36 protein-coding genes are annotated in these 45117 nt (G+C 66.2%); 17 read left to right on the top strand and 19 right to left on the bottom strand.

The genetic code is table 11. The annotated features are described in order from the left end of the window. Positions 1-314: 314 nt before the first annotated feature. The 6 genes from FHP25_RS37125 to FHP25_RS37100 are packed head-to-tail and all read right to left on the bottom strand — an operon-like array spanning position 315 to position 5844. Positions 315-1301 (bottom strand): isopenicillin N synthase family dioxygenase, encoded by a 987-nt coding sequence (locus FHP25_RS37125; protein ID WP_147852051.1) that lies wholly within the window; start codon positions 1299-1301, stop codon positions 315-317. A gap of 17 nt (positions 1302-1318) precedes the next feature. Further along, on the bottom strand, positions 1319-2038 hold the full coding sequence (locus tag FHP25_RS37120; RefSeq protein WP_147852050.1) for an ABC transporter ATP-binding protein: 720 nt from the start codon (positions 2036-2038) through the stop codon (positions 1319-1321). After that, a complete protein-coding gene (locus FHP25_RS37115; RefSeq protein WP_147852049.1) occupies positions 2035-2757 on the bottom strand; it encodes an ABC transporter ATP-binding protein in 723 nt (240 codons plus the stop codon). The genes FHP25_RS37120 and FHP25_RS37115 overlap by 4 nt, the downstream gene beginning before the upstream one ends. After that, positions 2754-3707 carry a branched-chain amino acid ABC transporter permease gene (locus tag FHP25_RS37110; RefSeq protein WP_147852048.1) on the bottom strand — a complete coding sequence of 318 codons (954 nt, stop codon included), beginning with the start codon at positions 3705-3707 and terminating at the stop codon, positions 2754-2756. The genes FHP25_RS37115 and FHP25_RS37110 overlap by 4 nt, the downstream gene beginning before the upstream one ends. Position 3708: 1 nt before the next feature. Further along, on the bottom strand, positions 3709-4587 hold the full coding sequence (locus FHP25_RS37105; protein ID WP_147852047.1) for a branched-chain amino acid ABC transporter permease: 879 nt from the start codon (positions 4585-4587) through the stop codon (positions 3709-3711). Between the two features lie 12 nt (positions 4588-4599). Then, a complete protein-coding gene (locus FHP25_RS37100; RefSeq protein WP_178134075.1) occupies positions 4600-5844 on the bottom strand; it encodes an amino acid ABC transporter substrate-binding protein in 1245 nt (414 codons plus the stop codon). Between the two features lie 186 nt (positions 5845-6030). Between FHP25_RS37100 and FHP25_RS37095 the strand changes: the two genes are divergently transcribed. The 10 genes from FHP25_RS37095 to FHP25_RS37055 all read left to right on the top strand — a co-directional run bounded on the left by FHP25_RS37095 (position 6031) and on the right by FHP25_RS37055 (position 17604). Continuing rightward, positions 6031-6657 carry an XRE family transcriptional regulator gene (locus FHP25_RS37095; protein WP_147852045.1) on the top strand — a complete coding sequence of 209 codons (627 nt, stop codon included), beginning with the start codon at positions 6031-6033 and terminating at the stop codon, positions 6655-6657. After that, positions 6654-8768 (top strand): hydantoinase/oxoprolinase family protein, encoded by a 2115-nt coding sequence (locus tag FHP25_RS37090; RefSeq protein WP_147852044.1) that lies wholly within the window; start codon positions 6654-6656, stop codon positions 8766-8768. The genes FHP25_RS37095 and FHP25_RS37090 overlap by 4 nt, the downstream gene beginning before the upstream one ends. A 17-nt stretch (positions 8769-8785) precedes the next feature. Next, a complete protein-coding gene (locus tag FHP25_RS37085) occupies positions 8786-10591 on the top strand; it encodes a hydantoinase B/oxoprolinase family protein (RefSeq protein WP_147852043.1) in 1806 nt (601 codons plus the stop codon). Then, entirely contained in the window at positions 10591-10869 is a 279-nt protein-coding gene (locus FHP25_RS41180) for a hypothetical protein (protein ID WP_178134074.1), read from the top strand. Before FHP25_RS37085 ends, FHP25_RS41180 begins: the two co-directional genes overlap by 1 nt. Before the next feature lie 2 nt (positions 10870-10871). Beyond that, entirely contained in the window at positions 10872-11480 is a 609-nt protein-coding gene (locus FHP25_RS37080) for a helix-turn-helix domain-containing protein (protein ID WP_178134073.1), read from the top strand. Positions 11481-11491: 11 nt separating this feature from the next. Next, a complete protein-coding gene (locus FHP25_RS37075; RefSeq protein ID WP_146543171.1) occupies positions 11492-12184 on the top strand; it encodes an isochorismatase family protein in 693 nt (230 codons plus the stop codon). Next, positions 12181-13026, top strand: coding sequence for an FAD binding domain-containing protein (locus FHP25_RS37070; protein WP_147852041.1), 846 nt, complete (start codon positions 12181-12183; stop codon positions 13024-13026). Before FHP25_RS37075 ends, FHP25_RS37070 begins: the two co-directional genes overlap by 4 nt. Beyond that, on the top strand, positions 13023-13490 hold the full coding sequence (locus FHP25_RS37065) for a (2Fe-2S)-binding protein (RefSeq protein WP_147852040.1): 468 nt from the start codon (positions 13023-13025) through the stop codon (positions 13488-13490). Before FHP25_RS37070 ends, FHP25_RS37065 begins: the two co-directional genes overlap by 4 nt. Continuing rightward, complete coding sequence (locus FHP25_RS37060; RefSeq protein ID WP_147852039.1) at positions 13487-15760, top strand: xanthine dehydrogenase family protein molybdopterin-binding subunit; 2274 nt, start codon at positions 13487-13489, stop codon at positions 15758-15760. The genes FHP25_RS37065 and FHP25_RS37060 overlap by 4 nt, the downstream gene beginning before the upstream one ends. A gap of 500 nt (positions 15761-16260) precedes the next feature. Continuing rightward, positions 16261-17604, top strand: a complete 1344-nt coding sequence (locus tag FHP25_RS37055) for a Hint domain-containing protein (protein ID WP_147852038.1) — start codon at positions 16261-16263, stop codon at positions 17602-17604. Between the two features lie 69 nt (positions 17605-17673). Here FHP25_RS37055 and FHP25_RS37050 read toward each other — a convergent pair whose 3' ends face one another. From FHP25_RS37050 to FHP25_RS37030, 5 genes are all read right to left on the bottom strand, one after another. Continuing rightward, a complete protein-coding gene (locus FHP25_RS37050; protein ID WP_147852037.1) occupies positions 17674-19290 on the bottom strand; it encodes a glycosyltransferase in 1617 nt (538 codons plus the stop codon). A gap of 9 nt (positions 19291-19299) precedes the next feature. Continuing rightward, on the bottom strand, positions 19300-20517 hold the full coding sequence (locus tag FHP25_RS37045) for a glycosyltransferase (RefSeq protein ID WP_147852036.1): 1218 nt from the start codon (positions 20515-20517) through the stop codon (positions 19300-19302). After that, complete coding sequence (locus tag FHP25_RS37040; protein ID WP_147852035.1) at positions 20514-21443, bottom strand: hypothetical protein; 930 nt, start codon at positions 21441-21443, stop codon at positions 20514-20516. The genes FHP25_RS37045 and FHP25_RS37040 overlap by 4 nt, the downstream gene beginning before the upstream one ends. A 110-nt stretch (positions 21444-21553) precedes the next feature. Then, positions 21554-23107 carry a glycosyltransferase family 4 protein gene (locus tag FHP25_RS37035; protein WP_178134072.1) on the bottom strand — a complete coding sequence of 518 codons (1554 nt, stop codon included), beginning with the start codon at positions 23105-23107 and terminating at the stop codon, positions 21554-21556. A gap of 7 nt (positions 23108-23114) precedes the next feature. Further along, on the bottom strand, positions 23115-24113 hold the full coding sequence (locus tag FHP25_RS37030) for a polysaccharide pyruvyl transferase family protein (RefSeq protein WP_147852033.1): 999 nt from the start codon (positions 24111-24113) through the stop codon (positions 23115-23117). A gap of 261 nt (positions 24114-24374) precedes the next feature. Between FHP25_RS37030 and FHP25_RS37025 the strand changes: the two genes are divergently transcribed. The 4 genes from FHP25_RS37025 to FHP25_RS37010 all read left to right on the top strand — a co-directional run bounded on the left by FHP25_RS37025 (position 24375) and on the right by FHP25_RS37010 (position 30677). Next, a complete protein-coding gene (locus FHP25_RS37025) occupies positions 24375-25370 on the top strand; it encodes a polysaccharide pyruvyl transferase family protein (protein WP_147852032.1) in 996 nt (331 codons plus the stop codon). Between the two features lie 175 nt (positions 25371-25545). After that, complete coding sequence (locus tag FHP25_RS37020) at positions 25546-26997, top strand: hypothetical protein (protein ID WP_147852031.1); 1452 nt, start codon at positions 25546-25548, stop codon at positions 26995-26997. A gap of 11 nt (positions 26998-27008) precedes the next feature. Beyond that, positions 27009-28427 (top strand): hypothetical protein, encoded by a 1419-nt coding sequence (locus FHP25_RS37015; protein WP_147852030.1) that lies wholly within the window; start codon positions 27009-27011, stop codon positions 28425-28427. Between the two features lie 12 nt (positions 28428-28439). Next, positions 28440-30677: an AGE family epimerase/isomerase gene (locus FHP25_RS37010; RefSeq protein WP_147852029.1), complete on the top strand. Its 2238-nt coding sequence runs from the start codon at positions 28440-28442 to the stop codon at positions 30675-30677. Between the two features lie 126 nt (positions 30678-30803). Here the strand turns inward: FHP25_RS37010 and FHP25_RS37005 are convergent, their stop codons facing one another. The 3 genes from FHP25_RS37005 to FHP25_RS36995 are packed head-to-tail and all read right to left on the bottom strand — an operon-like array spanning position 30804 to position 35279. Beyond that, the gene (locus FHP25_RS37005) at positions 30804-32132 is read right to left on the bottom strand and encodes a hypothetical protein (protein WP_147852028.1); all 1329 of its coding nucleotides are present in this window, start codon (positions 32130-32132) and stop codon (positions 30804-30806) included. A 47-nt stretch (positions 32133-32179) separates the two neighbouring features. Further along, on the bottom strand, positions 32180-33520 hold the full coding sequence (locus FHP25_RS37000) for an HlyD family type I secretion periplasmic adaptor subunit (RefSeq protein WP_147852027.1): 1341 nt from the start codon (positions 33518-33520) through the stop codon (positions 32180-32182). Positions 33521-33551: 31 nt separating this feature from the next. Beyond that, positions 33552-35279 (bottom strand): type I secretion system permease/ATPase, encoded by a 1728-nt coding sequence (locus FHP25_RS36995; protein ID WP_147852026.1) that lies wholly within the window; start codon positions 35277-35279, stop codon positions 33552-33554. A gap of 383 nt (positions 35280-35662) precedes the next feature. Here FHP25_RS36995 and FHP25_RS36990 point away from each other — a divergent pair, with 383 nt between their 5' ends. Next, entirely contained in the window at positions 35663-36277 is a 615-nt protein-coding gene (locus FHP25_RS36990) for a class I SAM-dependent methyltransferase (protein ID WP_147852025.1), read from the top strand. A gap of 85 nt (positions 36278-36362) precedes the next feature. After that, positions 36363-38507 carry a glycosyltransferase gene (locus tag FHP25_RS36985; protein ID WP_147852024.1) on the top strand — a complete coding sequence of 715 codons (2145 nt, stop codon included), beginning with the start codon at positions 36363-36365 and terminating at the stop codon, positions 38505-38507. Here the strand turns inward: FHP25_RS36985 and FHP25_RS36980 are convergent. From FHP25_RS36980 to FHP25_RS36960, 5 genes are all read right to left on the bottom strand, one after another. Beyond that, positions 38494-39723 carry a glycosyltransferase gene (locus FHP25_RS36980; protein WP_178134071.1) on the bottom strand — a complete coding sequence of 410 codons (1230 nt, stop codon included), beginning with the start codon at positions 39721-39723 and terminating at the stop codon, positions 38494-38496. The genes FHP25_RS36985 and FHP25_RS36980 overlap by 14 nt on opposite strands. 10 nt (positions 39724-39733) lie before the next feature. Next, positions 39734-40594, bottom strand: coding sequence for a SapC family protein (locus tag FHP25_RS36975; RefSeq protein WP_231712616.1), 861 nt, complete (start codon positions 40592-40594; stop codon positions 39734-39736). Beyond that, positions 40594-41340 (bottom strand): SapC family protein, encoded by a 747-nt coding sequence (locus FHP25_RS36970; protein ID WP_147852021.1) that lies wholly within the window; start codon positions 41338-41340, stop codon positions 40594-40596. The genes FHP25_RS36975 and FHP25_RS36970 overlap by 1 nt, the downstream gene beginning before the upstream one ends. Positions 41341-41442: 102 nt before the next feature. Beyond that, positions 41443-42546, bottom strand: coding sequence for a calcium-binding protein (locus FHP25_RS36965; RefSeq protein ID WP_147852020.1), 1104 nt, complete (start codon positions 42544-42546; stop codon positions 41443-41445). Between the two features lie 117 nt (positions 42547-42663). Next, entirely contained in the window at positions 42664-43815 is a 1152-nt protein-coding gene (locus tag FHP25_RS36960; protein ID WP_147852019.1) for a hypothetical protein, read from the bottom strand. Positions 43816-44281: 466 nt separating this feature from the next. On the opposite strand from FHP25_RS36960, the gene FHP25_RS36955 reads away from it, so the two are divergent. Then, positions 44282-44917, top strand: a complete 636-nt coding sequence (locus FHP25_RS36955) for an Lrp/AsnC family transcriptional regulator (protein ID WP_218578888.1) — start codon at positions 44282-44284, stop codon at positions 44915-44917. Positions 44918-45117: the final 200 nt, after the last annotated feature.

Raw genomic sequence — 45117 nt, 5'->3', positions numbered from 1 at the left:
CAGCAACGCGCCTTCGATCTGCTCGACCTGACACCCTCGCTGTAGGCAGCACGAAACACTTCGCAGTCAACAAATCCCTGCGATCACAACAACTTGCTCAATTCCCTCAGGGGTAACTTCGGACTAGCCGGTTTATTGACGGATCAGTTTCAATTCGAGCCCAGGAGGCGCTCCGCATCCCTTGTGATGCAGCGCGCCGGCAGGAAGCGACCACCCGCAGCCCCATGAAAGGTAGCGTGCGGGTGGCGTCATGAAGGCCAAGACGATCGGATGCCGAAGTGCCCGGCAGGGACGAGCGCGTTTCTCACGTCGCGTTATGCGCCGTCCTGGCGTTTTGCCTTGCGATAATCGTAGGTCGAGTCGAAGCGCTGCTTCAGGTAGTCGCCCCACGTGATGGGTGGATATTTCGGCGCTTCGCCGTTGCGGTTGCAGCCCGGTATGCATTCGACCAGCGTGTGGTAGGTCGGGTCGAAGAAGAACGGGATCGAATAACGTTCGCGGCCGGTGGTGTTGATCACGCGATGCGGCGTCGACAGCCAGCGGTCGTTGGTCCATCGCTTCAGCATGTCGGCGATGTTGACGACGAAAGTGCCGGGGACGTAGGGCGCGTCGATCCAGCCGCCATCGCGGCGGCGCACCTGCAAGCCGCCGACCTCGTCCTGGGCCAGGATGGTGACGAAGCCATAGTCGGTGTGCGGGGCGATGCCGAATTCGTTCTCGGCCCGTGTCGGCGGCTGTGGCGGATAGTGCAGCAGGCGCACGAACGGCATCGGCTTCTTGAAATAGGGCAGGAAATAATCCTCGTCGAGGTCGAGCGCGCGGCCGAAGATCCGCAGCACGGTATCGCCGACATCCCTCAGGGCATTGAAATAGGTATCGATGGCCGGGCGCAGCGCCGGCATGGCGGCGGGCCACTGGTTGGGCCCGTGCAGCGGCACGCCCGCCTTCACGTCCGGATCGTCGGGCCCGAGGTCGAGGCCGGTCAGGAATGTCTCGTTGAAGTTCGGCTTGAGGTCGGCGGTGTATGTCGAGTTGTTGATCGGCATGAAGCCGCGATGGGCGTTGTTGATCTTGACCGTCAGCTTGTCGGCCTCGGGCAGCGCGAAGAAGGCGCGCGAAGCTTCGAAGGCGCCTTCGATCACCGTCTGGTCGACGCCATGCCCGGCAATATAGAGGAAGCCGACGGTCTCGGCCGCCTCCTGCACCTGGCGGGCCACACGGTCCTTGGCCGATCCATCACGGAAGCCTCCGATATCGACGATCGGGATCGTATCGATGGCCATATCGCCATGCTCAGGCATCTTGTCCTCCCTCGCGTTCACAGTCCCAGGAACGCCGTCTTGACGAATGGATCGTCCAGCAATGTCGGGCCGGCGCCCGACAGCACGACGCGCCCTTTCTCGATGACGAAGGCACGGTCGGCCAGCTGCAGGCTCTGGCGCACGTTCTGCTCGACAAGCAGGATAGTGATCCCCTCGGCGTTCAATTGCCGGATCAGCCCGAACGTCTCGGCCACCACCTTGGGCGCCAGGCCGAGCGAGGGCTCGTCCAGGATCATGAGCCGCGGTTCGGCCATCAGGCCGCGGGCGATGGCCAGCATCTGCTGCTCGCCGCCCGACATGCTGCCGCCGAGCTGACCACGCCGCTGGGCCAGACGCGGGAACAGCGCGAAGACGCGGTCGAGGTTGCGGGCCAGGTTGGCTGCGGCGCGCCGGTTCAGCGCGCCCATCAACAGGTTTTCCTCGACCGTCATGCGCGCGAAGATCAGCCGCCCTTCGGGCACCAGCGTGATGCCACGGTCGACCATGGCGGGACAGTCGAGGCCGGTCACCGTCTCGCCGTCGAAGCGGATCGTGCCGCCGCTCGGCCGGATCGCGCCGGCGATGACCTGGACCGTCGTGGTCTTGCCGGCGCCATTGGCGCCGACCAGCACGGCGATGGTGCCCGGCGCCACGGCGAAATCGAGACCGCGCACGGCCAGCGCGCCGCCATAGCCGGCGGCCAGCCCCTGGACGCTCAGCAGGTCGGTCGTCGTCATGGCGCCTCCTGGCCGAGATAGGCCTCGATCACCCGGGGGTCGCGGTTGACCTCCTCGGGCCGCCCGGCGGCGATCAGCCGGCCGGCCTCCAGGACGACGACGCGGTCGGACACCTTCATGACCGCCGGCATGTCGTGCTCGACCAGCAGGACGCCGGCGCCGCGGGCAGCCAGCGCCTTCAGGCTGGCCAGGATCTCCTCCGACTCCGCCGGCACCAGGCCGGCCAGCGGCTCGTCGGCCAGCAGCAGGTGAGGCCGCGCGGCGAAGGCGCGCCCGAGCTCGAGCTTGCGCAGCTGGCCGATCGTCAGCTCGGCGGCCGGCCTGTCGGCCAGCTCGGTAAGGCCCGCCAGCGCCAGCGCCTCGTCGACGACACCGAGCCCGCGATTGTCGCGGTTGCCGAACAGGGCGCCGACCTTGACGTTGTCGCGCACGCTCAGGCCGCGGAAGGGCCGTGCGATCTGGAATGCACGGGCGATGCCGAGCTCGGCGATGCGGCAGGTATTCATGCCGTCGATGCGCCGGCCGCGGAAGCTGACGCTGCCCCGGCTGAGCGGCAGGTAGCCGGTCAGCAGGTTGAAGATCGTCGACTTGCCCGCGCCGTTCGGGCCGATCAGGCTGACGATGCGGCCGGCTTCGGCGGTGAAAGAGACATCGTCGACCGCGGCCAGCTCGCCGAACCGCCGGCTCAGTCCCATGACGTCCAGCAGGGGCGTGGTCATCGCCCGGCACTCTGCGCACGCCGGCGGCGCCACAGCCCGACAAGGCCGTCGGGTGCGACGAGCACCACGGCGACGATCAGCACGCCGGTGATGGCGAGGTGGTATTCGAGCAGGTCGGCCAGGACCAGCTTGGTGACGCCGGTCATGACGGCGGCGCCGATCACCGGCCCGAGGATCGAACCCATGCCGCCGACCAGGCTGTTGACGATCATCTCCAGGCTGAGCGAGCCGCGGAACACCGAATCGCTGGTGATGTAGCCGAGGTTCAAGGCATAGACGGCGCCGATCAATCCGATCAGCCCACCCGACAGCACAAAGGCCACGACCTTGAAGCGCGTGGTCGGCACGCCCAGCATCTGCGCGGCATCCTCGTCCTCGCGGATCGCGGCCAAGCCATAGCCCAGCCGGCTGCGCGAGATCACCCAGGCGACGGCCATCACGATGGCCAGCAGCGCCAGCGCGATCCAGTAGAAGAAGGCTTCGACGCGCACACCCATCGGCGCCAGGTTGGGCAAGGCGAGGCCGGTCGACCCGCCGAAAACGGGAAAGGCTGCGACGGCTTCGCCCAGCACCAGGGCGACAGCCAGCATGGCGATGGTGAAGTAGTGGCCGCGCAGCCGCAGGATCGGCCAGGCGATGATCGCCGCGATCCCGCCGGCGACCACCAGGCCGGCGCCGAGGCTCCATGCAAGCTGCAACGCGGGAGCTGCTTCGGGCACGGCGCGCAGGGCCAGCGCCGCAGCGAAGGCGCCGATACCAACGAAGGCGGTGTGGCCGAAGCTGTAGTAGGCCGTGAAGCCAGCCAGCAGCCACCAGCAAACAGCGAAGCCTGCCGACAGGAAGATCGACAGCCCGACCCGGATGTGAAAAGCCTTGAGGAAGAAGGGGAGCGTCGTCAGCGCGGCGATCAGCAGCACGGCCAGCAGCAGGATCGTGATCCGTCGCGCCATGTCAGCGGCTGGCCTTGAACGCGCTGCCCAGGATGCCGTTCGGGCGCACCAGCAGCGTGAACAGCAGGATCAGGAACATCACCATGTTGGTATAGACCGCACCGAGATAGGTCTGGGTCAGGGTCGAGACCAGCCCGAGCAGGAGGCCGCCCAGCATGGCGCCCCCCAGGCTGCCGACGCCGCCCAGCGTCACGACGATGAAGGCATAGACCGTCCACGTCACTTCATCGGCCGGCGTGAAGGGCAGCATCATGCCGATCAGCACGCCCGAGGCGGCGGCGAAGGCGCTGGCCACTGCAAAGGTCATTGCATAGACCGCGCGGGCGTCGACGCCGCATAGCCGGGCACCCAGCTCGGACAGCGCCGTCGCCCTGATGACGCGGCCCCAGCGCGAGAAGCGCAGGAACGAGCCGAGGATGGCGATCAGCGCCAGGCCGCAGCCAAAGGCGACCAGCCGCACCAGGTCGATCGAGATGTCGCCGAGCCGCAGGTTGATGAAGGAATAGGACGGGCTGATCGACCGTACCGACGACGAGAAGGTGACCGTCAGCAGGTTCACGGCGATCAGGGCGAAGCCGAACGTGACGAGCAGCGCTGCGACCGGGTTGCCGCGTTCGACAGCCGGCTGGATCACCAGGCGCTGGCAGGCCCAACCCAGGGCGAAGGCCACAAGCATCAGGGGCGGGATCGACAGCAGCGGGTCGATGCCCAGCACCGACCACGCCACCAGCGCGCCATAGGCCCCGCCGATGACGAAGATGCCGTGGGTGAGATTGATGACGCTCATCACCCCGAAGATCAGCGAGAAGCCTACGGCCGCGATCGAGAGGATGCCGCCGTAGAGCAGCCCATTGACCAGCGTCTGGACCAGCGCAGTCACGGCCGGGTCGCGTCAGCGCTTCGACCAGGGCTCGATCGGCCAGAGCGGCGGGGCTTCGCGCAGGCGTTCCGGCGCGATCACCTTGACGTCGCCGCCTTGCACCTGGGTCACCGCTGATCCCATCAGCACCGGGTCGCCATCGCCCTGCGGCGTGAACTTGATGCGGCCGTAGAGCGATTCGATGTCGAGCTTGGCTAGCGTATCGCGCACCGCGATCGGATCGTCGGTGCGGCCGACCGTCTGCAGGGCGCTGACATAGGCGACGATGCATGCCGCCGCCGTGCCCTGATGGTAGATCAGCGGCAGGGTGTTGTTGGCGCGGTAATACTCGGCGAACTTGGCTGTCGAGCCGAAGATCGGGTCGGTGTAGGGAAAGGTCGGCGACCAGGTCGAGATGCAGGTTATGCCGCTGGCGTACTTGCCCAGCGCCTCGCGGAAGCTGGCTGCCTGCGGTCCGAGCGAGGTGAACAGCATCTTCACATCGGTCCGGCTCTGCGCCATCTGGCGGGCGATCAGCAGCGAGTTCTGGTCCGATGTCAGGCACATGACGATGTCGGGCGCGTCCTCGCGCACCGAGGTCAGCACCGCTGAAACGTCCTGCAGCTGGGCCGGCAGCTCGAACACCTTGATGACCTGCATGCCCCTCTCCTTCAGGCGCTCGATCACGCCGAGGCCCTGGGGCTTGGAGAACGGGTCGTTGGTGTAGACAACGGTGATGGTCTTGGGCTTGGGCGACAGCGCCTCGAAAGCGTCGACCGCTGGGAAGGCCGAGCGCGAGGCGCGCGGATACATGCCGAAGACGAACTTGTAGCCCTGCGTGAAGATCGGGTCGCCGCCGCCGCCTGCCTGCACCATAGGCTTGCGGGCCCGTTCGGTCAGTGCAACCTGGGGCAGGATGATGGGCGTCGAATACGACCCCAGGAAAAAAAGCACGTCATCGTCGATCTGCTTCTGCAGCAGCGTCGTGGCGCGCTGCGGATCGGAGGCGTCGTCGACCAGGCGCAGCTCCAGCCGATGGCGCTTGCCGCCGATGTCGATCCCGCCCTTCACCTCGTTGACGTATTTGACAACGGTCTGATAGCCGGCATGGACGCTCTGGCCGATTTCAGCCCAGCGGCCGCTGAAGGGGATGGTGCCGCCGAAGATGACGGACGGCAGCGTCTGCGCTGACGCCCGATTGGAGCGCGCGAGCGCCCCGATGCCGATGGTGGCTGAAATTGCCTTGATCGATCCGCGTCGCGTGATGCGGTGTGCCATGGCCCCCCTCCGTTTGCCTCTCTGTCGTTGAAGCGTTTGTGCAGGACGGCGCATGGCAACCTGCTGTGGCATTGGCAGAGATTTTCGAATACCACTATGGCGATATAGTATTTGACATACGCCGAGGCGGCAAGGCAAATTTCAAGAAGAATATCGCCGTTCTCGTATGTGATACAGGGGGCGTGAATGGCAGGGCGGAAACAAAAGGCGGGCGCGACAAGACGGCAGGCAGGCTTCGGCGACAAGCAGCTGCGCTCGCTCGGGCGGCGTCTGCGGCAGCTTCGCGAGGCGCGCAATTGGTCGCTGAAGAAGCTGGCTGCCGAAAGCGGCATCAGCATCGCGGCCATCCAGAAGATCGAAGTCGGCGAGGCCAATCCGAGTCTGCTGACCGTGCTGGCCATCACGGAAGTGCTGGGCGAGCCGGTCGACCGGCTGATCGAGGCATCGCGCGAGCTGGATCGCGCCGTCAACGTGGTGCGCGGCACGCTGCCGACGCATGCGCCGGCCGCTGTTGCGCTGGCCACCGACCTGGCCAGTCCCCAGATGGAGGCGCACCTGATCCCCGTCGGGTCGAAGGAGCGTTTCGATCTGCGCGACCATGGTGTGAGCGGCGCGGCCTTTGCCTATGTGCTGGACGGCACGGTTGCCATCGACCAGGGGCCCGATAGCGTTCCACGCGTGCTGCGTGCCGGCGATGCGGTGCATCTCAACGCCGATGTCGCCCTTGGCCTGACTGGCCAGCTTGCTCGGCGCAGCCATGTGCTGTGCCTGGCCGACCGCCGCGATCCCAACGACATGGCAGAACCGAAATGACCACGGGCCGCAAGTATCTCGTCGCGACGGATGTCGGCGGCACCTGCACGGACACCATCGTGTTTGCGTCCGGCGAGCCGGTGCGCCTTGGCAAGGCATTGTCAACGCCGCCGGACTTCGCCACCGGCGTGCTCGATTCGATCCGCTCGGCGGCAACCTCGATGGGTCTGACGCTGGAGGCGTTGCTGGCGCAGACGTCGCTGTTCATGCACGGCTCGACCGTCGTCGACAACGCGGTGCTGACCCGCGACGGCTCACGCACCGGCCTGCTGACGACCGAAGGCTTCGAGGACACCGTCCTGGTGACGCGCGGCGCCTATGGCCGCTGGGGCGGGTTGACCGAGGACCGCATCAAGCATCCGGTCAAGACGGACCGCGCGCCGGCTCTGGTCGACGCCGCCCGCATCATGGGCGTCGCCGAGCGCGTCGATTACAAGGGCGCGGTGCTGCGCGAGCTGGACGAGGCCCAGGTCGAGCGCGCGGTACGCCACCTGATCGACCGCCACCGGGTCGACGCCATCGCCGTGTCGTTCCTGTGGTCGTTCTACAACCCGGTCAACGAGCAGAAGGTCAAGGCGCTGATCAACCGCATCGCGCCCGATATCTATTGCACGCTGTCGAGCGACATTGCGCCGGTGCCGGGCGAATACGAGCGCAGCTCGACCGTCGTGATCAACGCCTATGCCGGCCGCATCACGCGCGCCTATCTGTCCAGCCTCGAAACGCTGCTGGCCGGGACGGGATATGACGGTCCGGTCATGGTGATGCAGGGCTATGGCGGCCTGTTGCCGGCACACGAGGCGGCGGACCGCTCGATCGGCATGCTGGAGTGCGGGCCCGCCGCCGGCGTCATCGGCAGCCGGGCACTGGGCCAGCTGCTCGACCAGCCTGACGTCATCGCGACCGACATGGGGGGCACCACGTTCAAGGTGTCGGTGATCCAGGGCGGTACGATCGAATATGCGCGCGAACCGATGGTCGACCGCTTCCACTACACCCAGCCCAAGATCGAGGTCGTTTCGATCGGGTCGGGCGGCGGATCCATCGTCACGCTTGAGCCCGGCTCGAACGCACCGCGGGTCGGCCCGCGTTCGGCCGGCTCGCGCCCCGGACCGGTGTGCTACGGCCTCGGCGGCGACGAGCCGACCCTGACCGACGTCTTTATGCTGATCGGCTACATGGACCCCGAGATCTTCCTCGGCGGCAGCATGCGGCTTGATCGCGAGCGGGCACGGCAGGTGTTCGAGCAGAAGATCGCCCGCCCGCTGGGGTTGCCGGTCGAGGCCGCCGCGATCGGCGTCTACCGGGTCGCTGCGGCCCAGATCACCGACCTGATCCGCCAGATCACGGTCGAGCGCGGCCTGGATCCGCGCGACTTCGTGCTGCACGCCTTCGGTGGATCCTGCGGCATGGTCGCCGGCATGTTCGGCGCCGAGCTCAACGTGCGGCGGATGGTGGTGCCCTATACCGCCTCGGTGAATTGCGCGTTCGGCCTGATTTCGGCCGATATCGTGCACGAGTACGCCACGACGGCGCTGCTGCCGGTGCCGTCGCCGGCCGAGGCGGTCAACCGGCTGTTCGCGCCGATGCTCGAGAAGGCGCGGGCTCAGTTGGCGCTGGAGGGCTTCACCGGCGATCGCGTGCGGTTGGATGGCGCGGTCGACCTGCGCTATTCCCGCCAGGTGCACGAGGTCACGACGCCGGTCCGCGGCAGCGTGCCGCTCGACGATGCGGCGCTGGCCGGCGTGGTCACCGATTTCGAGGCGCTCTACGAACGCAAGTACGGCAAGGGCTCGGCCTATCGCGAAGCCGGCATGGAGATGACCCAGTTCCGGCTGACGGCGCGCGGGTTGATGGAGCGGCCCGAGATCGCGGCCGAGGCGACGGGCGGGGCGGATCCGGCCGGTGCGCGCATCGGCCGGCGGCCGATCTTCGTCGAGGCCGAGGGCAGCATGGTGCCTTCCGACATCTACGATTTCGAGAAGCTGCGCCCGGGCAATGTCGTGGCGGGGCCGGCGGTGATCCACACGCCGATCACGACCATCGTGCTGCAGGCGGGCCAGCGCGGCACGCTGGACGGCTATCGCAACGTCATTATCGATTTCGCCTGACCGCCACGGAGACACCGATGGATCCGATCACCTTCTCGATCATCCGTCACCGCCTGTTTCGCGTCGTCGAAGAGGCGGTCATGACGCTGAAGCACGTTTCGGGCAGTGCCATCACCAACGAAGGGCACGACCTGATGGTCTCGCTCTATCGTGCCGATGGGTCGCTGCTGATGGGGGGCGTCGGCTTCCTGCATCACCTGACCAGCGCCGCCGAGGCCTGCAAGGCGATCATCCGCCGCTTCGCCGGACAGATCCACGAAGGCGACCTGTTCCTGCTGAACGACCCCTATACGGCGGCGCTGCATACGTCCGACATCTACCTGATCGCGCCGATCCACTACGAAGGCCGGCTGGTCGCGTGGAGCGCCTGCTTCGTCCATGTCTTCGATATCGGCGCGATGAACCCGGGCGGCTTCGCGCCTGACGCTGTCGACATCTTCACCGAAGGCTTCTCGTCGCCCGGCCTGAAGCTGATCGACCGGGGCGAGATGCGCCAGGACGTGTGGGACACCATCCTGAACATGGTGCGCGGCCCCGAGATGGTCGCCCTCGACCTGCGTTCGATGATCGCTTGCAACAACGTTGCCGGCGAGCGGCTGATCGCGCTGTTCGAGAAATACGGCGCCGAGATCGTCGACGACGCCTGCCGCATGCTGATCGAGCAGTCCGAGCAGCGGCTGCGCGAGCGCCTGCGCGAACTGCCCGACGGGCAGTGGCAGTCGCGCCAGTATCTCGAGGTCAAGGGTGAGACCTACAGGGTCGTGCTCACCATGCGCAAGCAGGGCGACGAGCTGGTGTTCGATTTCACCGGATCCTCGCCGCAGTCGAAATACAGCGTCAACTGCTCGAAATGGGCGTCGCTGGGCGGGCTGTTCGCGCCGCTGTTCCCGCTGCTGTGCTACGACATCACGTGGAACGAGGGCGTCATCCGCCCGGTGCGCATGATCGCGCCGGAAGGCAGCATCGTGAACTGCGCGCGGCCGGCGCCGGTCTCGGTGGCGACGGTCGGTGCGATCCAGTCGGTCAACAATGCGGCCTGCGCCACCATCGGCAAGATGCTGGCGGCCAGTGAGCGCTACGCCGAGGAATCGACGGCGGTATGGCATGCCAACCATTTCGCGATCTTCATGTTCGGCACCAACCAGCGCGGCGGCTTGTCGATCGGCATCCTGACCGAGACCTTCGCCGGCGCGGGTGGCGCGCGGCATGTCGGTGACGGCGTCGATATCGGCGGCGAGATCCCGAATCCGATCTCGCGCATGGCCAATGTCGAGACCATCGAGGCGACGTTCCCGGTGCGCTATTTGTTCCGCCGCCGCCTGAAGGACTCGGGCGGGCCCGGCCGCCATCGCGGCGGCACGGGTGGCGAGATGATGATCGTCGCCCATGACGCGCCCGACGGCGGCATCGACTATGTCGTCTCCGGCAAGGGCACCAAGTTCCCGCAAAGCGATGGGCTGGCCGGCGGCTATCCCGGCGCGCTGAACGACTATGTCTGGATTCATGCCGACGAGTCCGATGCGACGGCCTTTGCCGGCAGCCTCGCCGACATGAAGGGCCGGCACGAACCGATTTCCTGGGGCGTCTATCCGCTGCGCGGCAAGGATGGCCTCTATGTGCGCTGGAACGGCGGCGGTGGCCTTGGCGATCCGCTCGACCGGCCGGCCGATCAAGTGGTGAACGATGTGACCGCCGGCGCAATCTCCACCCGCGCCGCCGAGGAGGTCTACGGCGTCGCCTTCAAGGATGGCGTCCTCGATGCCACCCTGACCGAAACCCGGCGGCGCGATCTGAAGGCCCGCCGCCTGCAGGAGGTCGCGTGATGGCCCGCCGGCGATTTTCTGACACCCTGATCCTCGCCGACGGCAAGATCTGCTGCGGCGCCTGCGAGCGGCCGTTGGCCGCCGCCGACCGATCATGGAAAGAGCAGGCCGCGCTCACGGTGGTGCCGGTCGCCTCGCTGCCCGGCGCCGGCCTCGGCACCGACAGCCGCATCGTGCTGCGCCGCTTCGCCTGCAGCGGCTGCGGCACCCTGCTGGAAACCGAAGTGGCATTGCCCGAGGATCCTTTTCTCGAAGACCGTATCGTCGTGGCAGGCTGAACATGGCGCGGCGCAAGGCGGCGCAGCCGGCCGAGGCGAAATCGGCCTACGAGACCGAGCTGGTCGGCGAGCGGCTGCGGGCCCTTCGCCTGGCGCAGACGCTGACCCTGAGCCGGCTGTCGGCGCTTTCCGGCGTGCCGGCCTCGACCATCTCCAAGATCGAGAACGGCCAGCTGCGCCCGAACCTGGTGCATGCCATCAATCTGGCCGAGGCCCTGGAGGAGAATCTGGGGTTCCTGATCGGCCGCTATCGTGACCGGCCCGAGCCGGTGGTGGTGGTCAAGGCGCAGGAACGCAACACCATCCACTATGGCGACATGGGCCTGACGCTGCAGGACCTCAACGGGCACTTCAAGCCCGGCGTCCTCGAATCGCGCGTCGGCATCATGGCACCAGACGCCCATTCCGGTGTCGATGCGATGACGCACCAGGGCGAGGAGTTCTGCTATGTCATCGCCGGCGCCATTCGCTATCGCATCGCCGACGAGATCATCGAGCTGACGGCCGGCGACTACCTGCAATTCAAGAGCGACATCCGCCATTCCTGGGAAAATGCCCATTCGGGAGAAACCCGAGTGCTGTGGGTGTTCTCCAACGGTCTCTCGTTCTGAGGAAGCACCAGATGCACAACGTGTCCATCCGTCAGGAAATCGTCGATCGCGTCATCGCGCGCCGCGGCCGCGTCCATTGGTTCGACAGTCTTGACCCGGCGCGGACGGCTGTCGTGGTCATCGACATGCAGAACACGTTCTGCGCGCCGGGCGGTCCGGCCGAGGTGCCGACCTCGCGCGGCATCACCGCCGGCATCGACCGGCTGAACCATGCCGCCCGCGAACGCGGCATGCCGGTGATCTGGGTCCTGCACGCCAATACCCACTGGCGGGGCCGCAGCGATTGGGAGCTGTTCTTCAACCACGTGGTCGCCGACGAGGTGAAGGCGCGCACCATCGAGAGCCTGGCGGCGGGGCGCCAGGATGTCTGGTCGGAGCTGCACACCGAACCCGCCGACCTTGTCGTGTTCAAGAACCGCTACAGCGCGCTGATCTCGGGTGCCTCCAACCTCGAGCGCGTGCTGCGCAACCTCGGTGTCGACACGGTGCTGATCGCCGGCACCAAGACCAACGTCTGCTGCGAAGCGACGGCGCGCGATGCGATGATGCTCGATTTCAAGGTCGTGATGGTGTCGGATTGCTGCGCCGCGCTGTCCGACGACGAGCATCGCGCCACGTTGGAGACTTTCATCCAGCAGTTCGGTGACGTGATGACGGCGGACGAGGTCATCGCCTGCCTCGACCGCGGTCGCAGCGACACATGACATCGGTCGCCTACCATCGGCCGGCCGACCTCGCTGCCGTGCTGGCGCTGCTGGCTGCCGACGAGGAGGCCCGGCCGCTGGCGGGTGGCCAGACATTGGTGCCGATGCTCAATCTCGAGCTGTTGGCACCGACGGCGATCGTCTCGCTGATCGACGTTGCCGAACTGCGCGGGATCCGCCGCCTGGACGACGGCACGGTACGGATCGGCGCGATGGAGACCCACGCCCGCATCGCCGTCAGCGACGCCTTCCGTGACGGCCAGGCCCTGATCCCTGACGCCGCGCGGCAGATCGCGAGCCCGGCGATCCGCAATTTCGGCACCATCGGCGGCGCCTGCGCTCACGGCGATCCCGCCTCGGACTGGCCGGCGGCCTTGGTCGGCGCCGATGCCACGATCGAGATCGCCGGCCGTGACGGCATCCGCAAGGTTGCAGCCGAAGACTTTTTTCTGCAGTTCCTGACGACGGCGCTTGAGCCGGGCGAGCTGGTCACGGCGATCATCGTGCCGCCGTTGCCGGGGCGAGGGCGCTACTACCGCTTTGCGCGCGTCGATTCCGACTACCCCATCCTCTCCATCGCCTGTGTCGCCGATATCGCCGGCGGCATCTGCCGTTTCGCGCGGCTGGCGGCTGGCGCCTGTGGCCCGACTCCCGTCCGTGTCGCGGCGGCCGAAGCGCTGCTGGCCGGCCGCCCACGCGATGCCGATCGGGTGCGGCAAGCGGGAACGATGCTCGCCGAAGCTGCCGAGCCGATCGACGACGTCCGCGGCAGCGCTGACTATCGCCGGCGCATCCTGCCCGGGCTGGTCGCGCGCGTCCTGGATGAGGTGGCCGGCCCATGATCACGACGACGCTGACGGTCAACGATCGTGTCCACGCCGTCACCGCCGAGGCGACGGCGACGGTTCTGGATGTCTTGCGCGACCATCTCGGCCTGACCGGTGCCAAGCGCGGCTGCAACTACGGCGTCTGCGGTACCTGTAGCGTGCTGATCGATGGCAAGCTGGCGCGGGCCTGCCTGTCCCTGGCCGCCAACTGCGCGGGGCGCGCGGTCACGACGATCGAAGCGATCGGGCAGGGCGAGGCGCTCGATCCGCTGCAGCGCTGCCTGGTCGAGGCCGGCGCCGTGCAGTGCGGGTTCTGCAGTCCGGCCATGGTGCTGGCGATCAAGGCGCTGCTGGCAGTCAACCCGCATCCGACGGCGGCCGAGGTCGGCGCGGCGATCTCCGGTAACATCTGCCGTTGTTCGGGCTATGGCGCGATCATCGAAGCAGTGACGCGCGCGACCGGGGGCGCTGCGCCATGACGGACATGACCGTAGTGGGCCAGTCGGCGCCGCGCTTGGAAGGGCATGAGAAGATCACCGGCCGCACAGCCTATGTCGATGACATGCAGCGGCCCGGCATGCTGCATGCGGCGGTGTTGCGCTCGCCCTATGCCCATGCGCGGCTGGTGTCGGTGGACGTGACGGCGGCGCGTGCCCTGCCCGGTGTCCATTGCGTGCTGACCGGCGAGGATTTTCCCCATCACTATGGTGCCTTCGTCCGGGATGAGGTGGCGCTGGCGCGGGGCAAGGTTCGCTATGTGGGTGAACCCGTAGCGGTCGTAGCGGCCGATAGCCTCGCCCTGGCCCGCCAGGCCCTCGGGCTGATCGCGACCGACTATGAGGAATTGCCTGCGGTGATGACGCCGGCCGAGGCGCTGGCACAGGATGCCCCGCTGGTGCACGACGATTTCGCCGCTTACGGGCGCCGCGTCGCCGTGCCGCTGCCGGCCAATGTCTGCGCCGCGACCACGATCGCGGAGGGCGACGTCGAGGCGGCCCTCGCCGGCTGCGACGTGGTGATCGAAGGCACCTACGAGACCCAGGCCCAGGTCCACTGTTATCTCGAGCCCTGCGGCGCGTTGGCCGAGGCCGATGCCGCCGGCAAGCTCACCGTGTGGTCGTCATGCCAGTCGGTGTTCCGGGTGCAGGCGACCGTGGCCGAGGTGCTGGGCATGCCGATGTCGCGCGTCCGGGCCATCGCGACCCGTGTCGGTGGCGCGTTCGGCGGCAAGTCCGACGTGACCGTGCAGCCGCTGGCTGCGCTGCTGGCCTTGCGCACCCGCCGGCCGGTCAAGCTGGTGCTGAGCCGCGACGACGATTTCATGATGATGCGCACGCGGCACCCGGCGACGATCTGGATGAAGACCGGGGCCATGGCCGATGGCCGGCTGGTGGCGCGTGCGGCCCGCGTCACGCTCGACGGCGGCGCCTATGCCGAGGATTCGTCGGCCGTGCTGGGCTTTGCCCTGCTGATCGCACGCGGTCCCTATCGCATCGACCATGTCCGTATGGAAGGCCAGGTCGCCTACACCAACCGCCTGCGCGCGGCCGGGTTCCGCGGCTATGGCAACCCGCAGGTCACCTTCGCCGGCGAATGCCAGGTCGACGAGGTCGCCGCCCGCCTCGGACGCGATCCGATCGACCTGCGCCTGCAGAACGCGGTGCGCGCCGGCGACCGCTGGGTCGGCGGTCAGGCGATCGAGGCCTGCGGCTTCGCCGAATGCCTCGAGAAGCTGCGCGATGCGTTGCCGCCGCGCGTGCCCGGTCGCGGCATCGGCGTGGCCTGCGTCACCCATATCTCGGGCATCCTCTCCACCAGTGCCATCGTGCGCGTGCTGGAAGACGGCACGGTGACGCTCAACACCGGCGCGGTCGATCTGGGCGAGGGGGCCGATACCGTGCTGGCGCAGATCTGCGCCGAGACGCTCAAGATCCCGCTGGACCGCATCAACTACACCGTGCCCGATACAGACGGCTCGCCCTACAACTGGTCGACCGGCGGCTCCCGCGTCACCTACATGGTCGGGCGTGCGGTCGCGGGCGCCGCGGGCCAGGCACGCGATCGACTGTTCGAGCATGCCGCCGAGATGCTGGAATGCGCCAGCGGTGATCTCGAACTGCGTGCCGGGGGGCGTGTCGGCATCGTCGGCGTGCCGGGGGCCGAGGTTCCGTTCCGCGATATCTCCGGTCGCGCTCACTGGGTCGCCGGCGGCCCGATCATCGGCACGACCTCGGTGATGTTCGAGGGCGGCGGGTTCGATCCCAAGCGCAGTGCCGTGACCGGCAATGGCATCGGCAAGCTCGGCACGTTCGTCTTTGGCGCGCAGGCGGCCGAGGTCGAGGTCGACGACGTGACCGGCCAGATCGCGGTGCGCCGGATCTGGGCCGCGCACGATGTCGGCCGCGCGATCAATCCGACGGCGGTCGAAGGCCAGATCGCCGGCGGCATCGTCCAGGGCCTGGGCTATGCGCTCTATGAGGACCTGCGCTTCGACGGGCCCAACCCGGCCAATCCGACGCTGATGGACTACAAGGTGCCGGGCGCGCTCGATGTACCCGAAATCACCCCCATCATCGTCGAGCACCCCGAGCCTTCCGGGCCATTCGGCGCCAAGGGCATCGGCGAGCCGCCGCTGGTGCCGGTCGCGCCGGCCATCGCCAATGCGGTAGCGGATGCGCGCGGCGTGCGGCTCAAGGCGCTGCCGATGACACCGGAACGAGTGCTGGCCGCGCTGGATGGCAGACGCTAGGGACCTCCTGATGGACGTCATCGCGAGAGTCTGCTGGAGCCGCAGCGTATCTCCATCCAGAAGGCGTCGCCCTAGCTCACCGGGCTCGATGCCTGCCAGACATTCCCAGTAACGGTTCTCACAGATCGCTTTTTTCGGGCAGACGCCGCGCGCCTGCTGCCACGCTGCGCACAAAAAAATCACGACTGTGCGTGCAACCTTTCTTTTCTTGGCCATTGGTCATGTGCGGGCACCGAGATGAAGTTGGATTTTCCTGTTTGCCTGCGTCTTCAAGGAAGTGTCTTTTCGGTTGCGTGTCGATGCCCGCTTCCGGTCGACATCATGCACGCGTGCGCATTGGACCATGGTCGACAACGGCGTGTGCATTGGATATGTTGAGAGTATTAACGCGCCTCCCTGCAATAATTTTGTAGTGCATACACCAATACTTCTTGGAGATTCATAATTATTGCAGAAACAAGACAGATGAGATGAAGGTGCATTGGTGAGACACTTTCATTGTGCAGTCTTTCACTTCCATTTGTTGGACGAGGCTTGATATGGCCACTTCTCTGTTGGGATCGCCCGCTGACGACAGGCTCAGCGGGACGAACGGTGACGATGATATCAGCGGCGGACCGGGTGACGACCTGATCCAAGGCGGCGCTGGTGACGACGTGCTCAGGGGTGGTTCCGGCGACGACGATATCCGCGGCGGTGCCGGCGACGACGTGATCCGCGGTGGCGCCGGCGATGACGTGATCGCAGGCGGCGCTGGCGACGACGATCTCCGCGGCGGTGCGGGCGACGACGTTATAAGAGGCGGCGCAGGCGACGATGTCGTTGCGGGTGGTGCCGGTGACGACGTGATCTTCGGCGGCGCAGGTGACGATGTCGTCGCGGGCGGCGCGGGCGACGATGTGATCCGCGGCGGTGCGGGTGACGACATCGTCGCCGGTGGGGCTGGCGACGACGTCCTCTTCGGCGATGCCGGTGATGACGTGATCCGTGGCGGCGCCGGTGACGATGTGATCGACGGCGGCACGGGTGACGACGTGATGAGCGGCGGTGCCGGCGCCGATGTGTTCAGGAACGCCGGATCGTTCGGGAACGACGTTATCCTCGATTTCGACAAGACGACCGACCGCCTGGACCTTCGCGCCTTCACGTCCTATGAGCTGACGCAGGCCGGCGACGACACCATTGTCACTGTCGCGGGTGGCCAGATCACGCTGCGGGGGGTGACCCCGGAAGGGCTCGAGTCGGCTATTGACATCGCTTGCGTGGTGCGCGGCACCTTGATTCGCACACCGGCTGGCGAGGTGCCCGTCGAGACCCTCGCCGCGGGCGATATGGTCGTCACCATCGACGGCACCGCCAAGCCCATCAAGTGGATCGGCCGGCGCAGCTACGGCAGCGCCTTCGTCCGATCGAACCCCAAGGTGGCGCCGGTTCGGATCCTGGCGGGTACCCTGGGCGCTGCGTCTCCGGCAGCGGATCTGCTGGTCTCGCCAGAGCACGCCATCCATGTGGAGGGCGCCCTGATCCCGGCCCGCCTGCTGGTGAATGGCGGCACGATCCGCCAGGTCACGGACATCGAGTCGGTCGAGTACTTCCATGTCGAGCTGGAGGCGCCGGACGTGCTGTGGACGAACGGCGCGCCGACCGAGAGCTATGTCAATCACGGCAACCGGCACATGTTCTCCAACTGGGCCGAGTATGTCAGACGCTACGGCTCGGAGGATGAGGCACCCCGCGACACCGACGGTGAGTATGTCCGCCGCTTCCGGGTCATCTACGGCGGCGCTGCCTTGCAGGCGGTGCGCGACCGGCTGGCGGGCATGCCTCTCACCACGGCCGCTTAGGCTTCCATGGTGCCGGGGACACGATCCGGACAGATCGTGTCCCGATTCCTGGCCGAACGGGCGATGCCGCTATCGCGGCACGCCCTTGGTCGCGAAATCCGTGAGCCAAGCGCTGAGCCGCGATGAAGCGGCGCCCAGCCCGTATTTCTGGCGAATGGTGCGAGCGGCATTCACCCTGATCGCCTCGACCGCGCGGCGGTTGTGCCGCACGAACCGCATCTGGCGCGCCGCATCGCTGATCGACGGCTCGGCCCAGGTGCTGCCATCGGCATAGACATATTCATCCGATCGTACTTGCCGCAGCGAGCAGGACACGGGAAAGCCCGTATCCCGTGTCAGGAACGACGCGCTTCCGGACCAGTCTGTGGCAATGACGGGGGTGCCCAGCAGCATGGCTTCCGCCAGGATGCGGCCGAACCCTTCCGACCGATGCAGGGACACGTAGCAATCGGCATCCTGCAGCAATCCGCACACATCGTCGCGTGCCAGGCTGCCATCGACCAGGACGATGCGATCATCCTCTGCCACAAGCTGCTGGACATCCCGCAAGGACTGGGCGTTGGCGTGGCCGTTGATCGTCTTGATCAGCAGGCGCTCCCGTCCGTCGGACGCCGTGAAGGCAGCCTGGAAGGCCTCGATGGCCGCCACGGGATTCTTGCGCGCGATATAGGAATTGAAATCGAACATGCAGAGGAAGACCACGTCCGCGGGCGACAACCCCACGCTTTGGCGATCGAAGGGCTTGCTCTCGGGAACACCGACATGTGGCGGCATATAGAGGACGGGTTTTGACGTCAGCCGCTGGAAGACATCCAGCAGGAAGCGGCTCGATGCCCAGACCTCATCGACAAGGCCGAAGACGAAATGCCAGGACGGCGGCAGGCTGGTGAGCTCCCAGGGCCAGTAGCCGATGTTGTATCGTCCGGCGAACAGGTTGTCGCCCTGCGCCAGCTTCAGGCGCGCCGTCTCGAAGGCGGGCAGGCAGAAGACATTGATGGGATAGATGGGTCTGTCGCTGAAGTAGGCTTCACGCTCGGACTGTGCCGTCGTCACGATTTCGGCCGGATAGCGCACATTGAAGATGGACAGCTGCACGCCCGCGCTCAGCAGGGCCTCGGTCAGGGCACGCACGTCCTCGCCGATGCCCGACACGCCGTCGGCGGCGCCGATGATGTTGACGCCGGGCAGGTGAGACCGGTCCCTCTGGGGCGGCGGCAAATACCACGCGCCCCGTTGAGCACGAGCGGAGTCCTGGTTCGCCAGGAAATCGCGTTCGCGGGCGGCCAGCAGCGGCGTCAGCCGCAGCTGATGGACGCCGACGTGGTAGTACCAGGCATGGAATGCCTCGATGTCGTCATGGAAGCGAGCATCGCCGGTGTGCCGGTCGTGGACGAAGGCAGCCAGCCGCGTCGCAAAAGGCGGCTCGGGCGTCGCCAGGAAGGCGACGTGCTGGGGCGACAGGCAGACGTGCTGATAGCGATGGCGTCCCTCCACGGCAAACCACAGCAGGAAGCGGATCGCGACCGGCTCGTCCAGGGGCGGCGCCCCCGGATTGCCTGCGAACTGCAGCAGGTATGCCGCCCGCAACGTGTCGTCCGCCATGATCATATCGACGGCGTGACCGGCTTCGGGCATGGCGGCTTGCCGGGCCGTCCGGCGCGCGCCAGCATGTGCGGTGTGTGCCATGGTCCGCTCTCAGCCGGTCGGCGGCGCGGGAGCGGCGAGGCGATTCGGGAAGCGTCCGGCGGTGCCGGCCGTCGCTGCGGTGTCGTCCCGGGTGCGGGCGCGTGACGTCCGATGCTGCCGGATGAGCGTGACGAGCGCATCGTAACCCTGAGTCACCGCCGCCATGTAGCGTACGAACAGGCTCCGTGAAGACAGTGCCAGCTCCTCGCGCAATGCGCCGGAGGTGGTGTAGGCCTTCATCGCGCCGATCATGGCGTCGATCGTGTCAAGGCGGTGAAAGTCATGCTCGGGCCGCATGCCCTCGAAGGCGTCGCGGGTGCCGATGACGGGCTTTCCGAACGCGATGGCTTCGATCGTCTTGATCTTGAGGCCGGTGCCGCCGAGCATGGGGTTGAGCACGCATTCCACCACATCGTAGAAGCGCTCGACGCGCTCGACGACGCCCAGCAGGAACGGATGCGACTGCAGCGACAGGCGGCGCCGGGATATCGTGCCGGCCAGAGCCCAGCGCGCGACCCGATCCCGGGCCAGGGCCGCGTCGATGGCCAGAACCGATCGCACGTTCCATGGGTTGCCGCTGCCCAGGTAGCCGAACGTGAAGCTGGGGTTCGGTGCCCAGGGCCCCGTGAGGAAGCCCGGCTCGACAGGATGGCCGACCGTCAGGACCTTGCCGGTGAAACGATCCTGGATCGCCTCCGCCTCGTTCTCCTGGATCGCGATCACCACATCGGCGCGCTCGAAGCCGCGGCGCTCCTCCTCGACAGTGGTGAAGAACCAGCGCGGCTCCAGTCCCTGCTCTTCGGCGGTCAGGTGCCGGTCGCCGAACAGGTCATGCGTGTCGATCACCTTCAGCGGACCGTGGATCCCGGTCAGGACCTTCGACATCCATACGTAGTTGACGATGATCGCGTCGTAGCGGTGTGTCGCGGCGAGCTCTCGCACGGTGTCGCACAGCTGGTCGGCGCACCAGTCGTCGATGCCCCAGGATCGCGCATGGCTGGGCCGGGACAAGGGCTGGGAGCGCACGAAGAAGAACCTGTGCCAGAAGCCGATCATCACTTCAGCCTGCTCCTTGGACAGGCCTTCCATGCCGTAGTAGAGAAAGTCGGCCATGACTCCCCGGCGCTTCAGCTCGGCGCCGAAAGCCAGGATGCGCACGGAGTTGCCCTGCACCGCAGGGTGCGACGGGATTGGCGAGACGATCAGCACCTTGAGCGGGACGGTCATGCGGCGAACTCGATGCGATCGATGCACAGCCCGAGGTGGCGATGGCCGGAACCGTCGGGCACCATGTGCGGGCAGACCAGGGACAGCACGGTCATGTCGGCGGCAGGTGCCGCGAGATCGACCGTCACCTTGCCGCTGACGTCGGACCAGGGCGAGAGCCGGTGCCCGACATGCCGGCCGTCGATCAGCACCCGCAGTCCCGACAGGTTGCGGGGATCCTCGGTCTTGATGATGGAGACGTTGAGCTTGGTGGCGGTGGCCGGAAAGCCCGTCAGCAGGACACGAAAGTGCTTCGAGGGCCCGGTCCACAGCCAGGAATAGTCGCCTTCGCTTTCGCTGCGGTAGCTGCCGTCGTGGATCAGAGCGCCGGCGACCAGCACCGCCTGAGACGGTGCGTCCGCTGGGACGGCAAGGACAAGGGTCGCGTGCGGCACGATGGTCCTGTCGGCCGCGGCCAGGCGCTTGGCCGGGGTGGGGCTCGCCGGCGCCAAGGGCAGCTGCCGGCAAAGCACATCGTACGTGGCCGCGGGCACGATCCACAGGAAGACGGGAGCGGCGTCGGCCGGCGTCAGGGCGATGACGCGCCGCTGCTTGAGCCACGGCGCCAGAGCAGGGGACACGACTGCCGAGCGGTGGCCACCGAGGCACAACACCAGCGACCGGCCGTCATCGACGAGATCGGCGATCGGCTCGACCTGATCCATGGAGTCGGCGAAGAAAACCACCTTCCGCGACCGGTCGACGGTGTCCAGAAGGTTTGCCCGTGCCGGCGAGTCCCGGTCGGCTGCGGCCAGCGCGTGGACATCGCGGTGACCACCCGACTGCCGGAACCGGCCCAGGAACGTCTGTTCTGGCGCCGGCCGACCGCAGGATCCGAACACGACCTCGCGGTCGATACCGGCGCTGCGTCCGGCCGGAAGGCTCATATCGATCACCGCGATCCGTCCGAGCGCCGAGCGCAGTGTCGCAAAAAGCGCTGCAAGCACGGATACGGGCAATCGTGCATCGCCGGCTGTGTTGGAGCGTCTTGCGGGCATCATTGCCACCCGTAGGCACGACCAAGGACAGAGAGGCCGACCGCCGATCCGCCACCCGGCGCCACCCGGCGCCCCCTGGCGGCCGGGCGCGACCGGAAGCGAACGGTGTCGATTGTGACATGCGGTCCGAAGGCGCCTTGCAGGAAGCCGGGCTTGTCCAGGCTGTACCGCGCGATATCGTCCGCCGAATCGAACCAGAAGAGTGCTTCGAAGGGGCCCTCGATGCCGCTCAGCCGCCGCCGCAGGTCGGCCGGCTCCAGCGCGTCGGCGCCGTCGATCTCGACCCGTACCGGTGCCGGTGGGCTGGCGTGCCGCTCGGCGGCCTGCCGTCCTGCCGCCTGTGTCCTGGCGTGCGTGGCGTCGATGAAATCCGAGTAGCTCTTGGCGATATGGCGCATCGCAAGCGTGCTGCCGGCGTAGTGCCGGGCGCGGTCACCGAAGAGGGTCCGCAGCTCGCCGTCATGCAGGAGCGCTTCCATGGCCCTGACCAGGGCGGGAACCGTGTCGAAGATCGGGATATGCACGACCGCTTCGCGGGGAATCTCGGCATAGGCTGCGGTGTCGTTCACGATGCAGCACCGGCCCGCGGAAAAGGCCCGGGCCAGCGTACCGGAGCTCTCGCCCACCGAGGGGAACCGAAGATTGACGACCAGATCGGCGGCGGCGATGTACGCATCAAGCTCGGCTTCGCTGACGTAGCCCGTGATTGTCGCGACATCGCGCAGGCGCGGATGCTTCGCGAGCTCCTCCCGCAGGGGATACTCGTCAGGGCGCTCCTCGCCGGCGTGGATCCACCGCAAGGCGACGCCATCCTGCAGCAATGTCTCCAATGCCTCGAGAAGCCAGTCGAAGCGCTTCGATCGCGTGGCGAAGCCCGAGGTTAGGACGATCCTCTCATCGGGAGGCAGGGACAAGCGCTGGCGGGCCTCCTCAGCCGACGTGATCGCCAGCACCGGGGCGAAATGTGGAATCACCGTGCACTTCGCCGCCGCTGCCGGGCCGTAGCCCGCCCGCAATTTGTTCATCGCATAGCGGGAGTGAACGATGACGCCGTCAGCCAGAGACAGAATCTCGCCAACCATGTCGAACAGAACGTAGTTGGCCGCCGTCTTCAGGCGGTTCTCCTTCCATTGCCTGCCGTAGAGCGCGCCGAGCGCAGGATCCTGCTGCTGCATGCCGGCCAGTATCGGCTCCAGCCGCGGCGAGGACAGCTCATAGAGATAAAGCAGGCTCAGATCATGCAGCGAGACGATGCCGCCGTGCCGGCGCAGGGCTTCCAGCACGAAGATGTGGCCGCCATTGTTGCCGATCTGGTGCAGGATCGGCGTGTGCGGCCCGACATACCGGAAAGCCTGGGCTTCATCGCGAACGTCGACGCCTTGCGGCGCGGAAGCGAGCACGTCATCGCAATAAACAACGCAGCGGCGCAGAGCGCGCAGCTCGTCCATGAGCTTGTAGGCGTAGTCGGCGATGCCGTTGCGCGCCGGCGGCAGGGGCGTGAAATTGTGCAGGTCGAGCTTGGCTGCCGCCTTCGCCGTCATTTTCTCCCGCATGGCCGCCTCAGCCGAGATCAGCGCGGATACGCTCAGCGAGCCTGTCGAGCCCGTCGCGTGCCCTGGTCCGGATATCATTGCGCGTGGCATGCGGTATCCGGGCAAGATAGCGCGGCAGCCTGTCCGGCAGAGTCTCGTGCCAATGGTGCGCGACGAGCTCCTCGCGCTCGATGAGGGCGTAGAAATTGCGGAACTTGTCGGTGGTGATCAGCGTGATCGCCGGTATGCCGAACATTGTCGCCACCACGCAACCGTGGAACTTCATGCTCGCCAGCACCGTGCACTCGCCGATCGCCCGCGTCAGGTCGGCGATCGATTCCGACACCACGACCTCGACGTCATCCAGCGACGACTCCGTCACGGCATCCATGTCCTCCTGGCCGATGACGCCCGTGGCCAGGATGATGTGGCGTATGCGATATCCGTAGGACCGGGCCCGCTGGCACAGCGCCTGGACATTGTCCCAGCGGATCGAGCCTGGCTTCTGCTTGCGGGAAACGAGTCCGAAAATAGGTGCTGTGCCGCTCGGCTTGACGTCCGGCAGCCGCAATGCGCAGACGATGTCGGGCGTGACCGTGATGTCCACCTTGGGCGCCAGCTTCTTCTCGATCCAGGCGCGGCTTTGCATGTCGCGGACATGGATATGCCGCACGTTCGGGTGCTGCAGGAAGCCGGCAAGCCGCGCGACGATCTCGGGATTCTCGCCGCCCCAGGTCGGCACGCCTGCACCGTGAATGTATACCGGCTTGGCCAGGAACTCCGGCTCGAAGTACTGGTCGGTCCAGTAGCTCGGGATGATCAGGTCGCCGCCGCCGATCAGGATGGCGTCGACCTTGTCGACCTTCTCCGCGAGCGGCGTATGGAAGTATGGCCGCCGCAGCGCGTCCTGGAAGAACACGAAATCGAAATCGTGCAGGCTCTGCCCGAACACGTCCAGGAACAGCTCATCGCCGTAGTTGCCGTAGTGGTAGTACCCGACGACGCCGAGCTTGCGTTTCGGTGCCATTATCCCGCCGTGCCTTCCCGTGCTTCCGATGCTGGTGCGATCACGTCTGGCCGCTGCATCACGATTTCCAGGTGCGCCGGATCAGGGCGCAGCGTACGATCGGACAGGCGGCGTCGAGGCAATCGGTTGGAATGACTTATATGTACTTGACGACATGAGAATGTCATCGAATGCCTTCTCATTCGTAGGAAGAAATCTAGGCCGAAATATATGCCGCTATAACACTTATGATAACCATGGTCAAAATCAGCGGGTGACACCATGAGCCGAGCGCGCATCGGGCTTGTCGGATATTACGGATACGGAAACTACGGCGACGAGCTGTTCAAGGTCGTGTTCGAGAAGATCTTCCACGACTGCGATCTTGTGACGATGCAGGACAACCAGGCGCGACCATATTATGGCGACGACATCGAATCGAAGGTTTCGTCGCTCGATTGCCTTCTGATCGGAGGCGGCGACCTCGTCATCGGCAACTATTGGACGGATCAATACTTCGAAGATCCGTTTCTGGCGAAACCGATCTACATCCATGGCGTGGGTGTGCCGACATGGAGCGGCGAGGATCCGAAGGTCGTGCAGAGGATGGCGAAATTCTTTCGTCATCCCTCGGTTCGCTACATTAACGTGCGCGATCACGAGAGCCGCGTGTGGATCGAGCAGAAGCTGAACCCCGCCGTTCCGATCAGCGTGTCTGCCGATATCGTCTGCGCGCTCGATCTGCCGGCGCCGCCCGCGCGGCAGGGAGCGCCGGTGTTCGGCCTCATCACCCGCAAGCAGATGCCGGGGGAAATCCACTGGACCAACGTTCGCAATCTCTGCGACAAGGCGCGAAGCCTCGGCTACGAGATCAAGAACATCATCCTGGGCACGGGTGCGGACCGGCAGGCCGATATCGCGGGTTTGGGCGAATTTTCCTATGAAAATATGCGCACGGTCGAATCGGAAGATCTATGGGAGCTGACCCGCGAGATCGGCGCCTGCGATGTGATCGCCAGCATGAAGTTTCATGGTTGTGTCGTGTCGACACTCTATGGCGTGCCTGCCATCGGCATGATCACGACCGACAAGTTCCGCAATCTGTTCCGCTACATCGAGCGGCCGGACCTCATAGCGCATCACACGCATGCCAACCTGCCCGACCGGCTTGCGCCGTTCATGGCCAGGATCCCGAAGCTCACGCGCAGGTATCTGCGTGAGGATGCGATGCGCGGGCTCGGTCGCCTCCGGCGCCGCATGCTGGGCGAGTTCGATTGAACGTCGTGGTGGCGCTCCTTGCAGCGGTTGAACGCAAGATGTCCGCGGCGACCGCCTCATCGCGACACACAACTGTCTCTTGATCGCGCCCGGATCAAATAATAGCTTGGCACAATACTGGCATGAATATTCAGGCGCAGTGATCACGCGTCAAGATAATCCACGGGAGATCGCATTGAACGTCGATGCGCTTGTCGCCCTTTACGCGTCGGGAAAATACGAATCGATTGCGAAGATATCCGGGGATCTTTCTGCGGGCGAGCGCAGTCACGAACGTGCATTCCGCGTCGCCGGCCTCTCCCTTGTCCGTCTGGGCCGGTATGCCGAAGCCCGGCAGCACATCGAGACGGCCATGGCCATGTGCCCGCGGACGTCCACTGTCCGTTCGTGGCTGCCGAAGGACGTGCTGCAATCCTTCCAGGCGCACGCGCCGGAGTTTGCATGGACGACCTATCAGCTTGCCGCTGTCGCTCTTGAGAACCGCGATGTCGCCGCCGTCACCAGCCTGGGATGGGCCCTCGTCGATGACGAAGCCGTGCCCGGCGAGATCCGGTCGGCGGCCGTCGAGCTGATATGTGAAGCCTGTCGTCGCCAGTTGTCGCGCGAGGCGGCGGCCGCCGGGATCGAGCGTACGCTGGATCGTGCGGCGACATCGGTACGTGCGCCGGCGGCGGCGTTGTTCCGCGGCCTCGTGGCCTACGGCAAGGGCGATATCGCCGATGCGGAGGCGGCCTTTGCCACGGTTGGCGCAGACGTCGCGACCGGGCTCTGCGACCGTATCCCGGCGGCACAGGGGGCGGCGACCTTCCGGGCACGGCTGCGCGATCCGTCGGCCGCGCACCAGCGCTATTTTGACGCCCGGGCGCAGCAGGCCATGGTCAGGCTGGTCGACATCGGCACCGACGACCGCTTTGTCATCCTGTGCGCCGCGGACGGCCACGATGTCGCCTTGCATGCTCAGACGCTGATCGCGTCGGCGCTGCATCGATGCGGCGACACGGTCGTGCATGTGCACACGATCAATCCGACGCCGGCCAGCGCGGCGGCGCTCGACGGGATCCGGCATCAGGTGCCGTGGGCGCGGATCAGCAGCTCGGTCGAGGCGGTCAATATCGGCATGCCGCAGCCCTACGGTGCGATGGCACGGTTCCTGGTCGCGCCCTTGGTCCTGGGCGCATACAAGCTGCCGGTGGTGCCGATCCAGATCGATACGGTCGTGGCAGGATCACCGCGGGCGGCGCTGCGGCAGCTCGCCGGTGTGGATCTCGCGATCAACACCAATCTCCAGGATCGGCTTGAGTATCCGTGGACCGCGTTCGGCGCTGCCCCGGCGTATTTCACCCCGTTCGCGGCCGCCTTCGAGCATCTGGCCGAGATGGGGAAGTGCTTCTGGGACAGCGACGGGCTGTCCGGCGGGCAGAGCTGGCGCTGGATCGATCGCAATGCGCTGGCCTACGCCACTGACGTGATGCGGGGACGACGCGCGCGTATCGGCGAGCTCGGACGCAACGGGATCGACCGGATGACCGAGGCAGCCCTGCCCGGCGAGCGGAAGCAGGATTTCATCGGGCGCATGAGCGCCAGATATCCACTGGCCGATCTGCGCAATCGACGCGCCCCGACCTAGAGGAGGTGCCCATGATGCGGCTGTTCCGCAAGCTATGCCGCCTCCTGCTGCAGGGCGGCGCACTTGTTGCCCTGGTTCAGGGCGGGGCGGCGCACGCGCAGCCGCCGGCCTGTCCTACGAAGGTGGTGACGTGCTGCGACGTCACGGCCGCTCTGCCTGGACAGACCGAAGGCGCGCTGCAGCTCGGGCTGCAGGTCTGGCCCGAGGACGCGCAGAATGTCGTGCCGCGCGTGCACGAGCTGCGGCCGGTGGCGTTGCGGTATGGCGGCGGCCCGAGCTGGCGGCGCATGCCGCATCTTGATCACAAGGCCGACTACGACACGGTCCGCCGATACATCGCCGATGCGTTTGCGCGTGATGCCGACCGCTACGGCCGGGAGGTCGGCGCGCTCAAGGCGATGTTCGCCGGGCTGGGTGCCGAGGCGCATCTCGTCATCTGGGAGCCGCCGGTCACCGACGCCGAGGCCAGCGGCAATACGGCACGCGACAAGCGCACCCTGCCGGAGGCGGCGGTGCCGGTCACGGCGATGTTCTATGTCGCCCTGCTCGAAGAGCTGCGCCGCCGCGGCTACCCGGTCGATGTGGTGGAGCTTTCCAACGAGCCCGATGGCGACTGGAACATCGCCATTCCGCCCACCCGGTATCTGCGGCTGGTGGGCGAGACGCGCCGGCTGGCCAAGCAGCACAACGTGGCTCTGCCGCGTATCGCAGGTCCCGGCGTGAGCCGGATATCGGCGCTGCGATCCTATGTTGCCGATCCGGCGCTGGGCAAAGGTCTGGTCGGCGTCGTCGACCAGGTCAGCGTGCATGCCTGGGACGACCGCACGAACCGCGACACAATCGCGGAGGCGCGTCAGGCGCGCCGGCAGTTGGACGCGCTCGGCTATCGCAAGGCGATCCTTGTCAGCGAGTTTGCCCTGACATTCCTGGCGCCGGCCGATCGCGGGCGCGGCATCGGGGCCGATCGGCGGGCGCCGGATGCCGTCAGCAACCAGCCGGGCTATGCCGCCAAGACCATGGCTCTGGCGCTGGATCTGGCGGCCACAGGCTACGGCCCGCTGCTCTATTGGGAGCTGGTCGATCCGCGTTGGGGCAAGGCGAGCTACGGCCTCTACAGCGAGCGTGGCGAGCGGAGGCCGGCGCTTGAGGGCTGGCGGCTTCTTTCACAGCGCGCACGGCAGGCGGGCGAGGTCCATGTCGTCACGCTGGTGCCCGATACAATCTTCGGCCTGGTCTATGGCGGCAAGCTCTCGGCGATCGCCATGGTCAACGCGTCCGCCGCGCCGCTTGGCGTGACGATGAACGACACCATGAAGGCGCGGATTGCGACGCCCGCCGGGCAGCACCGCGCGCTTGCGGAATGCACGGGCGGTGGGCCGGGCACCCGGTCTCTGCAGCCCAGCGGCTTCGTGATTTTTGAGCTCAACTGAAGGTGCGCCGCGATGATCGCAAGCGAACTCAAGAGCTGGCTGACCGCCACCGTGCTTCCGTTCTGGGCCGAGCACGGTGTGGATCAGGCGACGGGTGCCTTCCACGAGCGTCTCACCGCCACCGGCATGCCGGATCCGGCTGCGACACGGCGTCTGAGGGTGCAGGCACGGCAGATCTACGTTTATGCCCATGCCGCGGCGATCGGCTGGTATCCCGACGGCAAGGCCGTCGCGCTGCGGGCATTCGACGCGATGATGCAGTCGGCGCACGCGCCCGACGGTCGTCCCGGCTTCATCCACACGATGACGCCGGCCGGCGACGTCGCGAGCGACCTGCGTGATTCGTACGACCATGCCTTCGTGGTCCTGGCCTGCGCCTGGCTGTTGCGCGCCACGGGCAACGGGCGCGTGCGGGCGGTGCTTGACGACACGCTGGATTTCGTCGATCGCGCGCTGACGGCCGCCGACGGAACCTTGATCGAAGGCCAGCCGCCAAGCGAGCCACGCCGCCAGAACCCGCAGATGCACTGGTTCGAGGCGATGCTGGCGCTGAAAGCGGCGCTCGACCATCCGCAGGCCCGGGCCCGCGCCGATCGCGTCCTGGCGCTGTTCAGGACACGGTTGTTCGACGCGCACTCGCGCACGCTGGGCGAACACTTCGAACACACATGGCAGCCGGCGGCCGGGGACCAGGGCCAGATCGTCGAGCCCGGCCATCAGGCGGAATGGGTGTGGCTGCTGCGCCAGCACGAGACGCTGTTCGGCATGCCCCGCAGCGACCTGGCCTCGCAAGTCTTCGAATCGACGCTGCGCTGGCGGGATCCGAAGCTGCGGCTGCTGGTCGACGAAGGCGATCGCCGCGGCGGCATCCGCCGCGGCACGCGGCGCTCCTGGCTGCAGACAGAGCTGGCGAAGGCCTGGATCGCACAGGCCGAAGCCGGCATCCGCGGCGCCGATCGTGAAGCCGAAGCGGCCCTGGAGACGCTGCGCGATTGCCATCTCGGCCAGCCCTTTGCCGCCGGATGGGTCGATCAGCTCGACGCGCGTGGCCGTCCCGTGGCCGGCCCGGTCCCTGCCAGCATCCTGTACCATGTGTTCGTCGCTGTCGCCGAAGCCGATCGCGTCCTGGGCGACTCGAAGCAGCCTGCGGCGAGGCCTGGGACGCGCGACGGCCGGCACGCGCTGGTGGACAGTGTTGCCGCGTCATACGCGCTGGACCGGGACGTGGTGCAAAGCCTGCTCGCGCCGTTCATCACGACCGCCAGGCAGCCGGCCAGTTCGTTCGCCGAGCTGAAGAAGCAGATACCCGCCGTGTCGGCGGCTCAGCTCGAGTACAACCTGTCGATCGTCCGGCGTGGCGAGCGCATCTTCCAGATGGCCGACAGCCACCGCGTGCCGACGACACAGGCAAAGGTGCTGGATATCGGCGCCGGCTTCGGTGGCGTGTTGATTCCCTTCGGCCGCAACGGCTTCGAGCTGCACGGCATCGAGCCGGACGCCGCCCGCCGCGGCATGTGCGGCCGCACGCTGCGCAATCTCGGGCTGGAGGCGACGTTCTACGATGTCGACCTCTGCCGCCAGGGTCTGGATCAGCAGTTCGATGTGATCATCTGCAACTCGGTGATCGAGCACGTGTCGGATCCCGACGCGATGATCGCGCGGATGGCCGCCATGCTGCGCGAGAACGGCGTGCTGGTCCTGGGCGTGGCGAACAAGGACGCCATCGGCAACGTGCTCGCCGACCCGCATTACGGCACGTTCGGCCTCACGTTCCTGCCCAATGGCCTCGCGCGCCGGGTCTATGAAGCCGTCGAGGCCAAGCCGCAGCGCTACAGCGTCACGGAGTTCTACTCCATCAGCAACTATATCCACCAGCTCGGGTCGGCTGTGGGACCGGTGCAGGCGATCGCCGGCGAGGACAGCCGCACGATCGCCGACTTCCCGGCGCTGTTCGCCCGTCTGGGCGCGGGGTTCGCCGATCTCGCCGGGCGCCTGCGCGATCCGCTGCTGCTGCGGCAGTTCGAGCTGCACTTCGCCCGATACACCCGGACCTTGCTGCGCGCCTACGCCGATGCCATCGAGCACGGCACGCATGCGCAGTTCAAGGATACCTACATCCGCAAGGCTTTCCACCTCGTGGCCGTGAAGTCGGGCAGCGAAGCCGCTTTCCCGGGAGCAGCGAGGGTCCTGGTGCCGGCGCCGGAATTCCTGGCGCGGCCGCGGCCGGCCGTGGCCGCTGCGCAAGCATAGCCGCCCCTTTTTCTGCTGATCCGTCATCCCGAGCGCAGCGAGGGATCTCCCGCGACAGGACGCACGGTGCGTTGTTCGCGGGAAATCCCTCGCTGCGCTCGGGATGACAGTGGGGATCAGCCGGCGTCACTCGGCGTAGGAGAACGCGATCTGCGACACCGCGATCGACAGGAGCCGGTGGTCGCTGAGCCCTTCGAGGGTTGCAGGCGAGGCGCTCACCATGCTCTCGATGCGCAGCATGTCGCAGGAGAGCGGCGCCTTGTCCTTCGGCGCCTGTAGCTTGAGCAGAAGAGGGCCGCCTGTCGCGGACCGCTCGCGCAGGATGTTGGCCGGCACGCCGTCGAAGAAGCAGTTCAGCATCGGCAGCTCGGCACCGTAGATCCCGAACACGGCGATCTGGACCTCGACCAGCTTCCGCTCCGGCATGGGGTTGAAGACGATCGCCTCGCTGGACATCCAGCGGTACTCCTCCCCGTCGTCGACTTCGACGTCATACCAGCCATGGGAGAAGGCGCCGGACCGCAGCGGCACGACATGCGGTGCTGCTGCATCGGCGCGCTCATGCGCGACCGTTCCCCGCATCCGGGCGCCGGACTTCACGAGGTCGAGGAACATCTGCATCTTTCGCTGCCTGTCGCCGTCGAGCGCCGGCGCGCCGTCGACCTGCTCGACGGTGGTTGCGGCGACCCGGTCGAAGAGCAGCGACGCGGAGTACTCGATGAAGGCGTCGATGCGATCCTGCAGCAGTTCGATGCGGGCGGTGATCTCGTTGTCGAGCGCCTGGATCTGGTAGCCCGTCGCCTGCTGGTTCTGGTCGAGCCGGCTCTCCAGCTGGATCACTCGCCGCAGGCCATCGTCGGGATCGGCGCGACGGTAGACGATCGACGACAGCGGCCCATCCTTTCCGACGACATAGACGTCGACGGCCAGGCCGTTCTCCGTCAGGTCCTGCGGCTCGAGCCGGACGTGAAACTGGAACGAGGCGCCGCCGTCGTCGAGCAGGCGATGCTGGTCGACCACCACGCCGCGCGGCACGACGCCGTTGATCTTGGCGAACATCTCCGGCCGCAGCAGCCCGTTCACGCGGTTGATGGCGACGCCGCGGACGACACCGTGCTCGATCGACAGGCTCTCGATGCGCACGTCACCCAGCCCGACAAGGGCGATCGCATCCTCCTGCGTCTTGAGCGTGAAGGGGCTGGCGATCTCGACGCCATCGCGCATGCGCGCGAAGCGGATGTCGCTGGGCAGGTCGACATGGGGCAGGTACTGGATCGGATACTCGATGATGGCGCCGACATTGAACACGCCGCCGACGTAGTTCTCGCCGACCTTGATGCCGTTGATGTAGGCGACGATGACATCGTCCAGCTCGGCGCGGCCGATGCAGGACATGCGGATCGTCTGGTACGCGATTCCGACAGGGCGGATGGGCACGGCGAGGTCTGGGGTCATGTAAGGATCGATCTCGTTGTCGGCTGAGGAGGCAAGGCGGCGACCCGCTAGCGCTCTCGCAGGCTCTTGTTGAAGCGTTCGAAGAGCGGATCGAGCAGATAGACCATGAGCGTGCGGCCTTCCGTCGGGATGATCACGTCGGCCGGGATGCCGGCGGTGAGCCGGCTGCCGAACTCGGCGGGGAGCGAGGCGCGATCGACGGTGACCTCGGCGGCGAAATAGGGGTCGCGGTTGGTGTTGTCCTCGAGCAGCCGGTCCCGCGACACGCTGCGCAACGTGCCGCGCACGACATCGGTGCCGAAGTACCGGAACGACGGAAAGCGGATCTCGGCCATCAGGCCCGGGCTGACCCGGTCGACATCGAGCGGCGACAGCTTGGCCTGGATCACCAGGATGTCGTTGGCCGGCACGATGTCGAGCACCGGGTCGCCCGGCCGGATGACGCCCCCGACGGTGAAGATCCGCATCTGCTGCACGGCGCCGGCGATCGGCGCCTTCAGCTCGAAGCGACGCTGGGCGTCCTCGGCCACGATCAGCTGCTGGCGGACGTCGCTGAGCAGCTTGCGGACATCGAGAAGCTGCGTCGACACCTCCTGGCGGTAGTCGGCAAGGACCTGGTTGCGCTTCAGCTCCGCCTCCACCAGCCGTTCCTTGAGCTTTTGCGTTTGCAGGGTGCCGTTGGCGATGACGCCTTCCAGGCGCAGCTTCTCCCGTTCCAGGGGCATCACCCGCGACACCGACACGAGCTTGCGCTGCAGGAGCTGGCGCAGCGGCCCCAGCTCCTTGTTGACATTCTCCAGCGTCGCGCGTGCCGTCGCCATGTCGCTGGTGTTCTGTTCCGATTCCTTGCGGATCTGCTCGATCTGGGACTCCGCAAGATTGAGATTGCGCTGCAAAACGTCCCGGCGCGTTTCGAACAGGCGCCGTTGATCGAAGATGACCGCCGCGACGGCCACCTGCGTCGACCGCTGCTCGACCTCGACTGGGAAGGACAATGCGGTTGCACCGTCGCGTTCGGCCAGCAGCCGGGTTTCCTGCGCCAGCAGCGCGGCCAGCTGGTTCCGGTAGGTCTCGCCCTGGGCATCGACCCGTGTCGGGTCGAGCCGCAGCAGAACCTGCCCTTTCGACACGATGTCGCCATCGCGCACCAGGATTTCCCGCACGATGCCGCCTTCGAGATGCTGGATTGTCTTGCGGTTGGACTCGACCGCGACGACGCCCGACGCCACGGCCGCGCCGTCGAGGCGTGCCGTGGCAGCCCAGGCAACGAACATGCCGAAGCCGACGACGACCGCCACATAGCCGAGTTGGACCACGCGACGCCAGTCCGCGGAGGGCAGCGGGGCGAGGCTGTCTGTCACCACCTCAACGCGCGGAATTGCCGTCATCGTGTCCTCCGTGTCATCGGCGTCATGACTCTCATGTGCCGGCGCGGACAAGCGAGAGCTTCTGCGGCGTGCGGTTGTTCGCCAGGCGCGCCACGATCTGGTCGCGGGCGCCGAAGGCGTGGACCGTTCCGGACTGCATCACCAGCACATCGTCACAGTAGTTGATCATGTTCATGCGATGCGTGACGATGATGACGATCGCGCCCCGGTCCCGCAGGCGCGCCATCGTCTTGGCGAGGTTTTCCTCTCCGATCGCGTCCAGGTTCGAGTTCGGCTCGTCGAGCACCAGCAGGCTGGGGTTGCCATACGCCGCGCGCGCCAGCGCGATGCGTTGGCGCTGGCCGCCCGAAAGCACATGGCCATCCGGCCCGAGCCGTGTGTTGAGGCCATCCGGCAGCCCGCGAATCACGTCCTGGATGCCCGCCAGCTCGACGGCCTCGAGCACCGCCTCGTGGTCGAGGCCGCCGCTGTCCTGGAAGCGGCCGATATTCTCCGCAACCGTCCCGGCCAGCAGCTCGACATCCTGCGGCACATAACCGAGATGGCGGCCGAGATCGTCCTGGTCCCAGTGCGCGAGATCGTGGCCGTCCAGCGTGACGGCGCCGCGCCATGGACGCCAGATGCCGACGAGAAGCTTGGCCAGCGTCGATTTTCCGGCGCCGCTCGACCCCACGATGCCGACCACCCGGCTGCGCTCGGCGGTGAAGGAAACATCATTCAGGATCAGGGAGTCGCGGTTGGGTGCGACAACGGAAGCGCGCGAGACGATCAGCGGGCCAGCCGGCCGCGGCAGCGAAAAACGTTCGCCATCGTCCTTGGCGGCCTCCTGCAGCAGCATGTCGATACGGTTGGCGGCCAGGCGCATGGTCCAGAATGACCGCCAGCCCGACACGACGCCGTCGATCGGCTGTATGGCGCGCGACGAAAGGACGGACGCGGCGAGGATCACGCCGCCACCGGCCTGCTGCTCCAGGAACAGCAGCACGCCGGCCGTCATCATCACGGGACTTTGCGCGTGGCGGATGAAGCGAAGGATGTCCACGATCAGCTCGGCGCGCACCCAGCCCGAGGACTGCCATCCCAGTATCTCGGTCTGCTTGCGGTGCCAGCGCGACACCAGCGCCGGCAGCATGCCCATGACGCGGATCGTCTCGGCGTTGGCGATGATCGAGCGTCCCAGATCTGTTGCATGGGCGCCGCTCAGCTGCGCCCGTTGGATGGAGGTGCGCACGAGCCACTGGTGCGCCACGGTCAGGGACACGATGACGATGACCAGGACGAGCAGCGCCACGCCCAGGAGCGGATGGAACAAAAACGCCACGGCAACAAACAGGGGCGCGAAGCAGAGATCGAGGAGCTGGACGAGGAGGTTGCCGCCCACGAAGTCACGCATCACGTTGATGTCCTGCAGCATCGTGTTGCGGGCAACGGAGCTGAATTTTTCGCTCCGGCGGTTGATGGCATCGAAAATCTTCTTGCTGACACCGTTGTGCAACGATACGGCCAGACGCCGCAGCACAGTGGTACGGACGGCCTCCATCAGGGTCCACATGGCCAGCAAGCCGATCACGATGATGACCAGGGCCAGCAACGTCGCCTCATTGCGGCTGTGCATCACACGTTCGTAAATCTGCAACATGAAGAGCGTCGGCGTGAGGCTGGTCAGGCTGATGATGAAGCTGAACACCAGAAGAGAGACAAAGGCCGCACGGTACGGCCTGGATTCGAGCCAGAGCAGGTTGTGCTTGTGATCCAGCATTCAGGGCTTCCTAATTCAGGAAAGACAGCTCAGCCGATAGCCGAAATTCTTGTGGCGGCCTGCTGCACGTTGATGCGTTGATTTGCTGCCGCTCTGTGAAATTAGTTTGGTGTCTACATGGAGAAGTAAATTAATTCCCTGTTATTACCCATACTGCAGATGAGACGTATGGGTGAATTGAAGTATACTATAAAAGCCGCATGGTTGCGCTGCAATCAGCGATCATGGTTCGATTTCCGCGACATTTCGCGACAGAGTGGCACGCGCATGACGACAGGCTTGAGTCCATTTGATGATCGTTCGACATGCGCCGGTGCGCTGTCCAGGAGCGTGACGTTCCAGCGTCCGCGCGGCCGGTAGGGACGATGACCATGAATCACCTCATGCCCGCTCGCAGCGTCCTGCACGCCGGCTGCGGCACCGACGCGCCCGGCAAGCTTCATGCCATCTTCCGAAGCGCGGGCTGGATCGAGACACGGCTGGATATCGACATGCGGGTGCATCCCGATATCGTCTGCTCGATCCACGACATGTCCGCGGTGGTGGAAACCGGTGCCTTCGATGCGCTCTGGTCGTCGCACAATGTCGAGCATCTTCATGCACATGAGGTGCCGCAGGCCTTCGCGGAATTCTTCAGGATCCTGAAGAGAGACGGCTTTGCGCTGATCCGCTGCCCGGACATCGAAGCCGTCGCCGAGCTCGTGCTGCGCGACGGGCTGGAGCAGACAGCCTACCTGTCGCCGGCCGGACCGATCACGGCGCTCGACATGCTCTACGGCCACAGCGCATCGATCGCACGTGGCGGCGAGAGCATGCGCCATCATACCGGGTTCACGGCCGAGCGGTTGGGCCGGATGCTGCTCAACGCCGGCTTTGTCGAGGTCCATACCAGGCGCGCCGTGGATTATGACCTGTGGGCGCTCGCTTTCATGCCGGATGCGGTGCCTGCCCCGGTGATGTCGGCGCTCGCCCGCGTCGGGTTGACCTTCGAGGCATGAGGCCGATTTCGTGAACGAGGTGCAATCCGCGGCATCAGTGGTTGCTCGCGCGATCCGTGGCCTTGCGCCGTCGGCGTCGGATGACGTGGCAAGCCTGGCGGCGCAAGCCAGGCGTTGCCTGGAGGCACGCGACGGTTCCGCCGCATGGCTGCTGGCGGAGCGGCTGGTGCGGGCGCGCCGCGGCATGGTCGCCGACGATCTGGTGCTGCGCTCCTTGACATTGGCGGCATTGGACGATGCGGCGGGAGCATGGCGCGACGTTCGCGCCGCCCTGGCGATCGACCCGCTCCATCCCTTCGCGAACCGGTTGGCCCTGGCAAGTCCCGACCAGGCGGAACGCGACGCGGCGACACGCCGGCTGCAACAGCCGGCGCGAGGCGCCGGATCGGAGCGGGACTCGTCCGATCCGGTTGTCGCGGCGGCACCCGAACCAGCCCGCCGGCCAGCCGCCAAGGCAAGGGGCAGGCGGCGGGTGGCCGTCATCGTGCCGGTCTATGACGATTTCACTGCAACGGAGCTTTGCTTCCGGACGCTGCTGGCGAATCCCGGCGATCGCTACAAGCGACGGATCATCGCGATTGACGATGTGACACCCGATCCGCGGATCGCGGCGCTTCTCGATGAGCTGGCGCAGCGCGGTCAGATCGAGCTTGTGCGCAATCCGGACAATGGCGGTTTTGCCATGAGCGTCAATCGCGGCCTGGAAAAGCTGGGACCCGACGAGGATGTCCTGCTGCTGAACGCCGACACGATCGCGCCACCGGATTTGTGTGCCCGCATGGCGCGGGTCGCCTATATGCAGGACGATATCGGCACCGTGACGCCGCTGTCGAACAACGGCGAATACACAAGCATGCCGGTGCGTTTCCGGGAAAACCCGCTGCCGCCGCCGGACGTGCTGGTCGAGCTGGACAGGCTTGCGGCCAGCCAGGATGCGGCCGATCCGGTCGACCTGCCCAATGGTGTCGGCTTCTGCCTCTATGTGAAGCGCGCCGTTCTGGAAACGATCGGGCCGCTGTCGGCCGCCTTCGGTCGGGGCTACTACGAGGACGTCGAGTTCTGCCTGCGGGCGCGGGCAGCGGGCTTTCGGCATGTCTGCGCCCCCGGCATTTTCGTCGGCCATGCCGGGTCGCGGTCCTTCAAGGACGAGAAGCGTTCGCTGGTCGTCGCCAACCTGCCGCTTCTCGCTCGCCTCTACCCCGGGTATCGTGAGCAGTCGGCCGGTTTCGTGCGCCAGGATCCGCTGCGCGCGGCGATCGCCCGTCTGGAGCAGGCGTGGCTCTTTGCCCGGCAGACGCCGCTGGTATTGCTGGTCCGGGGGCCGGCGCATGACGCGACGCTGGTCGAGCATTATGCCGCCACGCAGCGGGCGGCAGGCCTCGATACCATCGTCGCTACGGTCGAGGACGGCGGGCTGCGCCTCAGGGACCAGGCCGGCGGTCTGCCCCAGAATGTCGTTCTCACCGGCGACGGGCCGCGGGGGCTGCTGCGCGATATCGCCAGGCTGTCCGTCGCGCACCTGGCCATCGCCGACCCGGACAACCTGCCGGACGGGCTTGCTGCAGCGCTGGCGGAAATGGATTGGCCATACGACGTGCTGCTGGCCGATTCGGGCTCTGTCGACACAAGGCGACCGGCTGCCGGGTCGACCGGCCGCGTCCTGGCAGGCAGCCGCCATATTCTGCCGGCGACACGGCGCCTGGCGCAGGCTCTGGCCGCACGCTTTCCGGACGCCATGGCAAAAATGCTGGCACCGCCAGAGCGGCAGCCGGGCGGCCGCCGTGCCGCCGTGCCGCAGGTGGCGGCGTCGCACGACTTGCTGGTCGTGTGCGATGCGTTGTCCTTCTCCATTGAAGAGCTTGTCCGCGGCCTTGCGATCGCGCTGAGGCAGGCTGATCCCCGCAGCGGGATCGTTGTCGATGGCGCAACGAGCGACGATCGCGCGGCGATGGCGCCGGGCAACGTCTTTGTGCTGGGTGAGGCGTCGGCGGACATGCTGTCATGCGCGACGAGCCCCGGGACGGCCAAGGGCGTGCTCTTTCCCTCGCGCCGCTGGGGCCTGGGCGATGCGCGGCTGGATGGGTGGATGGCGCGCGGCGTGCCGACGGCGTTCTTCGATCCGTCGGTGCAGCAATGCGATACCGCAGGCCGAGACTTGCGTCTGCCGCCTGATGCATCGCTCGAGGCGGCCGTTTCTGCGCTGCGCACGTGGTGGCTCAGCCTCGCGTGAATGCCGGCGCTGCACCAACCACCTCCTCGACGATCCGCATATAGCCGGGCAGGGTCTGGCGCTCGAAGTCGTAGGCTTCGACGACCCGGCTGTGGGCGGCGCGGCCGATCGGCGCGTGCCGGCGCGGATTGGCGAGGACGCTCACGATCCGTTCTGCGAGCTGGTCGGTGTCGAAGAAGGGCGTCAGCAGGCCGGTGACGCCGTCGTCGATCACTTCCCGCACCGGCGCCGTGTCGGACGCGACCACGATGCAGCCCAGCGCCATCGCCTCGAGAATCGACCACGACAGCACGAAGGGATAGGTCAGGTAGACATGCACGCGCGATACCCGGAGCAGGGCGACGTAGTCGTCATAGGCGAGATGCCCCAGGAAGTGCAGCCGTGCGCGATCCAACCGCCCATCGAGCTGCGCCATGAGCTTTTCCTTCCATCCGGCATAGCCTTCCGGCAGCGAGCCATAGGAAACGCCGTCGCCGCCCGCGATCAGGATATGGGCATGGGGGCGCTCCTGCATGATCCGGGGCAGGGCGCGCATGAAGATATGGAAGCCCCGATAGGGCTCGAGATTGCGCGCGACATACGTCACCACCTCGTCGCCCGTCCGGAAGGATCGACCGGTCGACGGGTCGGTGAACGTCGCTTTGCCCGGTGTCAGGCGCTTCGTATCGATCCCGTCATGGATGACCCGGAATTTGCCGTGATACTCCGCCGGGAACAGGCTCTTCTGCCAGTGGGTGGGAGCGATCGCCGCATCGGCATCCGACAGGGCGAGCAACGTGGCGGCATTGCGCAGCGATATCCGGACCGCACCGTCGACGCCGAGCTGTCCGGCTTCCGAGTCGAACCCGACATCGGCACCGCGTGTGCGGTAGAAGAACTCGGGGTACACGACGAGACGCGCCTGGGGAAACAGCTCGCGCAAGGGAATTGCTTCGCCCCAGCCGGAATGAGCGAAGATCAGCTTCGGGGCCACCTTGTTCAGCTTCATCTGGGTGGCGGCGTACATGACCTGCTCGGCGCGACGGCACTCGAGCTCGAAGCGGCGCGCGAGCGAATGGCTGGCGGCGATATCCTGGGCCGAGACGCTGTAGCGCGACACGTTGATCCCGGGCACCAGGGTGGCGGTGCGCGATCCGATGGCGTGAACCCGCGTCCCACAACGTTGCGCGAGATGCTGGGCGACCCCTTTGAACTGGCCGGGGAAGTTGGTGTGCACAAAGAGCACATCAACGGGTGTCGCCGGGCTGCTCCGCGGTGGCGCTGGCATACGCGTCAAAAGAGAAGAGGGAGCTGTCATCGATCCTCAATTCTATGGGGAAAGCCCCATGTCCGCGCTGCTCGAACGGCACAAGGGAGGCGTCCGCATCGTGCTGTCCCCGATCGGCGGCCTGCGGCACGAGATGCGAGGCCCAGAGGCGCGCCGAGAAGCAGCACGCGGTCGCAAGATCCAGGGCGAGGAACCCGTCTGCGGCGAGCGCGGCGATCCTCGGTGGTGTGAGCTGCCGCCATCGTTGCGGATTGATCACCAGCAGATCCGCGTCGGCTGCCAGCGCCTCTGAAGACGTCGACGTCAGCTTGACGAGAATATCGGCCGCGACCAGCGATGCCGCAGCCTTGGCGAGCCGTGCCTTGCCGACCTCGAGGCGATCGAAGTGGGACATGGCGGCCGCGAAATCCGGATGCATGCGTCCGTCATCGGCAAAGAACGGCGTCGCGATGCCGTCCGCTCCTGTATCGAGATCTTGCGCGATCTCTAGGCTGGACACTTTATCGGCCACGCGGTGGGTGCGGCGCAGCGGCAGATAGCGCAATGCGATGGGCATGTAGGGCGGTACCCACCGTCCATCGGGCCGGACTGGCGAGCGGGCCAGGAAATCGGGGTGAAGAACCGCGATCACCTCGTATGCGTCGGCCCCTTCGCGCACGGCAAGAGGCAGGTAGAGCGAGGTCTGGAGCAGCTCGGTGTCGGCAAGCGGGATGGCGCCGACGCGGTTGAGAAAGCCGAACTGCCGCGGCCGGCGCCACATGCCGGATGGTCGATCTCCCAGCGGCCGGAAATCAAACGGGATATCCGCCAGCGCCGGCATCACGCCACCGGCTCCGGCGCGCGTGCCGACTTCACCTGCGCGCGCGCGGCCTGGATCAGGACCGCGATGCGGAAGAGCGAGATGCGGTGAGCGGTGAGGAATGTGGCCGCGTCCACGCCGAACGTCCGCAGAAGCTGGATCGCGGCGGTGGATGCCAGGGCCGACGCCCGCACAACGAGAAGATCGTCGAACCGGGCCCGCTGCCCGGCCGGACCGACCTCGAAGTCCAGCGGCCAGGGCTCGAGCAAGCCCCCGCCGTGCAACGAGTCGGTCAGGCTTTCCGTGCGATCGATCGAACGACGCAGCATCATGACCGTGTGCACGCGCTGGGCCGCGCCGCGGCTGAGACGTCCGTCCGACATCAGCAGAGGCGCGCCGATATCCGTCGGCTGGTCGGCCACGACATCGTCGATCCAGATTTCCGGAGCATCATCGGCAGCGCGGGTCAGGATGACGGGAAAGGCGCGCAGTGCCGCCGGCAAGGCGCCGCTGGCGTTGGACGGCCGCACGGGATGCCCGGTGCCGTCAGGCAGCAGCGAGCGCAGCACACAGAGAACGGGTCGGTCGTCCCGCATCTGCCAGCAGATCGGAAACCACGCCGCCAGCGTCAGCGCTTCACCGTGGACGATCGGGACCAGCTGCCTGTTGCGCGCCCGCTCATAGGCTTCCGGCGCGAAGATCCGGGAATGTCCCCATCCGGATGTCAGGCGCCGGGGACAGTCATGAAGATCTGGCCAGTAGATCATGGCATGCCAGCCTGTGCGCCGCCGAGGCCCGGTATCCGCAACATAGAAAAAAGGAGGGGCCGCCCGGCCCCTCCCGACATGTCCAACCTGGTGGAGCCGATCTCAGTGCTCTTGATCGCGGAAGACGATCCTCTCGACATCCGAGAAGGTGATCGAGCTGCCGTCGTCGAACGTCCAGGTCGTCGCATCGCCCTCGTGCGTTTCCGTTCGATTGTCCGTGCTGTCGAAGTTCGTGATGTGCAGCGTGTCGACGCCGTTGCCGCCCACCACCGTGTCGTCGCTGACATCGACGAAGACGGTGTCCTTGCCGGAGCCGCCGACGATGCTGTCGTCACCGGCGTCGGCGATGAAGGTATCGCCACCCGACCCGCCTTCCAGCGTGTCGTTGCCGTCGCCGCCGATCAGCGTATCGCTGCCGGCGCCACCGATGAGGTGGTCGTCACCCGCGCCGCCGTCGATGCTGTCATTGCCGGCGCCGCCCATGATCAGATCATCACCGGCACCGCCGAAGATGGTGTCGCTGCCTGCGCCACCGGAGATGCTGTCGTCGCCGGAGCCGCCCTCGATGTGGTCGCTGCCGGAACCGCCGTCGATCGAGTCGCTGCCCGCGCCGCCAAGGATGGTGTCATCACCCGAACCACCGGAGAGCCAGTCATCGCCCGCGCCGCCGTCGATGCTGTCATCGCCGGCGCCGCCGTTGATCGAATCATCGCCGGCTTCGCCGAACAGACGGTCCATTCCCGAACCGCCATCGAGGGTGTCGTTGCCGTCACCGCCATAGACGGTGTCGTCACCGGTGCCCGCCGATACCAGGTCGGTGCCGCCGCCGGTGAACACGACATCGTCGCCGTGGCCGGTCAACGTGATCGTATCGTCACCATCGGCGGATGCGACCACCTTGTCGCCGCCGCCGATGCTGGCTTCGACATTCTCATTGGTCGCGAAGATGACGACGTTGGCGTCATCGGCACCTGTCACCGGGCCGGTCGGGACACCTTCGTAGAACAGGATTTCCCGGTTCGGGCCGGGCGACTCTCCGAACTGCAGCGCTTCGAGGTTGGCCTTGTCCCCGGAAACGGATCCCGGTGCGAACACGCCAGTCGTATCGATCGCCTCGAGAATGCGGTTCCACTCGGGGTCCGAGAACAGCCCAGTGCCCTGGACAAGGTCGCCAACCTCGCTTCGACTAAGATCGTAGGTTGCCATCTCTGATCCTCATCAGTTGGGTTCAATCTGCTCGCTGCTTATCGCGAATCAACTTCTTTGCGCGAAGACAGCTTGTCTTGATTCTTGCTGCAACGGCGTGTCCGAGGTGTTGCAGCCTCAGGCACGCTCCCTGACGCGGCTTGGGGAGTCGGCGCCTGCCTTCTTCAGCCCCCTGAATACTCGGACGCGTCCTCCCGAACTCCAGCCTGTTCCCGCTTTCGTCTCCTGCGGCAGCGGACGGCTGGCCGCTTGAGCGGCTCCGAACGCCTCCAGCGCGACAACCGACAAGCGCAATCCCACCAGCGGTTCGCGCCCGGTCGGACCAGCCAGGGACACCGACCGGCCGCTCTTGGATTGGACGGAGGATCCGAGGAACAGCGCTTCCGATCGCAAGACGAAAGCCTTGGCGCGCTCGCCGGTCAGCGAGATGTCGAGACGTGTGATTGGCGCAGCGCGGCCTCGCGTTCCTGCAAACTCGCCGGTCAAGCTCGCCGGCAGCTCGTGAATACCGTTTCTGCTGACCGACACGCGTGTGACAATATCGAGACCTGCGGGGCGGCGCGGCCACCGGAACTCCAGGCCTTCGATCGCCATCGGATAATCGGGTCCGCAGATCCACTCGCCGGTCGGCACGACAATGTCACCGCGGCGCGCGACATGCGCCAGGACCTCGATGCGGTCGGCCTCGACGGCGGCTTGCTCGACGTCGCCGAGGGGCGTTATCGGATCCTGCTGCTGCGCCTCGGCATGCGCGAGCCTGGAGACCGGCTCCAGATGCAGCTCGGCATCGAGGCTGCCGCCGACGAAGGCAGGCACGACCTCAAGAGCGAGCGTCGCGTCGCGCAATGCGCGGATGACAAGCCCGTCTCCCGGGCCGCGCAGCTCGTGCGCCGCGGCGTCCGGCCAGGCGATCAGCTCGACATCCGCTTTGTTCTGCGGCGTGATCCGCACCTTGGGCGCGTCGATATGTCGTGCCGATGCCTCGGTCGGCGCCTTCGAAGCAACGTAACGCAATATGAACAAACCGCGGTTCAATCTATGAATGCGTGTACGTCCGTGTCTGTTATGGTCTCGATCAGGCACGTCGTCCTCTTCAATATGCGGGGCATACTTCGTTGCACCCACTAGGGAGTCAACAGAAAGTTGTTTGTTTTCAAAACGCATATACGGTTTCCATAACAAAAGGATGAATATTGAAAACACGCGTCCTTGCAAAAAGAGATATTTGGAGAAGGCAAGAAACGGAGAATGCAGGCCGGTGTGGATCAAGAAATTTGCGACATGCTGGCGTACTGAACATCACATGCTCACGTGTGCAGCACAGCGCCGTGGTATCCTGCATCGATCGTGCGCGCGCGTGCCTGCGACAATTCAGTGACGCAGAGTTTATGCCGGGTGATGTCAGCAGAATGACGGAACGAGCATTTTACGGCGATTTCACGTTGCGAATCTCATCGCACATGATGTGATCGGGCCCTTCGCTTCGATCCATGAAGCACGATCGCGGATGCTCGCGTGAAGGCGTTGCCTTCGTATTACCTTCGGGATTCATTCATCTCGATGAGATCGCCTTCGTTCGATCAATACTTGATCGAGCCGCAAGCAGCGACAAACAGCAGCCGCCTGTGAATTGAAGCAGGTCGGCGATTTAGGAAGACGCTCAGACATGTCCACGATATAGATTAAGCAAGCGGGTTCGGGGTGTTGATCCATTCTGTTCAAAAACTTGTTGCACATGACGAGCGCACCGCGTTGCATCTGCCTCGGCGCTCGCGAATCGGCCGATATTCATCGGTGGAAAGGAAAGGCACGCGCAATTTCGCGTGGACCTCGCCGTTCATTTCGGGAACGAACGACATACTTAAAGGCAAAGTCGATGAAGCGCCTTCGATACAAAGACTGCAATCTGGATGCGATCGACGCCCGCATCCTTGAAGCCTTGGTCGGCGACGCCCGCATCACCATCGCCGACCTGGCGCGCCTGGTCGGCCTGTCCTCGCCGAGCGTGTCGGACCGGATCAGGCGCCTTGAGGAAGCGGGTGCGATCGAAGGCTATACGCTTTCGATCAACCCGAGAGTGTTGGGCCTTCCGATCACGGCGTGGCTTCGCATCAAGCCGATCCCCGGGCAGCTCCAGAAGGTCGCGGAGATTCTGCGCGGATTGCCGGAGATCGTCGAATGCGATCGCGTCATGGGCGAGGATTGCTTCATCGCGCGCGCCTATGTCCAGTCGGTCGACGAGCTGGAACGGCTGGTCGACCACGTGATTCCCTATGCGATGACCAACACGTCGATCGTCCAGTCATCGCCGGTCAAGCGGCGCCTGCCGCCCATCCTCGGGACACCCGTGCTCAGGGAGCGGCCGATATAGGCGGGGCGCGTGGGGGCAGACTCAACCCGGTAGGGCTATCACATGGGGCGCAACGCCATGCTGCCGCCCTCTACGTCATCCCGAGCGCAGCGAGGACCTCCTACCGGTTATCAAGGGGAAAATGGAGGGCAATAAGGGGCGCTTGTGGTTTGATGGCGGTCCCTTGCCGTGTGAGCGTAGCGCCGTGCTCGGCGCTGTCC

It is taken from the genome of Vineibacter terrae (assembly GCF_008039615.1).
In the GTDB taxonomy this organism is placed as follows: Bacteria; Pseudomonadota; Alphaproteobacteria; order Reyranellales; family Reyranellaceae; genus Vineibacter; species Vineibacter terrae.
Note: the sequence above shows the minus strand (reverse complement) of the source record. Positions and strands in the feature narration are given on the sequence as shown.

Excerpts from the sequence above, each read along its gene's own strand:
- FHP25_RS37075 (WP_146543171.1), top strand. The coding sequence starts at position 11,492 with ATGCACAACGTGTCCATCCGTCAGGAAATCGTCGATCGCGTCATCGCG.
- FHP25_RS37050 (WP_147852037.1), bottom strand. The coding sequence starts at position 19,290 with ATGGCACACACCGCACATGCTGGCGCGCGCCGGACGGCCCGGCAAGCC.
- FHP25_RS37030 (WP_147852033.1), bottom strand. The coding sequence starts at position 24,113 with ATGGCACCGAAACGCAAGCTCGGCGTCGTCGGGTACTACCACTACGGC.
- FHP25_RS37015 (WP_147852030.1), top strand. The coding sequence starts at position 27,009 with ATGATGCGGCTGTTCCGCAAGCTATGCCGCCTCCTGCTGCAGGGCGGC.
- FHP25_RS37125 (WP_147852051.1), bottom strand. The coding sequence starts at position 1,301 with ATGCCTGAGCATGGCGATATGGCCATCGATACGATCCCGATCGTCGAT.
- FHP25_RS36955 (WP_218578888.1), top strand. The coding sequence starts at position 44,282 with ATGACGAGCGCACCGCGTTGCATCTGCCTCGGCGCTCGCGAATCGGCC.
- FHP25_RS36975 (WP_231712616.1), bottom strand. The coding sequence starts at position 40,594 with ATGCCGGCGCTGGCGGATATCCCGTTTGATTTCCGGCCGCTGGGAGAT.
- FHP25_RS36970 (WP_147852021.1), bottom strand. The coding sequence starts at position 41,340 with ATGATCTACTGGCCAGATCTTCATGACTGTCCCCGGCGCCTGACATCC.
- FHP25_RS37110 (WP_147852048.1), bottom strand. The coding sequence starts at position 3,707 with ATGGCGCGACGGATCACGATCCTGCTGCTGGCCGTGCTGCTGATCGCC.
- FHP25_RS37025 (WP_147852032.1), top strand. The coding sequence starts at position 24,375 with ATGAGCCGAGCGCGCATCGGGCTTGTCGGATATTACGGATACGGAAAC.
- FHP25_RS37065 (WP_147852040.1), top strand. The coding sequence starts at position 13,023 with ATGATCACGACGACGCTGACGGTCAACGATCGTGTCCACGCCGTCACC.
- FHP25_RS37085 (WP_147852043.1), top strand. The coding sequence starts at position 8,786 with ATGGATCCGATCACCTTCTCGATCATCCGTCACCGCCTGTTTCGCGTC.
- FHP25_RS37060 (WP_147852039.1), top strand. The coding sequence starts at position 13,487 with ATGACGGACATGACCGTAGTGGGCCAGTCGGCGCCGCGCTTGGAAGGG.
- FHP25_RS37120 (WP_147852050.1), bottom strand. The coding sequence starts at position 2,038 with ATGACGACGACCGACCTGCTGAGCGTCCAGGGGCTGGCCGCCGGCTAT.
- FHP25_RS37115 (WP_147852049.1), bottom strand. The coding sequence starts at position 2,757 with ATGACCACGCCCCTGCTGGACGTCATGGGACTGAGCCGGCGGTTCGGC.
- FHP25_RS37070 (WP_147852041.1), top strand. The coding sequence starts at position 12,181 with ATGACATCGGTCGCCTACCATCGGCCGGCCGACCTCGCTGCCGTGCTG.
- FHP25_RS37035 (WP_178134072.1), bottom strand. The coding sequence starts at position 23,107 with ATGCGGGAGAAAATGACGGCGAAGGCGGCAGCCAAGCTCGACCTGCAC.
- FHP25_RS37005 (WP_147852028.1), bottom strand. The coding sequence starts at position 32,132 with ATGACCCCAGACCTCGCCGTGCCCATCCGCCCTGTCGGAATCGCGTAC.
- FHP25_RS37000 (WP_147852027.1), bottom strand. The coding sequence starts at position 33,520 with ATGACGGCAATTCCGCGCGTTGAGGTGGTGACAGACAGCCTCGCCCCG.
- FHP25_RS37010 (WP_147852029.1), top strand. The coding sequence starts at position 28,440 with ATGATCGCAAGCGAACTCAAGAGCTGGCTGACCGCCACCGTGCTTCCG.
- FHP25_RS37040 (WP_147852035.1), bottom strand. The coding sequence starts at position 21,443 with ATGAGCCTTCCGGCCGGACGCAGCGCCGGTATCGACCGCGAGGTCGTG.
- FHP25_RS37100 (WP_178134075.1), bottom strand. The coding sequence starts at position 5,844 with ATGGCACACCGCATCACGCGACGCGGATCGATCAAGGCAATTTCAGCC.
- FHP25_RS36990 (WP_147852025.1), top strand. The coding sequence starts at position 35,663 with ATGCCCGCTCGCAGCGTCCTGCACGCCGGCTGCGGCACCGACGCGCCC.
- FHP25_RS41180 (WP_178134074.1), top strand. The coding sequence starts at position 10,591 with ATGGCCCGCCGGCGATTTTCTGACACCCTGATCCTCGCCGACGGCAAG.
- FHP25_RS36995 (WP_147852026.1), bottom strand. The coding sequence starts at position 35,279 with ATGCTGGATCACAAGCACAACCTGCTCTGGCTCGAATCCAGGCCGTAC.
- FHP25_RS36965 (WP_147852020.1), bottom strand. The coding sequence starts at position 42,546 with ATGGCAACCTACGATCTTAGTCGAAGCGAGGTTGGCGACCTTGTCCAG.
- FHP25_RS37095 (WP_147852045.1), top strand. The coding sequence starts at position 6,031 with ATGGCAGGGCGGAAACAAAAGGCGGGCGCGACAAGACGGCAGGCAGGC.
- FHP25_RS37090 (WP_147852044.1), top strand. The coding sequence starts at position 6,654 with ATGACCACGGGCCGCAAGTATCTCGTCGCGACGGATGTCGGCGGCACC.
- FHP25_RS37080 (WP_178134073.1), top strand. The coding sequence starts at position 10,872 with ATGGCGCGGCGCAAGGCGGCGCAGCCGGCCGAGGCGAAATCGGCCTAC.
- FHP25_RS37045 (WP_147852036.1), bottom strand. The coding sequence starts at position 20,517 with ATGACCGTCCCGCTCAAGGTGCTGATCGTCTCGCCAATCCCGTCGCAC.